Source organism: Nostoc sp. UIC 10630 (genome assembly GCF_010747425.1).
Lineage (GTDB): Bacteria > Cyanobacteriota > Cyanobacteriia > Cyanobacteriales > Nostocaceae > Nostoc.
Map to the genome: position 1 here is coordinate 1 of NZ_JAAGOG010000035.1, position 51,487 is coordinate 51,487.

At 41.4% G+C, this 51,487-nt stretch carries 38 protein-coding genes and 1 pseudogene; 20 read left to right on the forward strand and 19 right to left on the reverse strand.

Annotated features, from left to right (window positions below; genetic code table 11):
• Positions 1 to 63: 63 nt before the first annotated feature.
• A complete protein-coding gene (locus tag G1O98_RS11385) occupies positions 64 to 1,347 on the reverse strand; it encodes a murein transglycosylase A (protein ID WP_163928953.1) in 1,284 nt (427 codons plus the stop codon).
• A gap of 3 nt (positions 1,348 to 1,350) precedes the next feature.
• Entirely contained in the window at positions 1,351 to 1,605 is a 255-nt protein-coding gene (locus G1O98_RS11390) for a hypothetical protein (protein ID WP_012411579.1), read from the reverse strand.
• Positions 1,606 to 1,947: 342 nt separating this feature from the next.
• On the opposite strand from G1O98_RS11390, the gene G1O98_RS11395 reads away from it, so the two are divergent.
• Complete coding sequence (locus G1O98_RS11395) at positions 1,948 to 2,271, forward strand: DUF4278 domain-containing protein (RefSeq protein WP_163928923.1); 324 nt, start codon at positions 1,948 to 1,950, stop codon at positions 2,269 to 2,271.
• Between the two features lie 159 nt (positions 2,272 to 2,430).
• Entirely contained in the window at positions 2,431 to 3,810 is a 1,380-nt protein-coding gene (locus G1O98_RS11400; RefSeq protein ID WP_163928924.1) for a serine/threonine-protein kinase, read from the forward strand.
• A gap of 123 nt (positions 3,811 to 3,933) precedes the next feature.
• Here the strand turns inward: G1O98_RS11400 and G1O98_RS11405 are convergent, their stop codons facing one another.
• The gene (locus G1O98_RS11405) at positions 3,934 to 4,848 is read right to left on the reverse strand and encodes a DUF3365 domain-containing protein (protein WP_163928925.1); all 915 of its coding nucleotides are present in this window, start codon (positions 4,846 to 4,848) and stop codon (positions 3,934 to 3,936) included.
• A 182-nt stretch (positions 4,849 to 5,030) separates the two neighbouring features.
• Here G1O98_RS11405 and G1O98_RS11410 point away from each other — a divergent pair, with 182 nt between their 5' ends.
• On the forward strand, positions 5,031 to 5,885 hold the full coding sequence (locus G1O98_RS11410) for a PhnD/SsuA/transferrin family substrate-binding protein (protein WP_163928926.1): 855 nt from the start codon (positions 5,031 to 5,033) through the stop codon (positions 5,883 to 5,885).
• A gap of 19 nt (positions 5,886 to 5,904) precedes the next feature.
• Here the strand turns inward: G1O98_RS11410 and G1O98_RS11415 are convergent, their stop codons facing one another.
• The 3 genes from G1O98_RS11415 to G1O98_RS11425 form a co-directional block, all read right to left on the reverse strand.
• Complete coding sequence (locus G1O98_RS11415) at positions 5,905 to 6,675, reverse strand: hypothetical protein (protein ID WP_114083143.1); 771 nt, start codon at positions 6,673 to 6,675, stop codon at positions 5,905 to 5,907.
• Between the two features lie 592 nt (positions 6,676 to 7,267).
• Complete coding sequence (locus G1O98_RS11420) at positions 7,268 to 10,039, reverse strand: GAF domain-containing protein (protein WP_163928927.1); 2,772 nt, start codon at positions 10,037 to 10,039, stop codon at positions 7,268 to 7,270.
• Between the two features lie 957 nt (positions 10,040 to 10,996).
• Positions 10,997 to 11,467 (reverse strand): N-glycosidase, encoded by a 471-nt coding sequence (locus G1O98_RS11425; protein ID WP_163928928.1) that lies wholly within the window; start codon positions 11,465 to 11,467, stop codon positions 10,997 to 10,999.
• A gap of 160 nt (positions 11,468 to 11,627) precedes the next feature.
• On the opposite strand from G1O98_RS11425, the gene G1O98_RS11430 reads away from it, so the two are divergent.
• From G1O98_RS11430 to G1O98_RS39895, 8 genes and pseudogenes are all read left to right on the forward strand, one after another.
• Positions 11,628 to 11,849 (forward strand): hypothetical protein, encoded by a 222-nt coding sequence (locus G1O98_RS11430; protein WP_163928922.1) that lies wholly within the window; start codon positions 11,628 to 11,630, stop codon positions 11,847 to 11,849.
• 642 nt (positions 11,850 to 12,491) lie between these two features.
• A complete protein-coding gene (locus G1O98_RS11435; RefSeq protein ID WP_163928929.1) occupies positions 12,492 to 12,698 on the forward strand; it encodes a hypothetical protein in 207 nt (68 codons plus the stop codon).
• A 724-nt stretch (positions 12,699 to 13,422) separates the two neighbouring features.
• Positions 13,423 to 13,695 (forward strand): hypothetical protein, encoded by a 273-nt coding sequence (locus G1O98_RS11440; RefSeq protein ID WP_163928930.1) that lies wholly within the window; start codon positions 13,423 to 13,425, stop codon positions 13,693 to 13,695.
• 1,088 nt (positions 13,696 to 14,783) lie between these two features.
• Positions 14,784 to 15,053, forward strand: a complete 270-nt coding sequence (locus tag G1O98_RS11445; RefSeq protein ID WP_163928931.1) for a hypothetical protein — start codon at positions 14,784 to 14,786, stop codon at positions 15,051 to 15,053.
• Between the two features lie 537 nt (positions 15,054 to 15,590).
• Complete coding sequence (locus G1O98_RS11450) at positions 15,591 to 15,839, forward strand: hypothetical protein (protein WP_163928932.1); 249 nt, start codon at positions 15,591 to 15,593, stop codon at positions 15,837 to 15,839.
• A 522-nt stretch (positions 15,840 to 16,361) separates the two neighbouring features.
• Complete coding sequence (locus G1O98_RS11455; protein ID WP_163928933.1) at positions 16,362 to 17,801, forward strand: NHLP bacteriocin system secretion protein; 1,440 nt, start codon at positions 16,362 to 16,364, stop codon at positions 17,799 to 17,801.
• Between the two features lie 47 nt (positions 17,802 to 17,848).
• A pseudogene (locus G1O98_RS39890) lies at positions 17,849 to 20,089 on the forward strand (NHLP family bacteriocin export ABC transporter peptidase/permease/ATPase subunit); the annotation flags it as partial.
• Positions 20,090 to 20,191: 102 nt separating this feature from the next.
• Positions 20,192 to 23,143, forward strand: coding sequence for an NHLP bacteriocin export ABC transporter permease/ATPase subunit (locus G1O98_RS39895; RefSeq protein ID WP_345940546.1), 2,952 nt, complete (start codon positions 20,192 to 20,194; stop codon positions 23,141 to 23,143).
• Positions 23,144 to 23,666: 523 nt separating this feature from the next.
• Here the strand turns inward: G1O98_RS39895 and G1O98_RS11465 are convergent.
• A complete protein-coding gene (locus tag G1O98_RS11465; RefSeq protein ID WP_163928935.1) occupies positions 23,667 to 25,196 on the reverse strand; it encodes an ATP-binding protein in 1,530 nt (509 codons plus the stop codon).
• Positions 25,193 to 25,876: a response regulator transcription factor gene (locus tag G1O98_RS11470; protein WP_163928936.1), complete on the reverse strand. Its 684-nt coding sequence runs from the start codon at positions 25,874 to 25,876 to the stop codon at positions 25,193 to 25,195. The genes G1O98_RS11465 and G1O98_RS11470 overlap by 4 nt, the downstream gene beginning before the upstream one ends.
• 150 nt (positions 25,877 to 26,026) lie before the next feature.
• On the opposite strand from G1O98_RS11470, the gene G1O98_RS11475 reads away from it, so the two are divergent.
• Together G1O98_RS11475 and G1O98_RS11480 are read left to right on the forward strand one after the other, a co-directional pair.
• Positions 26,027 to 26,296, forward strand: coding sequence for a hypothetical protein (locus G1O98_RS11475; RefSeq protein ID WP_163928937.1), 270 nt, complete (start codon positions 26,027 to 26,029; stop codon positions 26,294 to 26,296).
• A 115-nt stretch (positions 26,297 to 26,411) separates the two neighbouring features.
• The gene (locus tag G1O98_RS11480) at positions 26,412 to 26,684 is read left to right on the forward strand and encodes a hypothetical protein (RefSeq protein ID WP_243458407.1); all 273 of its coding nucleotides are present in this window, start codon (positions 26,412 to 26,414) and stop codon (positions 26,682 to 26,684) included.
• 543 nt (positions 26,685 to 27,227) lie between these two features.
• Here the strand turns inward: G1O98_RS11480 and G1O98_RS11485 are convergent.
• From G1O98_RS11485 to G1O98_RS11535, 11 genes are all read right to left on the reverse strand, one after another.
• Positions 27,228 to 27,788: an HdeD family acid-resistance protein gene (locus G1O98_RS11485; protein ID WP_163928938.1), complete on the reverse strand. Its 561-nt coding sequence runs from the start codon at positions 27,786 to 27,788 to the stop codon at positions 27,228 to 27,230.
• A gap of 829 nt (positions 27,789 to 28,617) precedes the next feature.
• The gene (locus G1O98_RS11490) at positions 28,618 to 30,210 is read right to left on the reverse strand and encodes an iron uptake porin (RefSeq protein WP_163928939.1); all 1,593 of its coding nucleotides are present in this window, start codon (positions 30,208 to 30,210) and stop codon (positions 28,618 to 28,620) included.
• Between the two features lie 129 nt (positions 30,211 to 30,339).
• Entirely contained in the window at positions 30,340 to 31,386 is a 1,047-nt protein-coding gene (locus tag G1O98_RS11495; protein ID WP_163928940.1) for a Gfo/Idh/MocA family oxidoreductase, read from the reverse strand.
• A 34-nt stretch (positions 31,387 to 31,420) separates the two neighbouring features.
• Positions 31,421 to 31,672, reverse strand: a complete 252-nt coding sequence (locus G1O98_RS11500) for an MFS transporter (RefSeq protein ID WP_228057970.1) — start codon at positions 31,670 to 31,672, stop codon at positions 31,421 to 31,423.
• Positions 31,673 to 31,778: 106 nt separating this feature from the next.
• The gene (locus G1O98_RS11505) at positions 31,779 to 32,777 is read right to left on the reverse strand and encodes a ribose ABC transporter permease (RefSeq protein ID WP_163928941.1); all 999 of its coding nucleotides are present in this window, start codon (positions 32,775 to 32,777) and stop codon (positions 31,779 to 31,781) included.
• Positions 32,774 to 34,330 carry a sugar ABC transporter ATP-binding protein gene (locus G1O98_RS11510; RefSeq protein ID WP_163928942.1) on the reverse strand — a complete coding sequence of 519 codons (1,557 nt, stop codon included), beginning with the start codon at positions 34,328 to 34,330 and terminating at the stop codon, positions 32,774 to 32,776. The genes G1O98_RS11505 and G1O98_RS11510 overlap by 4 nt, the downstream gene beginning before the upstream one ends.
• Positions 34,331 to 34,602: 272 nt before the next feature.
• Positions 34,603 to 35,625 carry an ABC transporter substrate-binding protein gene (locus tag G1O98_RS11515; protein ID WP_163928943.1) on the reverse strand — a complete coding sequence of 341 codons (1,023 nt, stop codon included), beginning with the start codon at positions 35,623 to 35,625 and terminating at the stop codon, positions 34,603 to 34,605.
• Between the two features lie 38 nt (positions 35,626 to 35,663).
• Positions 35,664 to 36,668 carry an ABC transporter substrate-binding protein gene (locus tag G1O98_RS11520; protein WP_163928944.1) on the reverse strand — a complete coding sequence of 335 codons (1,005 nt, stop codon included), beginning with the start codon at positions 36,666 to 36,668 and terminating at the stop codon, positions 35,664 to 35,666.
• 727 nt (positions 36,669 to 37,395) lie between these two features.
• Complete coding sequence (locus G1O98_RS11525) at positions 37,396 to 38,292, reverse strand: inositol oxygenase family protein (RefSeq protein WP_163928945.1); 897 nt, start codon at positions 38,290 to 38,292, stop codon at positions 37,396 to 37,398.
• A gap of 509 nt (positions 38,293 to 38,801) precedes the next feature.
• Positions 38,802 to 39,125: a DUF1815 family protein gene (locus G1O98_RS11530; RefSeq protein WP_163928946.1), complete on the reverse strand. Its 324-nt coding sequence runs from the start codon at positions 39,123 to 39,125 to the stop codon at positions 38,802 to 38,804.
• Between the two features lie 137 nt (positions 39,126 to 39,262).
• Positions 39,263 to 39,748: a gluconokinase gene (locus G1O98_RS11535; protein ID WP_163928947.1), complete on the reverse strand. Its 486-nt coding sequence runs from the start codon at positions 39,746 to 39,748 to the stop codon at positions 39,263 to 39,265.
• 171 nt (positions 39,749 to 39,919) lie between these two features.
• Between G1O98_RS11535 and G1O98_RS11540 the strand changes: the two genes are divergently transcribed.
• The 7 genes from G1O98_RS11540 to G1O98_RS11570 all read left to right on the forward strand — a co-directional run bounded on the left by G1O98_RS11540 (position 39,920) and on the right by G1O98_RS11570 (position 50,923).
• Entirely contained in the window at positions 39,920 to 40,948 is a 1,029-nt protein-coding gene (locus tag G1O98_RS11540) for a LacI family DNA-binding transcriptional regulator (protein ID WP_163928948.1), read from the forward strand.
• A 151-nt stretch (positions 40,949 to 41,099) separates the two neighbouring features.
• Entirely contained in the window at positions 41,100 to 42,518 is a 1,419-nt protein-coding gene (gene uxaC, locus G1O98_RS11545; protein WP_163928949.1) for a glucuronate isomerase, read from the forward strand.
• A gap of 293 nt (positions 42,519 to 42,811) precedes the next feature.
• Positions 42,812 to 43,648: an SDR family oxidoreductase gene (locus G1O98_RS11550; protein ID WP_163928950.1), complete on the forward strand. Its 837-nt coding sequence runs from the start codon at positions 42,812 to 42,814 to the stop codon at positions 43,646 to 43,648.
• Positions 43,649 to 43,650: 2 nt separating this feature from the next.
• On the forward strand, positions 43,651 to 44,916 hold the full coding sequence (locus tag G1O98_RS11555; RefSeq protein ID WP_163928951.1) for a lactate racemase domain-containing protein: 1,266 nt from the start codon (positions 43,651 to 43,653) through the stop codon (positions 44,914 to 44,916).
• A 586-nt stretch (positions 44,917 to 45,502) separates the two neighbouring features.
• Positions 45,503 to 45,643, forward strand: coding sequence for a fasciclin domain-containing protein (locus G1O98_RS11560; RefSeq protein ID WP_175586638.1), 141 nt, complete (start codon positions 45,503 to 45,505; stop codon positions 45,641 to 45,643).
• A gap of 47 nt (positions 45,644 to 45,690) precedes the next feature.
• Positions 45,691 to 46,125 (forward strand): response regulator, encoded by a 435-nt coding sequence (locus tag G1O98_RS11565; protein ID WP_228057969.1) that lies wholly within the window; start codon positions 45,691 to 45,693, stop codon positions 46,123 to 46,125.
• A 565-nt stretch (positions 46,126 to 46,690) separates the two neighbouring features.
• On the forward strand, positions 46,691 to 50,923 hold the full coding sequence (locus G1O98_RS11570) for a chemotaxis protein CheB (RefSeq protein ID WP_163928952.1): 4,233 nt from the start codon (positions 46,691 to 46,693) through the stop codon (positions 50,921 to 50,923).
• Positions 50,924 to 51,487 lie beyond the last annotated feature (564 nt).

The window sequence follows — 51,487 nt, forward strand, 5'->3', positions numbered from 1 at the left end:
AGGCATAACTATTGGTTATTATAAATTCCCCATTCCCCATGCCCCATGTCCCATGCCCAATATCTATTCTTTGAGCAGCAAATAATATAGTGAACCATTGCCGCCTGTGATGCCAGCGCGATCGCCTGCTAGTTTACCAGACCCCATGAAATAATCCACCCGTCCCGGGCCTTTGATGGCGCTTCCTGTATCCTGATCAAGCACAAAGCGGCTGACAGTACGCCTCTCTAGTTTGCCACGACTGGCGGGATAGGGAAATGAATTGTAAATCAGAGCTAGCGCTCCCGGTGGCATGAGAGACTTATCTGTAGCAATGGAACGTTCTGCTGTCACTGGCACATGAATACTACCAGTTGCTGGTCTACCACTTGTTTCTTGGAAGAAAATAAATCGTTCCCATCGGGGCAGATAATTGTTTAACTCCTGGGGTTTTTGCCGGAAATAACTAATTAGACGTGGCATTGTCAATCCATTTAGTGGCAGTTTGCCATCTTTGGCTAGTTCTTTGCCGATACTAGTCCAGGGGTAATCAGTTCCACCTGCATAGCCAATTGATGTTGTTTTACCATTGGTTAATTTAATTTGGGCGGAACCTTGGATATGTACCATGTATGCGTCTAGGCGATCGCGGAACCAAAGCAGTTCTAAACCGCGCAATTTGCTCTTATTCCCTTGTAAACCATCCTTCCCTTCCAAATCAATTCGTTTGGGGTGGGGTTTCGGCCATTGGCTGAAATCAGGTGGTAGCCGATAAAGGGGATACTTATATATTGCAGTTTTGACACGGCTAGCGGTATAAACAGGTTCGTAGTAAGCAGTGAATTTAACAGTACCCTTGCCATCGTTGCCTACAGACTGGTAAAAGACAAACTCACGGCGGACAGCAGATTGTAATTGAGCTGGTGACTTAGAACTGACAACCAGTTGACGGAAACGTAACAAACTCCGGCGGACGCGATCGAGGGTAATTTCCTTGATTGGATAATTTTGATATGCTGCGATCGCTTCACCTTTTGTTAAGTAGATCAGACTGTTATCAATTGAAGCCAACAACGCATTGCGATCACCTCCGGTGGGCGAAGCGCCAACGCCTGTTTTACCTCTTTGACCCCAAATTTGATCATCCCAACCCAAGCACCTCTGCTGGAGCGTACAATCGCTTCCTATGGCGATCGGTTTTAGCGGCGGTGTTATCTCTGGAGTGATTGGTATTGGCACCGGAGAGAGATCGGGAGTAGTCGGTATTGGCAAGGGCAGTAAGTTAGGAACCTGAGCAACAGCCGACCAAAGAGGATTTACAAGGACAACTCCCAGACTGAAGGAAAGTAAAGCAAGGGTTTTTCTCATCATTTAGTTGAATCTTTCAACACTGGAACTAAAAATAGGTTCTACCCGGATTGCTACAACCCGAGAAGGTCTTACTACCATATATTCCCCTTGAATATTTTTGATCGGCACACTAATAAAGTCATTGGAAGCAGATTTTGGCACAAGTTCGCCGCTATACCACTTCTGAAACTCTTGAATAGTAGGAAAACGTACTTCTTCCCGGTGGCCGCTTTCCAGTAGGAGGTATACGGCATATTCATTTGGAGTTCTAGCCATAAGATTGAACCATTTAAAAAACATTCAACCCATTGTTAACCACGTAACCCCTGAATGAAAAGGGTAAGCATACGGGAGGTGGGGATGAGGGAAGAAGTAAGGGAGCAGGGGGCAAGGGAGGCAGGGGAGCAGGGGAGCAGGGGAAGCATAACTATTGGTTATTAGGTAATTCCCCATTCCCTATTCCCAATTACCAATGACTCCTCACTTTAGACGACTAATCCTTTAATCAGTTCCTTCAAAAGTGTAAGTTTACATTAGCTCCTGCATAACTCTCCAATCAACTTCTGATAAGTCATTGGCATTGTTGAACAACAGTTAGTTATTCAGGAGGCGAAATTTATGAAACTTTACTATCGTGGTCTGAGCTACGAATACAACCCAAGCAAAGTTGCCAGCAAAAAAACAGAACAGCCCTTTCAACCAGTTCCTCAACTCGGGCCAGCTTATAATTTAATGTACCGTGGCGTTAATTATTGTGTTGATCCAAATTCAAAATCGGCAGAAGTTCCTCTATCACCAGTAGCTTATAAATTGAGCTTTAGGGGAATTACCTACTTTGTAAATAAAACTGCACAGGGAGAAGTGACTGTAGTCTCTCAACCAGCAATAAATTCAAAAGTTGTGGCACTGCCGATTTCTAAACAATTAAAACTTCAAGAATAATATAGTTACAAGCTCATCTGGAGTCTAGGGAGTCATGAACTTGTGTGTAGTACAATCCTCAAAAAACCTTTGAATTTCAGCATTATCTACCTCAAATTCATCTTGCCAAAACTGGTAGTTGTGCCAAGATGAATTTGAGGACTTAAGGCAAGTGAGACAATGTTAGGACAATTATTAGACGGACGTTACCAAGTCCTCCAAGTCTTAGGTGGAGGTGGATTCGGCCAAACCTATATAGCTCAAGATACCCATCGGCCAGGTTTCCCGAAATGCGTTGTCAAACACCTTAAGCCTGTCACTCGTAGCCCCGAATTTCTCGAAACTGCTAGACGGCTATTTACCAGTGAGGCAGAAACACTAGAAGAACTGGGCAACCATGACCAAATCCCTCGGCTTTTAGCCTATTTTGAAGATAACCAAGAGTTCTTTTTGGTGCAAGAGTTTATTGAAGGGCATACTCTAAAAGCAGAACTCTTACCGAATCAACTTTGGACAGAAGATCAAGTAATTCAACTTCTCCAACAGATGTTGGGTATTCTGCAATTTATTCACAGCCACAACGTTATCCATCGAGATATCAAACCAGACAATATAATCAGGCGGCAAAAAGACGGTAAGTTAGTGCTGATTGACTTTGGTGCAGTTAAACAAGTCCAAACTCAACTGCTTACAGTCTCAGGGCACACGGGGGCTACTATTATCATTGGCACCCCAGGATATATGTCTACAGAACAGGGGCAAGGTAAGCCTCGTTCTAACAGCGATATTTATTCTTTGGGTATTATTGGTATCCAATCGCTGACGGGGTTACATCCTATCAACTTTGAGGAAGATCCAGATACTGGTGAAATTTCTTGGCAACATCAGGCTAATGTCAGTTCTGAGTTGGCATCTGTGCTATCTAAGATGGTGCTACATCACTTTAAACAACGCTATCAATCTGCGGCTGAAGTTTTACAGGTGCTTAAGCATCTTGATAGTAAAGTAAAAGCGCAATCACTTCAATCACCATCTTTTAGACAATCATCTCAAGCTTCACTTTCTCAACAAAACTCAATTGGGTATCCGCCTGCTTCCATCCTGTCTGCGGAAAATTATAGCCGCTTAGAAAAGATTCTTTTGGAATTTGTCGGCCCCGTCGCTTCAAGATTACTACGACAAGTTGCGGCATCAGCACCCAACTATGAAGAATTAATTAATCAATTAGCCCTTCACCTTCGAGAAAATCAACAAATTGATTTTAAGAAGAAAACAATGTTTCTACTAGAGAAACCTACTCTACTACAGGAGTTTACTGTTAAATCTGAAATTCAGTCCAATAATTTACCAAGCCAAGAATATCAAGTAATCAGCGATAGCTTTGTGCATCAGTGTGAGCGGGAATTGGCTGATTTGATTGGCCCAATAGCTAAGTTTCTAGTCCAAAAAGCTGTTAAGTCATCTGGGCAAATTTCTCGTGCAGAATTTGTGCAACTTTTAGCATCACAAATTCCCGAACCTCAAAAAGCTTTGAAATTTCAGCAACGCTTACTTTCTTGATATTTTAAATATTGTCTTTATTTATCCGTTAATTACATTAGCGTAGCGGTAGCGAGTCCGCGTACTCTTACAGAGAAGCAAGCTACGCTTTTAGCGTCTCGTAGAGAGCGTCATTACGAATTATCAGCCTTGGTTATTCAACATCTCCATAGCTATTTTTAAGCTAGCTTTCATCCGATTGAATGCTTCTGCTAACCCGCCAATCTCATCATTAGAACTTTCTTCAAAATCAACACTCATATCACCAACACTAACTTTTTGGGCTATTTTTTCAATTCTTCTGATGCGCTGAATCACATATTTTTTGATTAAGAAGTTAATTAAGAAAACTACGATCGCAAAGATAGTAATTAAAAGTACCATAACTAATATCCAAGTCCGTTTGGCATTGGCAAAAATCTCTTGGGAAGGAACAGAGATTATTTGAGCAGAAACAATCTGATTAAGTTGCCAACCAAAACCATTTTCCGAACCATAAGTTGCCAACTGACTCTTAGGAGCCTGATCTGGTGTAGAATGACATCGCAGACATTTCTGTTGTGTAATCTTTAATGGTTGCGCTATATAAAATACTTCGCCTTCTGATAATTTCCGAAAGCCTGTAATTTCTTGAGTTTTGGATTCATTGCGAAAACGTTCTACAAGTTGAGTTTCAAAATTATCAGCTTTATCCGCTAAATTTGTTGGATTAAGTGTTGCATCTTTATGAAAAAAGTTTTTATATTCAGGCTTTTTACGAAAATTTTCAAAGACTTCTTTAGAAGAAAAAGTTGGTACAATTTCAGGCATGAACGTTGGGTTAGTATCTAGTCTAGGTGCTAATAGAGGATCTATCCGATTTTGTGTATAATCTCTAACTGCGTTCACCATTTGAATGAGAATCTGCGCTTGAGAAGTTACTTCATTTTGTGCTCTCCCCTGAAGTACACTGGATAAGGCAATCCCACTTCCCACAATACTGACTATGAAAACTAATATTAAAAGTAAGTTAAATTTAGCACCGATTTTTAAGTTTTTTAATGTAATGTTGTTTAACATAACCTAACCAATGAAGGTGGTATCTGAGTTTGTCTAATATTTATTTATACCTGTTAGAAAGCATCTCAACAATATTTAAATAAATATTAATTTTTTGCCGCAATATAACCTATTTAGGCAGCAATCAAACTTATCTAAATTATTTCTGAAAACCAAGTTACTTCCTTAACCAATAATTAGTGATGCTTTTGCGAATTCCCCGACGTTTATTTCTGTTTAATCTGCTAGGTTTGACATTTGCTGCTTGTCAATCACCAAATGATATTAATGGTACGTTAACTGTTGGCGTTATCAACTATGGTGGAGGCGAACAGATAATTAATCAATATGCTAAATTTAATAGTTATTTGGGTGAAAAAACAAACTCATATATTCAGCTAGAGCCAGTTTTTAATGAAAATAGAGCGGTTGAGCGCCTAGAAGCTCGTGCTTGGTCATTGGTATTTGCTCCACCGGGTTTAGCGGCTATTGCGATCGCACGTCACCAATATGCTCCCTTATTTCCTTTAATAGGTATTAATAATTTGCGCTCAATTTTCGTTGTTCGCAAAGACAACCCAATTACCGAATTGAAGCAACTGCAAGGCAAAACAGTGGCTTTAGGTCAATTAGGTTCAGCAACAGGATATTATTTTCCTCTTTACAATCTTTATGGTACAACACTAGCTGAGATCCTATTTGCACCCACACCTAAAGCCGCGCTGGAATTGGTGGCTCAAGGAAAAGCGATCGCCTGTGCTGTCTCAGAGGCGGAATTGGCTCTCTACGGTTCACAGTTTGCCCCTACGGAATTCCGCATACTGTTTAAAGACCCTCACTATGTACCATTAGGCGTGGTCTTGATTGGCCCGAATGTGGAACGTAACCGTCAAGAGTTCATCCGCAAAGTTATGAGTGATGTGCCTTCTGGTTTAGCTCAAGAAGTGGGGTATGTACCCAATGGACAAGTACCAGATTACAAATACATGATTTCTGTGGTCGATCGGGTAAGCTCGATTACTTCTAAGCTGCAAAAAAAACCTGTCCAATTATTTTGATTTACATCATAAATATTGCTCAAAAAAACAATTTGAATCGTGCTAGCTGGTTTTGAATTGTTCCTGTCAGGATTTTATTTAGTTCTGTAGTGTCTTGAAACTGCAAAATTTGCTGTGTGGGTAAGTCGAAGGGAAATTGTCCTTCAATATCTGGACGTTGCATTTGTGCTAGTACAATCTGTTCAGATCGCTTACTTTGGATGGCATAGCCAATCTCAATACAGACATTGGGACTAGGAATTAGTTGGGGGGTTTCTTTACCGTCAACACTAGCAATGGGTGTGGTGTCAGCGATAAATAACAAACTCTTACGGATTTTTCGCATGATCGTGCGGTTAATCCGTAGAGTAGCACCACTGGGGCGAGAGGATTCTACTAATGTTAGAGGAAGGCGCGATCGCAAGTTTAAACTTTCTAAACTTTTTCGCAGTTCTTCTCTGAGAGCATTTGTCGCAGCGACATACTCAGTTTGATAGGATAAAAAAATTGTTGGTTCTAACTGAGCCAACAGTGCCTGTTTGGTAAAATAAATTTCATGACTAATTAAGTCAATGTTGGCGACGCAATAGCCACCACTTCCTTCAATATAAAATTCAATATTTTCCCCTTCTAGATAGCGCCCAAACCAAGTTGATTTCTTAACTTCGTCACTTTCTTCTAAAAAGTCTGCTCGCAATGCCGATCTCAGCAGGCTTTTTTTGCTCAAGCGAATGTCTGGCGGACGTTTTTCTAGTTCTGGAATCGGCTCGTAATCCTGTAGATACCACGCTCTGAGCGCAATAATTGACATAAGGCGCTATTTAAATTATTTTTCACTATTTAGCTTAGTATAATCTTACACCAAGAGGAGTCCATATCTTAGACTTCTCTTTAAACACAACAACACCCAAGCATCTACTCGCTGAACTATTTTCTCTCATTGTTTATCAGATGCAGGGATGTACTAATTTTCATCGCTTGTGTAAACAAGTTATGAAATCTAGTAACAGCGCCCCCTAATCTTCCACATTTGAGGAAATAGCAGTTTTCGCGTTGGGTGTTGCTGTGTTTTGACGAGACAGATGTAAGTTAAACAGCGTCTTTTACCTCTTACTCACGACTCCAAATGCAGCTGTTATATCTGCCAGGGAAGCTTCTTTATGAGCTTCAATTATTAGATTATCACTCATCGATGGAAGGGAGTATTTTTGCAACGAAACTTTACTTTTAAAGTATTGTGTAATCAAAGTCAATATATTGCAGTAATGGGATAACTTTTAAGTCTTTTCGCTAGCCTATTTTTAAAAAATATCATCAACCTTTTGGATGAATAAAGTAATTACTAATTCAAATTTTAAGTTTTGAAACAAACATTCTGAAAATAAGGAAGAAAATCTATTTCTCTACCTTGAGTGAACGATTTTAGCTGGAGGCTTGACGGGAATTTCAATCCAGAACTCTGTACCTTTCCCAGGTTCGGAAATGCACTCCATTATTCCGCAATGTTTTTCGGCAATAATCTGATAACTGATTGCCAATCCTAATCCTGTACCCCTACCCACAGGTTTGGTAGTATAAAATGGGTCAAAAATTCGCTTTTTTATCTCTGGAGTCATTCCCGGCCCATTGTCACTAATACGAATCAATAGACGAGAGTTATCTGCTGAGATTCTAGTGGAAATGTGGATAGTAGGCACTGGGGATGGCTTATCTTGTTTGTCCTCCTCCCCAGTCCCCATTTCCCAGTTCCCCATTCCCCATTCTCCATTCCCCATTTCTAAAGCATCTATGGCATTGCTGAAAATATTCATGAATACCTGATTCATTTGGCCGGCATAGCATTCTATCGTTGGGATGTTGCCATAGTCTTTGATTACCCGAATGCCTGGGAATTCATCATTTCCTTTCAGTTGATGTTGTAAAATCAATAAGGTACTGTCAATGCCTTCATGCAAGTCAACACGCTTGTTTTCAGCCTCATCCAAGCGAGAAAAATTGCGTAACGACAGCACTATTGAACGGATGCGATCGCTTCCTACTTGCATTGAGGTAATGATTCTTGGGAGGTCTTCTACCAAAAATTCAAAATCCACTGCTTCGATCGCAGCGCTAATTTCACTATGAGGATCGGGATAATATAGCTGATAGAGGCGTAAAATTTCTAGCAGTTGTTCGATGTAGTCACTGGCGTGGCACAGATTACCGTAGATAAAGTTAACGGGGTTGTTGATTTCGTGAGCGATACCCGCCACCAACTGTCCTAAGCCGGACATTTTTTCGGTTTGAATTAATCTTGTCTGTGTTTCTTGGAGTTTATGTAAAGTCTTTCCTAACTGTTCTGCTTTATTTCTGGCTTCAGTTTCAGCTTTACAGGTTTGTTCGTAGAGTTGTGCTTGTTGAATGGCGATCGCAGCCTGATCTCCTAGTTGCTGCAATAAATCAATTTCTATATCCTGCCAATTTCTGGGAGCATTACATTCATGGGCAATTAGTAAGCCCCATAGTTCTATACCTATATTAATCGGAACTGTTAGGTTTGCTTGAATTTGCAGACTTTGTAAAAACTCTCGATGACAATCACTTAAAGAATCGGTTGAAACATTGTTAATTGCCCGTACCCTACCCCGAGAGTATAAATTCCTATGCTCATTAGGAAAGCATTCTACTGGTGCATTCACTCCCAAAACTGACTGCCAATTACCATTCATCTCTTCCACAATCACCGATTTACTGTTCAGTTGGAAAATTACTACCCGGTCTGAATTTAGTAGTGAGCGGACTTCGGAGACAATAGTTTGCAGGGTTGTCTGCAAGTCCAATGTACTGCGGATCTGCTCTGTGATTTGCTTGATTACCTTGGTGAGGAGTAATGATTTTTCTAGTTCAGCAGTTTGTTCTTGTACCCGCAGTTCCAAGTTGGCATTCAGTGCTTGTACTTCTTTATATATCTGCTGCTGCTGAATTGCCATTGAAAAATGATCGTACAAGGCTTGTGCCAATGTCATGTCTTCTGGTTTCCACTCAGGTGCTTGCCCTTTTTTTTGCTCTCGCCAAACCTCAAAGGAAAGCTGGGGTAGAAGTTGTCGCCGATTTTGTTCGCATCGTCCCGCCCACAAGATTTCCGTTTCAAATTCAGCGCGAAAAATGCTTAATACACCGATAAATTGTTCCCGGTAATACAGGGGAATCACCATCAGTCCGCGAATTTGAGTAGAACGAAATGCTAAAGCTAAAACTCGCAAATGCGGTTCTTTATATAGGTCAGAGGTTGCCCAAATATTGCCTGGTTTACACTCAGTCATCCAGTTTTGCCATGTAGGATGCTGTTCAATAATGCTGCTATCTAATTCGTAGGGTAGTGTGGGTTGGTCGCCCCAGGTGTATAGTTCCCGGCTCTGTTGAATGTAAAGCCTACCACCGACTCCGCTGAATGCGGTAATAACTTCTTCAATAGCTCCCTGTAATTGGATTGTTGGTAGTTTATGCAATAGTGTGGTGACTCGGTTAATAGTAGCTTCTTGTTTTTGCTGGGTAAGCGCTGCTGTGAGTAGATTACTTTGAGCGATCGCGATCGCAACCTGATCGGCAACTTGCTGCAATACTTTGATTTCTCGCTTCAAAATCTTTCGCGGTTCACTATGGTGAGCGACCAACAATCCCCACAATTTAGGCTTTGCCGATTGTTCTTGTGGATCGCGATCTAAAATTGGCACTACTAAAGAAGATTGCACCCCCATTGCCTTTAAATATTGAATATGGCATGGGTCTACTTGCCGATAGTAGATATTAGTTTGTAGGCGTTTGCCAGTTTCTGTTGATTGTAGAGGTGATAGCCCGATTTTCTGGTTTGCTACATCGACAATCGAACGTTGCCCCGCCAACAAAAACATCTCTCTGGCCGCTTCAGGGATATCATGAACTGGGAAGCGCAACCCTAACAAGGATGGCAGACGCTCGTTATAAATAGATTCAGCAATGACTTCACCACTACCACTTGTATCAAAACGATATACCTTAACTCGATCTGCACGTAAGAATAACCGTACTTCAGTAACAGTAGTTGTTAATATTTCTTGAAGATCGAGCGATCGCCTAATCTGTTTGATCATCCGGTGCAGTAAGCTTTCTTGGTCTAAGCCTTGCTGCACCCCCTTTAGTTTATCGGTAGATGTCATTATTTATGTACACCATAACTGAAGTATAGTTTTTCTTATAATTGTCCCTAATGATAAATTTCAATTTACAATGCCTTGATTTTTATTCCATTTCAATAAATTTCTGCGACAAAGGCATTGCGAGGGCCGTACATCTGTTGCAATTTTTTTAGAAATGGATTAAAGGGTATTTGAAAAGTATTAGATATTTTGCTTAATTCCCGTAGTCCTAAGAAAGTTGATTTAGGGAGATATCAAACTATTTGGTGTATCATTTGTGACTTTTCAAATATCCTTTCAATTTTAAAGTAAATAAAAATTTAAACATTGACACTTATTGATTTTATATTCTTAATCATTAAAATATTTCAGTATTTTTACTTAAAATATATCTTCATCATTACCTTATTTTCTTTACCATTTTTGCCCCGAAAGTTCCCTAAAGACCATAGTGATTCCCCTTGAAAAGCTATGTATTAGTCAGATATTTCTTAATATTTACAAGGGCGATCGCTCCTACAAGTCCCAAAGCCTTAAACTACATTGTATATTCTCAATAGCAATAAGCTTTTTTGGCAAAAATAATGACTAGTTTGCCAATTTAGCAAGAAATTCAAGCATTGTAAGCCATGTAAAACAATGGTTTTAATATTGCTAATACAAAATGTCAATAATAAATCAAATGGTCTTGAACTTGCTCTTCATTAAGTAGCTTTAGGGAGATTTAAGCTTTAAATGAACTTGATTTAATTATTGGCAATTTTTCAAAAAATTTTGACTGGAGAATTTTAATATTCCCCGTCTAATTACTGATTTTATATTAAATGTAACTATAGAACTCCTATTTGATTTTTGGACAAGACTCAGTACGGATCTATCCCTTCTTTCCTATTCCCCATTCCCTGCCCACACAAGTAAATATGGCTACGCCACGCTGCGCGAACAGGAATCAAACCGGATTCCTATATCTTGATGAAATTATTCATAAATTCTTGTTAAAGCTAGTAAGTTACGAATTTCTTCACGCACACTCATGAGAGTTTTACCGAGATGGTTTTGACCTGCTTTATTAGCACCACAGCCCCAAAAAGAATCGGTTGGGGAGTTTTCAACCAAAAGCTCATCGCCTGTCTTCAGCAGAACTTCTCTAATATCAACATGAGTGAGAAACTTTTTGAGTACAGCTTCTCGCATAATTTGCGTTTTGACCAAATCCCAGTCTCGACGGAGTTGGCGAGTGCTACATCTTCCCAAGGCAGCAGCTTCTTCTGGGGTGGCGGCGGCATGGATGAGGGGTATAATCGCCGCATCTTTGCTGCCAACAAACTTTTGTGCTTGATAATAATGCTCAACAGTTGCCCAGTAAGTGTCCTGGATGTGGATTCCGTGGGGAGAGAAGTTAGAAAAACAGCCATAAGGCTGCCAAACCTTATAAAAGTAAATGGTCATTTGAAAATTGCTCTTTCATATATAGCAATCCTATTTGATTTGTGAGAATTGCAACTCAAAACCGAACTTATCTAAATTTTGTGAGCAGGGGAGGCAGGGGGAGGCACTTTCAAGGGTAGGGAATTAAAAATCAGGCAGTAGAGAGAGTGATTTGAGACACATGGAGTTGTGGAGTCAAGATGGGCCAAGGCTGAGGGAGTTTCCTCTAACATCTGATACCCCCAGTGAAAGACAGTCTGTTGGGTTGCCAACTATTTCAGAACTTGAAATTTTACGTGACCGTGTTTTGTCTGAACTGAAGTTAGGTAAGCAAGCTACTGGGTATAAAACTGCTCAGAAGATTCTCAATCGGTTCATTTCTGAACTAATCGGTTCAGTTTAGCTGTTTGGGGAATTCGCCAACTGTATCGGATACGCGGCTGTACACCTTTGTGGCTTCATTCCAAAATGGGTTTTTGGCATCTGAACTGGGAGGAATTAAGCCTGCGGCTATAGTTTCAAATTCAATTTAGTCTTGCCACGCCACTACATTCTAGATACTCCCTTTGCAGTCTTTCTTATTTATGCATGAAAGCTACATATTGTAGTATTTTGTATCTGCCAAATAAGACCAAATCGCTGATTAAGAATTTATAAATCAGCCTTTTGATATAAGCTATGTTTCTTCTTATATGTAGTCTCTAAGTAACTTGTACAGAATTTTGTATATAGATTTACCGCCTTACACAACAACTCAAAGTAGAGCAAAGAAATTAGCAAAATCTTATATAAAACATCCTCCTTTGGTAGTAAATTATTGTATTATTATCAAATATTGGATATGTGAAAACATTAAGAAGACAAGTTAAAAAAGTAGGTTTTAAAAAGTATGAAAAGTGGGAAAAATAGGTTTTAAAAAGTAGAAAAGTAGGTTAAGTAATAAAAGTAGGAACTTTTGTATAAACTGTTGACAAGCTTTTACATAAATTGCTATTTATAAGTACATACAAAGCACAAATGCCTAAGTAACTTTCTGGAGAAAATTATGGCTAACGATAAGAACTTGGCACAACTCATCAATCAAGAAGCTATTTTTGAGGAAATTAATGAGGAGGAATTAGAAGGAATAGTGGGAGGAGCACTACTCGATGAATTAATCCCAGGACTGGCTACCACTGTTACAGGAGTGAGTCTCATTGTTAGTGCTGTTGTAACAAGAGTTCTGAATACTGTAGCTACTCTTACACTGTAATTGATCTGCTGAATCCGACGAAGTAAAGTGTAATAAATGTAATTTCCAAGATATGAGGCGAATTTGAGCGAACCAACATCGTAAAACAACTCAAGGTGATTTTTGAGAGGTAAATAAAGGCAGGGAAGCAGCTTCCATAAAAATACTAGCCTGCAAAGGTTGTAATTTTTATAAAAGTTTGTTGACCGAAGAGAATGCTACAAATTCATCTTCGTTGTCGCTCAACCAATATCTAGTATAACCACAATTATACACTCCTTATTGTTTGCTACTGTAGGCAGAAGTCGGAATATTCTGACTTCTGAATTTTTTCATGTCACTTCTATGTTCATAAAGAACCTATTTGTGCCAGAAGTTTGAATTGAGATTGAAGATTTGTGATTTTAGCAGTTCAGTACCTTAATAAAGATGCGTGATGCTGCCAACATCAACAGTTGTTTGGCAAGCATAGAACTAATATTTTCACAGCTTTTATTAATAGTTTACTTTTGTCGGCTAATCTTTGCCATCCGACAATCTTCTTTCATGAAAAATCGTAGTTTTAAACTTGTATCTTGTAGAAACGTTAGTAATAAAAGTAGAATAAGAAAAATAAGAGAAGTCGAAATTAAAAAAGTAGGAAAAGTTGGATCTTTTTTATAACCTGTTGACAAGCTATTAAACAACCTGTTATTGGTGAATATATCTCAGACACAAATTATTTACATTTTTCTGGAGTTAAGTTATGCCTAATGTCAATCGAGTTAGTTTCAAATTTACCTGTAGTCAAAAAGTTATTGTCGAGGAACTCATAGATGGTGAATTAAAGGGAATAGTGGGGGGTGAAAAAGTGTCTTTTACAAGTTCAGATATACCTGTGAATGGAACTATTATCTTTGAGCAATCCTCTGAAAACAAGCGGACTGACAAAGAAACAATAACCACAATAAAGACAAAGAAGACTGTGGGTGACAAAATAGAGGAACAAGTGTTCGTTAATGGAGTTCAGGTTCTCTAGCTATCTAAAGGTAGAGCAAGAAGATAAGGGTGTGTAAATGTGCAATAAGTTATGGAAGTGTAATAGAGATGGAAAGAAGGGAGCGAGATCAGTCGAAGCACCAGCTAGCATTTAAATATTAGTCTGGAAAGATTGCAGTTTATCTGAATATTTGTTGCTCGAAAAGAGTACTGTAAATTCATCTTTGTTGTCGCTCAAATGATACTTAGTACAACTCCAAACTTTACACTTCCGTTCTTTCTAACACCCCTATGATTAAAATAGCAATAAGTCACTATATTTTCGCTACTAACTCCTAAGTTGTAATCAGCGGTTTTTTATTTAAATTGAATTAAATGAAGATTTTAAATTTTTATAAAAAATCTTGTCTGCAATTGTATATATTTGAGATTTGCATAAATGTGGCACAGTTTATTTAATTTTCTTTTGTAATCAGTTTTTTCAAACTCGCTACTGTATATTGCAGCAGCTTCCAACCGAGTAAGGGACAAAATTTAAACTTCAAAGCCAGATGAGGCTGAGATTCCCGACTTCTTAAAGAAGTCGGGAATCTTGAAGTTTAGGAATGATTTAGGATTGCTATTGTCATCTCAGATGAGGCAGGGAGCGCTTTGATATTAGCTATTTTTTACTTTTGATTTTTATTTTGTAATACATGTCATTATTTTTTTTAAATAACTTTATTTGTAGATTTACTATTTATCCTACACATCGATTTTTCTTTTTTGAAATCTTATTAAACCATCTTATTTTTTCTTAGCGTTCTTAATTTTTTTACTCTAAAATTACGTTCATTTTTTTAATTTCTAAATGCTAATCTTTAAAATTTTTACTCCTAACTTTATCATTTCTTTATAAAACTTTTTTGAGAAAAAAGGTATTATTTAAACATAGTGAAATTCCAAAAGTTAACCAATAACAAATATCGTTAGATGCATTAGTTTCTTGCTTTCTAACGACAACGTTAATAAAAGTCAGCAAATACTCATTGTTTGATGTATCTAAAGATTTTTGTTATTAGCAATTATTGGTTAAGTAAACAAAAATTTCACTGTTCAAAAACCATTTTGTACAAGGAAGGAACTTTTATGTCAGTTGTAACACTTGAGCAAGAAACACTCGTAGTAATGACAGAGCTAGCTGATGAAGAAATCAGTGGAGTTGTAGGCGGTGGAGACTATTTCAAAGCCAAAAAAGTAGATATCGATGTCGACAATAACAATGACGTTGACATCAAAAAGATAGGCAAGAATTCTACCGTAACGATAGTCCAGCAAAATGCTACCGCAATATCATTCAATGGAAATGCTGTTGCTAAAAATGAGTACAGCGCCGACAAGGCGTGGGTGAGATATTAGTCCTGCTGATTATAGTGGGTACTAAGTTATTGCTTTAGTACGCTCTGCATTGGGTGCTCAACTCAACAAAAGTCACTTTAACGGTTTGTATTGCCAAAAAGTTCTCGATCATGATTTGTATCATCACTACAAATCAAAACAGCACTAAGCTAGTAAGCATGTAAGTTATGCATTATTTCGTTAAGAGAGTTATTAAACAGTAATCCTTTGCCAATTGCTGCAAACAACTGACAAAGGACTACAAACGACCTTTACGAATAAGTGTACAGACATCTTATAACATAGTGGTCTGACCATTTCTGGCATCACAACCTTCTACAACGTTACACGAACATTGGCGGGTGTAAGCCGGATAAAAGCGAAAGGTCAAAGGGTAAGCGACCAATCAATATTATCCCTTACTTCTTACCCACCCGTCAATGTTTTCGTATGAAGATTACAAAATCGTTACTTTAACGTAAGTTACTGTAATTTTTGGTTAAGTGACTGAAAGAATTTCGCTAGACCATACTCGTTTTGTAGACGGAAGGATTTGTTATGTCTAACATCACTCTTGAACAAGAAGAGCTTGCAGTTATTACAGAGTTGGATGACAAAAAAATGGTTGCCCTCGTAGGAGGAAGTTCTTGGAAACCACCACTAAAATGGCGGAAACCACCAAAACCAGAGCAACCAGAATATCACCCACCAAAAGACTATGGTGCTTTGATAAACTTAAATCTTGATCTTGATGTTGATCTTGATCTTGGTCTTGATCTTAGCAAGCTTCTTGGTGGGCTGTTGTAAATTGCACATTTTTCGTTAAGGCTATTATTAATTCAGTGTTTAAATGTCAGATATTAACTGACATATGAACAAAGGACAAATGATAGAAAGCGACGCTTACGTCTAAGTAGACTTTTCACGAGTTCTGTAAGCTCTGTTTTATACTAGGGTGTAAAGGTGTAAAAAGGATTGATTATTTACGTTTAAGTAAAAGTGTTTTCCCTAAACTTTTACACCCTTTTTAAATGCTGTAAAAAGTTGCCTGGATTTCTCCTGAAGTTATAAGTAAAGGTTTCTTGGTTGAGAATTAAATTCATGTCTAAAAAAATCAAAAATTTAAAAACCTTTAATGCCTAATTTCCAGAATTATCATAAGATGATATGTTAACTTATATTTTTGAGTATTAATACTGTCAAATAAGCAAACAATTGTATTGCCTATTTTCTATTTAGGCTGCAACTCCTAGTGATTGCAGCAATAGTATTGTACTCACTCAAAACTGTTTTTTGTTTTCATTCCCATAGAGATTGGGACGGTGTTCGGTGATTAATCAAAAAAGCGACCTGTTCCGCAAAGAAGCTTTAGAGCGTGCTTCTTCACCGGAAGAACTAGATCAAATTATGCAGGTAGTCAGCCCGAAAAAATGGCTACCTCTAGTTGCTGTTGGTTCGTTGGTGGCAACGGGGCTAACTTGGAGTTTTTTAGGTCGAATCCCAATTACAGTGACGGGTACTGGCATAATAGTCTATCCCAGTACAATTACCTCATTCCAGTCACCGATCGCAGGTAAATTACGAGCAATCAACGTTCGAGTTGGCGACTATGTAAATAGAGGAGATGTGCTGGCGACGCTAGACCAAAGCGAACTTATGAAACAGCTACAACTAGTACGCTCTAAATTAGGGCAACTACAAACAGAAGATAGCGCTGCTAGCTTAGTGCAAGGACAACGGCAAAACGCAGACAAAGAAGCGATTAAACAGCAACGCCAATCTTTGCAGCAAAACCTCCAAGCGGTACAGAAACTCACCCCGATTTTAAGAGAGAAAGGGCTAAATTCGATTCAACGCGATCGCGCCAATCAAACCCAAAGCTTACAAGCACTGCGGGCTCTCTTACCTACCTTCAAACAGAGATTGACCAACCGCCAGCAGCTATTGCAGGAGGGAGCAATTTCTGGCGATACAGTCCTACAGTCACAGCAAGACTACTTAAATGCTGTCACCCAAATTAATGAAGCCGAATCGCAACTCAAGCAACTAGATGTCAAGGAAGCAGATGCCCAACGACAATATCTAGAGAATTTGAACTCAATTAAAGATTTGGAAGCGCAATTAAAGCAACTAGATAGCAAAGAAGCGACTGCGGCGCAACAAGACTTAGAAACTGTAACCAACCGCAAAAAAGAAATTCAGGAAGTCCAGCGGAATATTGTTCAATTAGCACTGCAACTATCGAGCAACAGCTTAGTCAAGAGCAGTTACTCAGGACGAATTTTAGAAATCTCGGCAAGTCCAGGACAGGTTGTTTTACAGGGTACACCCATAGGAGCGATCGCTGCACAGAAGCGATCGGCTCAACCTGTGAGTGTAGCATTTTTTCCCGTTGGCGATGGCAAGCAAATTCAACCAGGGATGAAGTTACAAGTCACACCTAGTACAGTGCAACGCGAACGCTTTGGTGGCATCATCGGTGCTGTCACAGAAGTCTCAGCCTTTCCCGTGACTAAAGAAGGTGCATTAAGTGTAGTAGGCAATTCCGAATTGGTGGAAGCTTTGATGTCACAAGGGCCACAGATGCTAATTACTGCACGACTGCAACCAGACAATTCCACCTTCAGCGACTACAAATGGTCTTCTTCCCAAGGGCCACAGATGAAAGTCACTTCTGGAACTACCACCTCAGTACAAGTCACAGTGGAAGAACGCGCCCCGATTACTTTTGTCCTGCCGATTCTCAGATCCTGGAGTGGCATTTCTTGATATTGGCGATAAGGGAAATGAGGAAGTAATTATTAAAAAATATTTTTATGTTCTGGCGAAATCTGCAAAATATATTAGGGCGCTTGCGTAAAAACAAGCGGTGTCATACTCCGACTCTGCTGCAAATGGAGGTAGTAGAATGCGGCGCTGCTGCTTTGGGAATTATTCTCGGTTATTACAATCGGATTGTCCCACTGACGGAACTGAGGCAAGCGTGCGGTGTCTCGCGGGATGGAGTTAGTGCCTTAAATATCTTGAAGGCTGCCAGAAATTATCGACTCAGCGCTAAAAGCTTTAAAACCAACTTAGCTGGCTTGTTGCAGTTAAAATTTCCCTACATTGTATTTTGGAACTTTAACCATTTTTTAGTAGTAGAAGGAATCACCAAACAGCGAGTTTATCTCAACGATCCTGCTACTGGACGGCGCATCGTCTCCTTAGAAGAATTTAGCGGTGCTTACACGGGTGTGGTGCTAGTTCTAGAGCCTGGTTCAGAGTTTCAACGTGGAGGACGCAAGCCTAGCACAATCTTAGCTTTGTGGTCGCGGTTGCGAGGCTCCATTGGCGCATTACTTTACTGCGTGTTGGCAGGATTTTTGTTAGTAATTCCTGGACTGGCGATACCTGCATTTTCCCAAGTATTTGTAGACAACGTATTGATTGAGCATCGGTATGAGTGGTTGCGTCCGCTAATTTTAGGCATGATCTTCACAGCCGGACTCAGTGGATTTTTGACGCTGCTACAGTTGCAGTTTTTGCGTCAAATGAAAATTAAGTTGTCTGTGGGTATGAAGAGTCGGTATCTGTGGCACATTTTACGCCTACCCATCAGTTTTTACGATCAGCGGTATGCAGGGGAAATCAGTAGCCGGATGCAACTCAACGACAGCATCGCCGACATGCTTTCGGGTGAATTAGCGACTACAGTAATTGCAGCAGCATCAGTATTTTTATATGTAATAGTGATGCTGCAATATGATGTTGTACTAACTTTAATTGCGATCGCCTTTGTCGCGATAAATCTTGCCGCCTTACAGTGGGTGAGAGGGCGGCGCGTAGATGCCAATATCAAACTCATCCAAGAAGAGGGAAAAGTTCGCGGTGTAGAAATTTCTGGTCTTCAGAGTATGGAGACGCTAAAAGCATCTGGATTAGAGTCAGATTTCTTCTCCCGCTGGGCCGGTCACTATGCCAAAGCCATCAACACCCAGCAGGAATTAGAGGAAACAAATCAGACAATAGGTGTTTTACCATCTTTTCTGTCAGCGATCGCTTCCATGCTGCTTTTAGCTGTAGGCGGTTTACGAGTCATGGATGGAGCCTTGAGCATCGGTATGTTAATAGCCTTTCTTGGCATGATGCAAAGGTTTTTCGCTCCAGTAAGTAATCTCATCAGCCTGGGAAGCGAACTCCAAGAGATGGAAGGTAATCTGACTCGTCTTGATGATGTCTTGCGTAATCCCATTGACCGGCAATTGGAGCAGGGAGGCAGGGAGGCAGGGGAGCAGGGGAGCAGGGGAGCAGGAGAGAAAGAGGACAATTGCAATCTTTCCCCTCTGCCCCTCTGCCCCTCTGCCCCCTTGCCTAAATTACAGGGGTATGTTGAATTACGCAATGTGACATTTGGCTATAGCCAAATTTCCCCGCCACTGATTCAAAATTTTAGTCTTTTGCTCAAGCCAGGACAGCGAGTTGCCTTGGTGGGTGGGAGTGGTTCTGGTAAGTCTACCATTGCCAAACTTTTATGTGGACTTTACGAACCGTGGCAGGGAGAAATTCGATTTGACGGCAAACCCAGAGAGCAAATTTCTCGCCAGGTACTAGCCAATTCTATTTCTGTCGTAGAGCAAGAGATTTTGTTATTTGCTGGCAGCGTCAGAGACAACTTGACACTTTGGGATACTACTATACCTGACAGTCATCTTGTCCGAGCTTGTCAAGACGCAGCGCTTCACGATGTAATCCTTTCACTACCTGGAGGCTATCATGCTGATCTTTTGGAAGGTGCTACCAATTTAAGTGGTGGTCAGCGACAACGGTTAGAAATTGCCCGTGCTTTGGTGAATAATCCCAGTATCCTGATCATGGATGAAGCCACCAGCGCCCTGGATGCCGAAACAGAAAAGAACGTCAGTCGTAATCTGCGTTTGCGCGGCTGCACTTGCATCATCGTGGCGCATCGACTCTCGACTATTCGAGATTGTGATGAAATTATTGTCCTCGATCGCGGCAAGATAGTCCAACGGGGAAGCCATGCAGAATTGCAGCAAGTTGAAGGGACGTATTTACAATTAATTCGCAGTGAGGAAACAGAAGAGGTAGGGGAGCAGGGGAGCAGAGGAGCAGGGGGAGCAGGGGAGGCAGAGGAAGAAATTACTTCCTTGTCCCCCGTGTCTCCCTCATCCCTCTTATCTTTTGCAAACCTCAAAGGACAACACTATCGTTTTCAATGCAATGAATCGCTACTGCTAGATGACCCGGAGACAATTTGGCTAGTAAAATCTGGTTACTTGGCGCTATTTGCGATCGCAGTTAATGATGGCGTTCCCGAAGGCACTCGCCGCTATTTATTTAGTAGCACGGCTGGACAGGCGATGTTTGCGATCGCACCAAGTTTAGAGGGTAAGCAGCAAGAGGTTTTAGCAGTGTCGTTGGAGGAGACAGAAATTCTCAAAGTATCGAGAGCAGACTTTAACCAGTTGTTTGCTGACGCTAATAAAGAAGTAGTAACTCTGATAGAACGCTGGATTTATCAATTAGGTTCGGTACTTGCTGGTATCACTACGCCAACGACACCAACATCGCTGCCAAAAACCCGCCAGTTCTCCTTAGTCAAAGACCAAATCTTCCAGCCGCATCAAATATCGTGGGTGCAAATTCTCCAAGGGCGGGCTAGATGGATGGGGTTTGCAGAACTGCCGTTAACTTCTGCCTCTGGAATGTTGCCTTTGGCTGAAAATATATGGTTACAAGCAGATAAGACTGTGGAGTTGAAAAGTGTTAACACCGCAGACATAGAAGATATCGATTCCTTGTTAGGTGGTTTGTCCCAACTACAAACCTACTTCCTTCAGTGCATTAATCTGCTGCAACGCCAGGAGATGGATGCAGAATTATTGAGATTTCAAACAAGAGAACGTCTTGAGAGCCAAGTGATGCAAGAGACGTTAGCAGAATTAGCATCTGTATTGCCACAGCCAAAGTCAGACAGGCTAAATAATAGTTTAGGATTCAGTAGTAATCTTGATGCAACTGACCCAAACCAAGCCTTACTAATTGCTGCTGGTGCCGTGGGACGAGCATTAGGAATTAAGATTTGTCCGCCAGCTGCTTCAGAAGATTCTAATCGAGTCCAAGATCCTGTAGAAGCGATCGCTCGTGCTTCGCGTATCCGCTTGCGACGAATTCAGTTGCGGGACAACTGGTGGCAAAAGGATTGCGGGCCGATGTTGGCATTTACGCTGGCCGATAAACTGCCAGTGGCACTATTACCAGTGTCTGATACACGTTACAAACTCTACGTTCCTGGGGAACGAACGCCTATCTCTGTCAATGCCAACATAGCAGCAGCCCTAGCTAAGACTGCCTATGCATTCTATCGACCCTTACCTGATAAAAAGCTGAAAACTTTTGATTTACTTCAGTTTGCCCTCCAAGGACATTACAAAGAACTAATTATAGTTTTAGTAATGGGAATTACCATCAGTCTGTTAGGAATGCTGACACCTCAAGCTACAGCTATCCTGATCGACAAAGCGATCCCAGATGCTAATCGAGGCTTGTTGAGCCAAATTGCTGTTGGTTTGGTGGCTGCTGCCTTTGGCGGAACGCTGTTTCAACTAGCCCTTGGGTTTGCCACGATTAGGCTGGAAACTTTTGCCGATTCCTCCACCCAAGCCGCAGTTTGGGATCGATTGTTAAACTTGAAGGTTTCCTTTTTTCGCTCTTTCTCAGTTGGTGACTTGGATTCTAGAGTCACGGCTATTACTCAAATTCGCCAGCGATTGGGTAACACAGTCTTAAAAACAATCTTCTCCAGTTTGTTCTCACTCCTGAATCTGGGACTATTGTTTTACTACAATGCTTCCTTAGCTTTAATAGCTTGTGCAGTGGCACTGGTAAATATTGCCGTCACTATCATCTCTGGTACTCTTATTGTCCGTAAAGTTCGCCCATTACTAGAGCTACAAGGACAAATCTTTGGTGTGATGGTGCAGTTAATTAATGGAGTTGCCAAACTCCGAATCGCCAAAGCTGAAACCCGCGCTTTTGCTTACTGGGGTAAACAATATACGCATCAACTAAAATTAATGCTGAGTACCCAAGGCATTGAAGACAGCCTCGCCGTAATCAATCAAGTATTACCTGTGTTAACCACTGCTGCCCTCTTCTGGTTTGCTACTAGCTTAATTGGGCAATCCCAAACTCCTGGAGAAGGTGGTTTATCCACTGGCACTTTCTTAGCATTCAACGTTGCTTTTGGCACGTTTATTAACGGAGCCACTAGCTTAAGCAGCACAGTTGTGGAAGTTTTGCAAGTTTTACCCTTGTGGCAACGGGCCCAACCTATTTTGCAAGCTGAACCGGAAATTACTTCTGCTCAAGCAGATCCGGGTAGGTTATCGGGCAAATTAGTTGTAGATCGGGTAACTTTCCGTTATCGCGACGATGGCCCCTTGACGTTAGATGATGTCAACATTCGTGCTGAACCAGGAGAATTTATTGCCATTGTTGGGCCTTCTGGCAGCGGTAAATCAACTTTATTGAGGTTACTGTTGGGGTTTGAATTCCCGAAATCTGGCACAATTTACTACGACGGGCAAGACTTAACTTCTTTGGATGTCCATGCTGTACGCCGTCAATTGGGTGTGGTACTGCAAAATAGTCGGTTGATGTCAGCCTCTATTTTCGAGAATATTGCCAGTGGTGCCTTGGTGACGATGGACGAAGCTTGGGAAGCAGCTCAAATGGCAGGTTTTGGAGATGATGTTGCAGCAATGCCGATGCAGATGCATACAATCGTCAGTGAGGGAGGTAGTAATCTTTCTGGTGGACAACGACAGCGGTTGTTAATTGCTAGGGCGTTGGTGTTGAAACCCCGGATTTTGCTATTCGATGAGGCGACTAGTGCTTTAGATAACAGAACCCAGGCAATTGTCAGTGAAAGTTTACAACAGCTAAAGGTAACTAGGGTTGCGATCGCTCATCGCCTCAGTACTATTCAAAATGCTGACCGAATTTACGTACTTGCAAATGGCAAAGTAGTGCAGCAGGGTAGTTTTGTTGAACTAGGAAATCAATCAGGGCTATTTGCACAACTCATGATGCAACAGTTGCTTTAACGCAAATTGTGATTTGAAATAAAAAATAAGACTTTAACTCATGATATGGGGTCTTGTCCACTTTTGATACTGTTGGCGAAAGTGTTACAAACACATAAACAAAAGTGTTACAACTAAAAGCCGCAACGACAGATTGAAGGTTTGAGCTTACGTAATACTTTAAAATACAAACATGTATTACTTTTGTCAACAGTATCCGTTGATACTCACGCCCCATTTACAAGAGGATGATCCACTAATTCCTTCAATGCTTCTGTTCCACCAGATTTTAACGCCCCAGTTACCCCTTTCAAGGGTAGGTATTTTGTATTTGATCATTTTTTGGCTATTTCAGCCGATGCTTAAATCCTGAAATGACCAAACCACGTTAAACAATTGAGAATTTTCTCAACTATTTTTGAGATTCTAAAAAACCTACCCTTGAAAGAGCAGGGGAGGCAGGGGAGGGAAATAAATAAGTATATTCAAGGCTATAAAAGTCGTAAAAAATACTAATATTTTCTCTTTACTTCCTCTTCTCTTTTCATGATGATCTCACTTTTTCGCGTCGCTCTCCTCCTACTTCTTTGATCGGTAAGGTGAGGGTGAAAGCTGTTTGGCCAAAAGCTGTTGAGTCAAGGGTGAGGTCGCCATGATGTGCCCTGGCAATTTCACGGGCTAGGCTGAGTCCTAGTCCGATGCCTTCTATTTTGCGGGTTCGAGCCGGATCGCCGCGATAGAAGCGGTCAAAAATGCGTAGACTATCGCTCACTGGAATATCTTTGGATGCATTGGCAATGATGACGTGGAGAGTTGTTTGAGTTTGATGAGTGCGAATTTTTATCCAGCCGTTGGCGAGATTGTATTTTATAGCATTACTGAACAGGTTTTGCAAAACTTGAATTAGAAGATCGCGATCGCCCTGTAAGCGTAGTCCATCAGTAAAGTCTGTTTGCACAGTCAAGTGGGGAGCCAGCATTTCCACATCTTCTAGCATCTCCATCAGCAACTCAGACATATCCACCTCAACCAAATACAAGCTCATTTTTCCCGCATCTGCCAGAGATAGCAGCAAGAGTTTCCGCATAATTCCACTCAGGCGGCGCACCTCATCTAATAGGTTACTTAAGCGCTGTTGTACTTCACTCCCAGGATCAACCTGTTGCAGCGTTCGTTCTAGTTCGCCTTGCAAAATCGTCAGTGGGGTTTTCAGTTCATGAGCCGCATCACCACTAAAGCGGGAAGCTTGAGTAAAACTGCGTTCCAACCGTTCCAACATCAAGTTAAATACCTGAATCAACTCGACAAATTCAACATCAGTTGTTCCAACGGGAATTCGTTGATCTAGTCCTTTAACAGTTACTTGTTGAATAACACCTGTTAATTGATGGATAGGACGCAAAGCACCACCAGAAACTAACCATGCACCGATGGCAACTAGCAATAGCGACCCCGGAATTGAAACCAGGAAAATATTCCGAATGGTAGCCATTTCTTGATCGACGGCTTGCAGATTCACAGCAATGCCAACCTGAGCATTGGGAAATTTAGTTGCTCCAATCCGCCAAGCTGCTTTTGCTGTCTGTTCAGTGACAAATTTAGGTGGACGTGGACGAAGAAAGGGTGGCGGCCCAACATTTCTATTTGAGGGTGGCGGTGGTTCTCTCTGCGGAGGTGATGGTAAAGGTATCAACTGAAGACGCTTAAGCAGTAGGCGATTCACCTCAACGTCGGCAGTTAGGGAGTTAGATTGATAAAGTATGTTGCCGTTGGCATCAAGCACCAGTAGGGCAATGGGGGTTTTTGTATTGGTTCCGAAGGCATCAGATAATGAGTCTTCGTAAAATTGCCATCGTGAGGGTCGGCTTTCTTTGCCCTGATTTTCAGGAAGTTCCCCCCGTGGTGGCAAATTCGGAGTTGCCCGCATCAAGTGATTTAACAGTTCTGCATCAAGACGGCTGATTTTAGCATTGTAAATCTGAAACCAGGAGACTGCACCAAAACCAACTAATGTGGTTCCTGCTAGAGCCGCAGACAATAGGGCAATTCGGAGGCGAAATGAAGGGAGTTTCATGAGCTAGACTCTGGTTTGCGAAACCGATATCCAACCCCTCGAATGCTTTCAATCCAGACTGCTTCATCAATGGGGTCAATTTTTTTACGAATTCGCTGGATACAAACATCTACGACATTGGTGTTGGGGTTAAAGTCGTAGCCCCAAACATGCTCCAAAATTTGGGTACGTGTGAAAACCCTTCCAGGAGAGCGCATGAGATACTCCAGAAGATTGAACTCGCGGCTGGTGAGTTCTATCGCCTGGCGATCGCAAGTAACTTCCCTGGTGATGCGATCGAGTTTGATAGGCCCAACACTAAGGATATTTTGGCGATTGCTCACACTCCGGCGAACAACGGCATGAATTCGAGCCGCTAACTCTTCTACAAAAAACGGTTTAGCGATATAGTCATCGGCTCCTAAATTTAGCCCTGCCAAGCGATCGTCTAGTTCATTCCGAGCCGTTAATAAAATTACTGGCGCATTCCGACCTTGCCCCCGCAAGAGTTTTAAGATTGAGAGTCCATCCTTTCCCGGCACCATAATGTCGAGGATAAGAACATCATATTCATTTTCTAATGCCCGCAGATATCCTTCATCACCATTGTCGCAGTAGTCTACAACAAATCCCTGCTCCTTCAGTCCAGCCCGGACGAAGTTAGCAATTTTCGCTTCATCTTCGACAAATAGAACGTTCACAAGTATTTATTAGTTTATATATTGTTCCATTCTAGATTCATTACCTTTCTACTTAAATTACAAAACTGTAATTTAGAAAGCAGGTGGACTGTAATTTTGAGGTGGCTTAATCAGAAATATGAACACCTTAACTTTTGCAGGTTGATTTATATGAATATTCGTCGAGTCTTAACCGTAGCAGCGATACCTTTTTTGATTGGTACATTCGGTTTTAGCCTACAAAATCAGGCTTATGCCGCTAATCCATCCAATCGAAATGCCCAGATTTCCCAACAGCCTCAAACACCACAAATATCTGATAAAAAACCACAGATTAGACATTCTAAGCCCCTTCTAAATCAGAAAAAGCGTCCTCCCCAACATCCCCAAAATCATCATCAGGGTGCGGTTCAAAATCGTGTAGAACACAATAACCGTTAATTGCAGCACCCTTTATTCCTGAAAATTACAAAATTGTAATTTACAAGCAGGGCAAACTGTAATTTTGGTTCAGTTAAATCAGAAATGTAAACGAGCTATCTTTGGAAAAATAATCATGAATATTCGTAGAATACTAGTTGTAACAGCGATTCCCGTTCTGGTTGGCACATTTGGTTTGATTTCACTCAATCAGGCTTATGCCGCTAATAAATTCTCTCAAATTGCACAGGCACAACAACCACCAGAAGGAGAACAACGCCCACCTCGACCTGATTTTAAGGCGGCTGCGACCAAGTTAGGAGTTAGCGAACAACAGTTAAAAGATGCGTTGGGTGTTCCTGCCAATCCTCCAAGTGGCGATCGGTCAGCACCTCCTGGAAATCAGTAATTTACTCACCGAAAGCTTGCTGTAGTTATTACCAGTCTGCTCCATAACTGTGATGTTAAGCTTTAGCGATAGGGTATAGGTTACAGGGTACAAATTATTCCTTATCACCTGTTACCTCTCCCCTATACCTCAATACAGTTCAGATAAGACCAAAACACTTGTAGAGACGGCGATTTATCGCGTCTCGAAAACCCAAGCGTATTGCCCTATACCTGACAATTCAGGTCATGTGGAAAAGTCCACCAAAAACCTAACCCCTAACCCGCTTCCCGACGCGGGAAGGGGGAAAATTCAAAGTCTCTCTCCTAAAAGGCTACGGTGTACACACAAATTATCTGATCCCCCTAAATCCCCCTTAAACCCCTAAATCCCCCTTAAAAAGGGGGACTTGAAGAAATTTCCCCCCTTTTTAAGGGGGGTTAGGGGGGATCGAAACACTGTTAGACAACTTTATAAGACTTGTGTGTACACCGTAGTCTTTTAGGAGAGAGATTTAGAGAGAGGTTTTCCAGATGCCGTGAAAAGTCAGACCCTGTACCCAATTCAGATTCCTGTTCTCTGGTTTGGAATGCGACGGCTAGGTAGTGAGAGCGCGATCATCCAAACACCCGTTAACAAAAAATTAATCCCTGCGAATAATCCCAGCACCCAAGCTGCACTGAAAGGCCATTGATACAAAATTAAAATTGCCAGAATAATGGCCATCATGCCACTAAACAGTGTCCAACCCCAATTTGGATCTGGACGTACTTGAAATGCTGTAATTACCTCAAATACACCCTCAGCCAAAAAGACAATTCCCAAGGCTAATGTGAGGGAGAGTGCAGCACCAAAGATGTTGCCAATCAACATAATCCCAGCAAGTACATATAGAATACCAACCACTAGCTTTAGCCAGAAGCCTTTTTGTCGTCGTGATTGCAATGCGTGGACAATTCGGACAATACCAGCGATCAATAAAAACCAAGAGATGACGATTGCGATCGCAATAGTGGCAACGAATGGTTCTGCGATCGCTGCCATGCCTAGCACAATCATTAGAATGCCTAGAACGATGAACCATCCTAAGTTTTGTCTCTCTTGACCGATGTTTTCAGAATTCATAACAGGTTTACCAAATGGGTTAGAATTGGGTTTTATTCAAGGATTTATATTCGTCTTGATTACTTCATTTCTTAACTAATTAAGTTGTGTAGGCTCTGCTTCAGAATATATTTACCAAAGCTATTTTTGGTATTGCATATTTGCGGGATGGACAAGATGCCCATCTTTGTCTTTCCGGGCGGTCGGTATGCCCATTCCCCAAGAATAATTCTCGTTACTTTGCCCCTAAGTTTGTTTTAAGATATAAATGCTCAATCTTAAACAGTCATAAAGATATTTAAAGCAAGCTGTAGCACTTTTAATCTGCACAACTTTGGCGCTCATGTTGCCCACCCCACAAGTAATTTATTTTCAGGACTTACGCAAAATAATGAAAAAACGAACCGCATAGACGCGGAGCGGCTTCCCACAGGGTAGGACGCAAAGTACACAAAGGAATAAGAGTTTGAGAGAGTTATTGCGTAAGTACTAATTTTTACGGATGCAAATTAAAATATTTTTAGCCTATTAGTATGAGCATGGACAAACGGAATCGTAATCCGCATAAGTAAAGAATTTACAATATCTGAAGTTTTGACTTCCTCACTCCCTAGAGATAAAGCAAGTCCTAGAAAATACTGATATTTACCTTTGATTAATCTTTATACGGAGTGATGAAATAAAGTGGTGAAGATGCTATTAGAGTACGGCGGAATTTAGCTAATAGCTGAGTGAACAAGACTTGGCTCAAATCCCCTTATTAAAAGAGACTTATTGTATCAGTTTAAAGATTCAACTATTTTCGATTGATTGCGAGTTGGCTAACAAACTCTGTTAGCCAACTAAACCATTAAAAATCGAAGGTTGTACGAAGCACGCCCACATACTGCGTATCATTCCTACTATCATTTTCCGGGTTGAGAATCACCCAGAAACCAGGAGTTACTGAGATATTATCGTTGAGGCGGTAGCGATAGAATGCTTCAATATGATAAGCGGTGTCTCGGTCTTGACGGATATCACTGTTAGAGACACGCGGTGGTATCCCAAAGAGAATTCCTGGCAGGTTGCCTTTACCGCCCACATCGGGAAACGACATACCAATCGCCCCAAACCAAGCATTGGCATTATCACCACTGTTTACGAAGAGAGAATCTGTTCCACCCCTACCATTAGAAATATCGCTGAAACCAGAGTTTTTTGCATTTGCCCAAACATATCCGCCCCAAGAGTGTACCTGGAAATTTTGGGAAAAGCGATAGTATCCCTGTACGCCAACAATGCTATTGGAAGTAGCAATGTTATTTCCAAAGGGAGCATTTGACAGGGCGCTACCTCTCCCGGCGTTGATATCTACAGTGCCAGCAGGGTTATAACCATGAGAGTAGGCGACACCAATAGCCCCTTGTTCGCCGTAATATGCTAAGTGGGCTAGAGCATTGTAGCCGCCATCAAATAAGCCATTTTGTGCTGATGGAACGTTCGGACTATTTGCTAAATAGCCCAAGGTGAGAATCAAGTTTTTACTGATACTCCAATTAGCGGCTGCACCACCACCACCCCGCTCGAAGAGGGGACTGTTTTTACCAAAGAGTGAGGGAATCCCATTACCATCATCGGCGATCGTGGCAGGAGTGATGTTGTTTGTGATGTCGTTGTAACCAATACCTGTGGGGCCAACAACGAAAGAAAGGGAGTCACCAACGGGGAAGTAGTAACGGATGTGGGGAATTATTAGTGTATTGTTGCTGTCATTGTCGAAATTCAGGCGTGTCATGCCTGTGCCTGTGGCTGCGGCAATTTGACTTGCACCATTAGAATTTGTAAAATTGCCAAACTCCAGCCGGACTCGCAATAAATCTTTACCGGTGAAGCTACTCTCTAAGTTGAGACGACCCCGGTTAGCAAAATAGAGACGGGATTCATCGCTGTCTCCACCCACCCTATTACCAAAGGTGTCACTAATGGCCGTAATAATTTGAGCATTCAACTTAGTAGTGGTGGAAAATTGCTGCTTCTCCAGCGTTGCTGTATGTGCTTCCAGGGTATCCACCCGGCCACGCAGAGTTGCCAATTCTGCCGCAAACTCTGTCTGCAAATTTTGCAGCACTGTCAAATCTTCTTTTTTGACCAAATCATTAGTACCCACAGCAATTAATTCATTCACCCGGTCTAAACAGGCATTTAAACCAGCAGCAAATTCATAACGACTCAAGGCACGATTACCGCGATAGGTTGCATCAGGATAACCTGCAATACAGCCATAACGTTCGACTAGTGATTGCAGTGCTTGGAATGCCCAATCGCTCGGTTTGATGTCGGAAAGTTGGGAAACAGAATTGACTTGTCCCTGCAAATTTCTATCATCTTCTGGAGGTGCTGCCCAAACTGCTGGAACTGCGAAAAGTAGGAGAAAAAAGCTATGCAGAAGAATTTTAATCATGGACTTATTTATGTGGAAATGGTTGAATTCTGACTTTGTAAAGAAAGAAATTACAGTCGAACAAAAGCTTCTGGCTTATAATCTAGCCAGCATTAAAGTTAGATATTTTGAGTTGAAATTTTAGATTACTTAAAGCAACGCTATAACTTTTTGCTCATTACTGCTTTTAATAGCTGCTTCTATAATCCGCATTACATTAATTCCGTCTTCGGCAGTAACAGCAACTGGCTGATTATCAACAATAGATTTATATACTGCGTCGTAATAGCCTAAATAACTGCCCTGTGAGCTTTTTACTTTTTCCCGAATTACTTTTGTGTCTTTTTCTGTATGCAGCAAGCCATATTCACTTTCCGGCTCTGTATACCAATCAAGTGTATTAGGCTTGATACCCGCGACTAAATACTGTTCTTGGGCATCGGCTCTGCTTTTGAGAAAAGAACCCTTTGTGCCATGTATGATGTAGGCAGGTGCGGGTTCACGCACAAGGAAACCTGCTTTTAACTTAACGCGCAGCTTGTCGTAGTATAGTATCAACTCGAAATAATCATCTACCTGCGATCGCACTCTTGTGATTCGGATGTCTGCAAAAATAGCATCAGGCATCCCAAATAAATGCACAGCCTGGTCTATTAAGTGCGGGCCTAAATTGTTTAATATTCCTGCACCTGGACTGGCAACTTCTATGTGTTGTTTATGGCTGAGTGCTGGTTTATATTTTTGAAATTGAAATTCTGCTTCAATAATATCACCCAGCAAACCTTCTTGTATCACTTTTTTTACTGTTTTAAAATCACTATCCCACCTGCGGTTTTGATATACAGATAATTTCTTTCCCTGTTTTAATGCCAATTCATTCAGTTGTTCTGCTTCTTTCACTGTTGTGGTAAATGCTTTTTCTACCACTACATGCTTGTCTGCCAGCAAAGCCTGTTTCGTATAATCATAATGTGTATAAGTTGGTGTATTTATCACCACCAGAATTACTTTATCGTCGGTTAGCAATGCTTCCAAAGAAGGATAGCTTTTTACTCTTGGATAATCTTCCTGTATCAGCTTTTTGCTTCTTTCCCAAGAGCCTGCTAATTGAAAACCTGGATGCAAATCAATGAACGGCGCATGAAAGACCCTACCGGACAAACCATAAGAACAAAGAGCCGTATTGAGAGTTTCCATCTTTTTATTGATTGACTGAAGCGAAAGCTTGTATTTATTTGTTGTTAGATGTTCCAGATAAAGTTTGCAGAATCAGGGCGGGCATCACGAAATTCGCAACCCATTGGATTGCAGCCGCAACTGAAAGTGCAGCCGCTCGAATTTTGTTATTAAACATTTCTCCCAACAGCACCCAAACCACTGGCCCCCAGGAGAAACCGAACAGAAAGCCACCGAGGGCAGCAGCGCCAGCAATCAAAATCACATAAAATGTGCTGGATTTACGACGAACAGTAGTGGTAGACATAAGTTTATATATTGGGAATTGGGTATAGGAGGCAGAGGGGCGGAGGGGCAGAGGGGAAAGACTTACTGCAACTTCTCCTCTGCTCCCCTGCTCCCCTGCCTTTTGTTCACCGTCTAGAACGTCTGCGGAGTCGGTCAATCATTACTGCCAAAATAATTACTAGTCCTTTGACGACTAGTTGCCAGAAGTAAGACAGGTTCAACAAAGTTAAACCGTTGTTGAGAATAGCAATAATTAATGCACCGAGAAGTGTGCCGCCAATGGTACCAATACCGCCTGTAAAGCTGGTTCCACCAAGAATAACAGCTGCGATCGCATCTAATTCGTAACCTTGACCCAATATGCCACTGGCACTATATAGACGGCTGGCGCTCATGATTCCTCCTAAGCCTGCCAGTAATCCGCTAATACCATAGACAAATAGCAAGACACGATTAACTTTAATCCCAGTTAATCTGGCTGCCCGTTCGTTACCACCTACTGCATATATCTGCACTCCTAGAACAGTTTGCCGCAGCACAAACCAGCTAGCGATTACAGTCAGTAGTGCAATGATTACTAACCACGGCAGAGGCCCGACGTAACTATTACCAACCCAAGCAAAATTGATGTCTCGGTTAATCAGCGTTGTCCCTTTAGCAATCAAAAAGGCCACACCCCGTAAGGCTGTAAGTGAACCCAACGTGACAATAAAAGGTGGCACATCCAAGAAGGTGATGAGAGCGCCGTTGACTAAGCCTAAAAGCAACCCTGCCAGCAATGCAGCAGGTACAGCCGCCCAACTTAAAGCCGGCAGTAGCGATACCAGCAGTCCAACTACGGCAGAAACAGCCAATATTGACCCAACTGATAGGTCAATACCTCCGGTGAGAATTACAAAGGTCATTCCTGTCGCCAGCACAATATTTATTGATGCCTGACGCAAGATATTGACGATGTTACCACCGGTGAGAAAGTTGGGAGAAAGGAATGCAAATAAGATGCAGATAATTACTAGGATTGGCAGAATACCCGCAACTTCCAGCAGAGTGCTGATTGATTTCCGGTTGCGAGCTGCGGGATTGTTGGCTGATTTATTGATAGGCGGTCTGACTGTCTGACTCATAATGCTGATACCTCCGATGCTCCAGTTGCATAATGCATAATCTTTTCTTGGGTGATTTCTTTGCCAAGGCTGCCGTCCAGTTCGCCTACAAGTTGTCCTTCTCGCATCACCAAGACGCGATCGCTCATACCGACAATCTCTGATAGTTCGCTGGAAACCATTAAAATAGCAACACCTTGTGCTGCCAATTCGCTCATAATTCGATAAATTTCACTTTTGGCACCAATGTCTACGCCGCGTGTCGGCTCATCTAACATCAGTACTCTAGGTTTAATGGCTAACCAACGCGCTAGCAGTAGCTTTTGTTGATTGCCACCAGAAAGATCCAATGCTCTAATTTCCAAATTGGCCAGGCGGATATTAAAGTTTTCCACCGCTTCTGTTGACAGCCGATTCACTGAAGGCCAGTTAACAATTCCACCTTTGGCATCCTGCTTGAGTGTGTTGATGGCAATATTCTTGCGGGCGCTCATCTCTAGAAATAAACCTTGGTCTTTGCGGTCTTCCGGGACGTAGCCAATTCCGGCAGCGATCGCATCACTGGGCGTATTAATTTCCAGTTTTTTGCCATTTAAAAATACTTCACCACTGGCTTTGCGGTCAGCACCAAAAATCAGCCGCGATAGTTCTGTGCGTCCTGCACCAACTAACCCCGCTAAACCGAGAATTTCCCCTGCATGAAGTTCAAAGCTAGCCGGCTCAATCTTTTTGCGGGCATCGCTCATGTTTCTGACTTCTAGCACCACCGGCCCCGAATTCATTTGCCGTTGATGTTCGTAAAAGTCTTGCATGGAGCGACCAACCATCATCTGCACTAATCGCTGTGGAGAAATTTCGCTGCGTGTGAGACTACCAATATATTGACCATCGCGCAGGACGCTAATCCGGTCAGCTAAAGCATAGATTTCTTCCATACGATGACTGATGTAAATAATCGCAATGCCATCACTCCGTAGTTTGCGAATTACTTCGAATAAATGGTCGCTCTCGCGGTCAGATAATGCTGCTGTTGGCTCATCCATCACCAAAACCCGACTTTTATCTTTCAGCGCTCTGGCAATTTCGACTTGCTGCTGTTCTGCGATGGATAAAGTCCCAACTATAGTCTGCGCTGTAAAATTGGCTCCCAAGCTATCTAACACTTGCTCTGCTTCCAGTTGCATCGCTTTGCGGTCTAAAAACTGACCCCGACGCAACTCGCTACCCATAAACATATTTTCGGTAACGGTTAAATTAGGTGCAACATTCAGTTCTTGATAAATAAGATTAATACCCGCCTTACGTGCTGTCGCCGGATCGGTAATTTTCAAGGGTTGACCATTGATGTGAATTTCTCCTTCATCAGCAATGTAAGCTCCAGCCAAGATTTTCATCAATGTGCTTTTGCCTGCCCCGTTTTCACCCATCAGGGCGTGAACTTCTCCTGGATAAATCGTGAGATTAACATTTTGGAGCGCAGATACACCATGAAATCGTTTGGTAATCCCTTGCATTTCTAATACAGGGGTGGTGGTTGGTGCATCAGGAAATGAGGTTTCAATATTTGTTGTCATGAACATCTCCTGTAAAAAGAATCTAAAAGTCGCAAGTTGTGAGTTAGAAATTAATCAACTCACATCTGATGATGTGAAATTAAAAGCATCACAAAATTCTGTTTTAAAAAGCAATTGCTATCTTGGGAAGCTCTGAATATTGAAAGGCAATATTCAGAACTTTCTACAAATGCACATAGATACATCATGGGTATGTGCAAAAACTATGTCAATGTATCAAAAGACTCAATTCAGCTTAGACATAACTCTTAATTGCGAATTTACAATTATTATTATTTCCAGCCTTTTTCTGTGCTGACATTATCTTTTGTAATCAGCTTTACGGGAATCAAAATGGTGGGATTAGTAGGTTTTTTCCCATTTAAAATGTCGTTTCCAACCTGAACTGCTTTTTCAGCCATCCCTCGCGGATTTTGAGTAGCGGTTGCAGCATATATACTATCTTTAGCTGCGATCGCAGTGATTGCTTCTGGCGCACCATCAACCCCGACAATAAAGAAATCTTTACGTTGTGCTTGGTTTGCTGCTAGTTCTGCACCAACTCCACTTGGATCGTTGATGGCAAAAACCGCATCAATTTTTGGGAAGGTGGTGAGCAAATCAGTCATAACTCTCAGTCCTCCATCCCGACTACCTTCTGCATTCTGGTTTTTGGAGAGGATTTTGATATCAGGATATTTAGACAGTACACTCTCGCAGCCACTAACTCGCTGAATCACCGAGTCTACTGGCGGGCCATTAACTATTACTACATTGCCTTTACCTTTGAGGCGATCGGCAATATATTTGCAACTAACTTCTCCAGCTTGAACATTATTAGTAGTGATAGTGGCATCCACGCCTCCTTCAGCACCAGTATCTACCGCAATGACAATTCTACCAGCTTGTTTCGCTTTTTCAATTGCTGGTTTAATGCCACTTTTATCAGCAGCATTGACGATAATAATGTCAGTATTGGAAGCAGTGAAATTTTCAATTTGATTGGCTTGTTGATTCAGATCGTAAGCGCTGGAAACTACAGTTACATTGACATCTTTACCGCCAATTTTCTTGGCTTCTGCCTCAGTTGCTTGTCCCATGAGGACAAAGAAAGGGTTACTTAAATCGCCAACGGTAAAGGCAACTGATCGTAATTTGGAATTCCTAGTGGCAGTTTTAGTCTCGGCACTAGTATTTGTAGCAGGTTTTGTCTCAGGGTTAGTAGCAGTGTTGTTATCGGGAGAAGCATTTGTACAGCCGACAACGCCACCACTGATGATACCTAGTATGCTAGCTGCGATCGCAATCCTTTTCATGTTTATCTATTTCCTAAAGTTAATTAAAATTTTCTTACTTACCAGCCTTTGTAGCTGCTGAGATTATCTCTAGTAACCAATTTGACTGGAATCAAAATCTCAGATGACTCAGGTTTTTTGCCCTGAACGATCTCATTTCCCACTTGAACTGCTTTTTGAGCCATCCCTGCGGGATTTTGCGCCGCAGTTGCAGCAAATACACCATCTTTGTCTTCCATTGCTTTGGTTGCATCTGGCGAACCGTCAACCCCAACAATAAAAAATTCTTTGCGTCTTGCTTGTCTAGCTGCTAAGTCTGCACCCACACCGCTTTGGTCGTTCGTGGCAAAAACGGCATCTATTTTGGGAAAGGTTGTAAGTAAATCACTCATCACTCTCAAACCTCCATCCCTTGTCCCTTCAGCGTTTTGGTCTTTAGAGATGAGTTTGATATCGGGATATTTGGCTAATGACTTTTCACAACCACTGACTCGCTGATTGATTGAATCCATCGGCGTACCGTTGAGGATGACTACACTACCTTGACCTTTGATGCGATCGGCAATATATTGACAAGCAACTTCACCAGCTTGGGTATTGTTGGAGCTAATCATTGCATCTACGTCTGCATCAACGGCTGAATCTACGGCAATGACAATCTTACCTGCCAGCCTTGCTTGGTCAATTACTGGTTTAACTCCTTTTTTATCAACAGCGCTGAGGATAATTAAATCAGTATTTGCAGCAGTAAAATTTTCGATTTGGTTGCTTTGTTGGTTCAGATCAAAACCACTAGAAACCGCATTCACTCTAATATTACCGCCGATTTTCTTCGCTTCTGTCTCCGCACCCTTCTGCACTGCATTATAGAAAGGGTTTCCCAAGTCACCCAAGGCAACACCAATTGTTTGCAATTTTCTATTTGGACTATTAACTTTAGTCTGTAAACTAGTGTTGGTAGCAGTATTAGTAACATTAGCAGCAGAGTTGTCATTTGGAGCGCTATTTGTGCAGCTCACAAAAGTGAAACCTAATATGCCAACTATGAGCGCAATTGTCTTCATCTTTGTCTTATTTTTAACAACGGATTTAAATTTGATCAAGGTCGGCAGAATATTAAACATGTCTAAAATAATCAGACATTACCTAATATTTCTACAGGATTTGGCATTTTCAACTCTTATTTAATATCTTGCAAACTGATGTGATTTGAGTTGCTGCTATTCATTCCAATTCACTAAAAAATTTATTTTTAAAGCAAATTTCTGACGATTACATCACGTCATTCACACTAGTTTTTGGTGAAAATGCTTTTTTAATGTGCCTGGATTGAAACTACCTTTTCGGCAAAATTTTTAGAAAAGGATATTATTCGCCTTGAGAACATCTGCTTGTCTTTTTATGAGTTTATCCTTCCTTAGTACCAAAATGAGTTTTAGTTATTAAATGTTACAAAATAAAGAAAGATTTTTAATCTATCTTTAGTTAAAACTCTTGGAATTCTAGTGCTGGAAAATGTTAAGTATTTTTAAGATTAAGCAAATTCAAAAAACTTAATATTTTCAGATTGAAATATCATAATTTAGCTTGGAGGATAACCAGTTTTAGATTTTAGATAATGCAGTTGCAAGATTTCAAATTCTAAGCTTCAAACTAGTTTTCAGCACCAATCTATAGATATAGGTTAATCTAAAATCCCAAACCTGAAATTGATTAACTGCTCTTAGCATCTCCTAGAAAAATGGAGATTTTTTAGCGCACAGCAATAGCTAGTAATTGAGTGTCAGCAGTTTAAAACTTTAACGTCGCGGGTAGATATTTAGCCACTAAATCTTCATAGTATGGTCTTAAGTTTTGCCAATCGGGAGGAGTAGGGTTTTTTGAATACAAATCATAAGGATTGAATAAATTCACCCATTTAAACATTTCGCGATCGTGTTTATCCATCAAATGGTTATATGCGTTTTCGCGGTGTTGAGGATAAAATGAGTGATAGCGAAGCATATACAACGCCGATTCAGGCAAATAGTTTTTCATTATCTGATATAAATACTCATCATGCCCCCATGAAATATGTACATTACTCAATCCACAATTCGGCTCGTAAATACCATATTTAGTGTTGTAATTGGGGTTATTGTAATCAGGGTTTTCTTTGAAAAATTCCGAGAAAACAATTTTATCAGAGAATGCACAACCCACTGGATAGGTATCACCGACAGTAGCCCATTGAGGCTCACCAAATAGACAAAGCACCTTCCCCAGATCGTGAAAGAAGCCAGTAAGTACCATCCAATCAGGATGACCATCAGCGCGAATGGCTTCTGATGTTTGCAATAGGTGTTGTAGCTGATCCATATCTGTATCAGGATCTGAATCATCTACTAATTGATTCAAAAATTCAACCGCATCCCAAACAGACATTTCTTTCTTATCAAACTTGAGAAAATTCTTTTCTTTCTCAAGGACAAAATTATATGTTTGATTAATATGATTTAACCGATAAAATTCCTTCACCGTATCTCTAGTAGGCGTTTGGTAATTCCTATACTCTTCGGTGGTTTTACCTTCTTTAACTATGCTGTCTGGATTGGGATAGCGATTGAGTAAGTCTTCTTCCCACTCTTCTAGCGAATGTAAGGGGTTGTTTTGAGCTTGTTCGATGGAATTCTTTAAAATCTGAGACATATCCAATACTGCTCGGTTAAGGATTTTTAACTCGGAATTGGGTTTGGGGAAAAGGTTAAAGGATAAAGGTTAAAGGTTTTTTCCCCTTCCCCCTTCCCCTTTTCCCCTTAACCGACAAGTATTGGAGACATATCTTGTTACTTGTCGGTATTGATTTTCTAAATCGGACTTTGGGAATCCATTTATGCACAGGTGTGCAAAAGCTGTAATTGATTTATTTTTGCACACGTGTGCAAGGACGTGTGTTAAGTTTCTTTTCGATCTGCAAAACCCTGTACAACACACTTCGTCAAGTGTTTTTTACAATCCAATCGGAATTAGACAAAAGTATTGATAAAGTACACAAAATGTAGAGCGCAGACTTAAAACCAAGTACTTGTGCGAGTTGCGTAGATATAAGTTTATACCAACAGATAATTCATCTGTTGGATAGATTTTTGAATAAATAGCTTTATACACACCTGTGTAAAATCTATATTAAGTTTTTGTCGGTTTGACTTAGAGGAGTGTTAAGTTGTCAATTGTATGGTGTGCGAATACTTGATAATATTAGACAACTCTTGCAATTGTTTTATTGCTTCTGCACCCTCCAACTTCATTAATTCGCGATCGTCCCATAATTCCATCCAAGTAATTCCGTAATCAGACACTACAAAACGAATCAGATGCTTTTCTCGTAGGCTAACCATAAATGAAGCACTCTTCATTTGGTCGCCGCACGTATAACATGAGGCAGAATACCCACGCCACTCAAGAATAATTGTCAAGGCTTGTAGGTTCATTACCAAGTCTTGAACGAATTCTTGATGTTGTTGCGCTAATCTTAGAAACACTAGTTTTCTCCTACCACTACAGTGAGGTGGTTGCTTTTAAAACTTCTTTAGACTTACATCTGACGTATTTAGTTGCCGAAAGTTCGTGTTTTCGTAGAGACGTGATTAATCTTAATCTTAAGGTTTTAACCAATAAGCTAAAGTCTCAAAGCCGTTCTAATATTCTGGACAATGATCTGGGGTGGTTGTGCAACATCCATAGATATCGTATCTAATGGTTCTTCGAGAGTATCAAACTGGCTATTGAGAAGTTTCTCGCTCATGTAATGATTGCTACGTTCTTTTAACCGTATTTGAATCAACTCATAAGAGCCTTTGAGGTAAACTAACTTAGTGCGAACGCTATCCGATACCAAAAATTGCCGATAGCTGTCTTTTAAAGCCGAACACGCCAGCACGACATTTTTATTTTCTTGCAGCCAATGTTTGATGGCTGTTTGCAAATCTTGCAACCAAGGCATCCTGTCAGCTTCAGTCAACGGGATACCGCGCCGCATTTTATCAACATTCTCTAGTGAGTGGAAACTATCAGCGTCACTAAACTCCCAGCCTAAAGAGTCTGCTAGCAGTTTTCCTATGGTGGTTTTGCCAGAACCAGATACACCCATGACGATAATAATCATATTTTTTGAAGAAAAGTTAAGTTATTGAGGTAAGGGACAGGAGGCAGGAAGTAAGACTATTGAATTTTTGTATGCAAAGAGTTGTATTAAAATCTCTTGACAAATAACCATTATTTTCTATAATACATACAAATGCACACGTGTGCATTATTTTAAAATCTAAACTAAAAAATGAATAAACGAAGAATTTCAATTGAAGATATTGCTCGCAGAGCAGGTGTTTCTCATTCCACAGTTTCACGTGCTTTGCGGGATAATGCTCTCATTAGCCCAAAAGTGCGAGAAGAAATTAAGCAGCTGGCCCAGGAGATGAACTATGTGCCAAATGCTATAGCTCAAAGTTTGCAAAATAAACGTACTAATACCATTGGTGTAGTAGTAACTTCCATTGCAGATCCCTTTTTTGCTGAAGTTGTAGACGGCATTGAACAGATAGCTAGACCAGCCGGATTGAGTGTTTTGTTAAGTGCTTCACACCGAGATTTTGAGCAGGAAATGGCAGCTATTGATACCTTTCATCGCCGCAGAGTAGACGGAATCTTAGTAGCCGACTCACGAATTAGCAAACAGCATACAAAGCAACTAACCCAAATTGCTGTGCCAACAGTTCTGATTAACAGCCAGACTGAAGATCGATCCGAAATATTTCACTCAGTGGCAATAGACGATCGCTTAGGTGCTAGATTAGCCACAGAGCATTTAATAAGTTTGGGACACACTGCCATTGGTTATTTGGGTGTAAGCGATCGCAGCAGGTCAAACCGCGAGCGCCTAGAAGGATATCAAATAGCTCTTGCTGAAGCTGGTCTACCACAAAATCCTGATTGGGTTTCAATTAGTGACGAGTATGATACCAGAATCAGCGATGTCGCCACCGGACAAAATATGCTATCTAAACTATTGACTGCTGAGGTAACAGGCATTTTTTGTTACAACGATATGGTGGCGGTTGGCGCTCTTTTAGCTTGCCAAGAACTAGGTATTTTAGTACCACGAAATTTAAGCCTGGTTGGATTTGATGGTATTGCTTTAGGTAGTTACGTTACACCGGCACTTACAACAGTCAGCCAGCCGATGTTAGAAATTGGTGGCTATGCCATGCAAATATTACTTGATTTATTAGAAGAAAAAACTGTGGAAAACCGCGTTTTATCTCCTTTTCTAGTAGAGCGTGGTAGTAGTGCAAGATTAATACAGTAATTTGAAATCGTGTCTATCTTGAAAACTGTAGTTTTTGTGTAATTAGACTAAACCTACAAGAGAAAATGTTTCAAAATGGACAACTCTTTCCCTGTTTGTAAGACAAATTATTTACACTCAGCAACAGTAAAAATTTTAGCCAAGCAAAAATATGTTAACCAAAAAACCAACTTTATCTCCCGATCGCTGCTTTTCTCCAGAACCAGTTCAAAGACGACTAGCCCATCAATTCTTTGACAGCATATCTGCATTACCTTTAGTCTGCCCACACGGCCACGTAGATCCAGCCCTGTTAGCTAATCCAGCAGCCCGTTTTGGTTCACCAACCGAATTATTTATTATCCCTGACCACTACATTTTGCGGATGCTTTATAGTCGGGGCGTTCCTCTGGAAGCTCTAGGGATACCTGCTCATGATGCACCAGCAGAAACTGACCACCGGAAAATCTGGCAATTGTTCGCCGAACATTTTTATTTATTCCAGGGTACTCCATCAGGGTTGTGGCTCAAAGACGAACTAACTAATGTCTTTGGGGTGGATGAAGCTTTAAATTCTCATAATGCTGGACGTATCTATGATTATCTGGAAAGTTTATTAGCCTTAGCTGAGTTTTCCCCTCGTGCTTTATTCAAACGCTTTAACATCGAAGTGCTTTGTACTACCGATGCAGCCAGTGATAACCTAGAGAATCAGCGATCGCTCCATGCAGAAGGTTTTACTCAAATCAGACCGACTTTTCGACCAGATGCAGTAGTTAACCTAGATGCTCCTGCTTGGCGAGAAAATCTCACCAAATTGGAAAGCAGTATCGGTAGAGAAATTAGTAGTTACGCTACTTTTGTGCAAGCTTTAGAAGAACGTCGGGCAATATTTAAAAAAATGGGTGCAACAGCTACCGATCAAGGTGCAGCTACGCCTTATACCACACGTCTTTCTGACCAAGAAGCAGAAGCTATCTTTGCTAGAGCATTAATCGGCAAACTGAATCTAGGCGATGTAGAGCAGTTTACCGGTCATATTTTTATGGAAATGGCTCGGATGAGTGTAGAAGATGGTTTGGTGATGCAAATGCATTGTGGTGTTATGCGTAACCATAACCCAGCTCTGTTTGAGAGATTTGGATCTGATAAAGGTGCCGATATTCCCCTCAATATAGAATGGACTCGAAATCTGCACCCATTGTTGTCAGCTTATGGGAACGATCAGCGCTTCCGTTTAATTATTTTTGGTATGGATGAAAGCACTTATAGCCGAGAGATGGCTCCTTTAGCTGGCCATTATCCTACTATATTGCTCGGGCCACCCTGGTGGTTTCACGACAGCGTAAATGGCATGGAACGCTACTTCAATCAGGTAATGGAAACTGCCGGAATTTATAATACTGCTGGGTTTAATGATGATACCCGCGCTTTTGTTTCTATTCCGGCTCGTCATAATGTTTGGCGGCGGGTAGCTTGTAATTGGTTAGCTGGATTAGTAACACGGGGATTGGTTGATGAAGAGGAAGGGTATGATATGGCCCGCGCTTTAGCTTACGACCTTGCTAAACGTGCTTACAAATTAGACTAATACAAATCAAGCTGCTAGAATTAGCCCTTTCAAGATGAATCGGAAAATAAGATTGTTTTTTCTCAGCGCTACGCCAGTTGCTACAAGTCGGGGAACCCGCCCAACGCACTGGCTTCTCTGTGTCTCTGCGGTTTAAAAGAAATTTATTTAACCACAGAGGTGCAGAGGACACAGAGTAAAGAGCTTAAACAGGAATTTATTAACTAAAATTTTTACCCACCTTCAAAGGACTAGTCCTAATATTGATTTCTTTAATTACGAATTACGAATTACGAATTACGAATTGAAATAAGATGTCAGATTTGATTTTAAATAAACTTTTTAGCCTAAAAGATCGAGTAGCAGTAGTCACAGGCGGTTCTGGTGTACTTGGTGGAGCAATGGCAAAGGGTTTAGCCCTTGCTGGAGCGCGGGTAGTCGTTCTAGGCCGCAATGAAGCACGGGCGAGTGCAGTAGTAAGTGATATTATTGCTAACGGTGGAGAAAGTATGGCTGTACTGGCAGATGTTAGCGATCGCTCCCAATTAGAAATCGCTAGGGAAGCTATTATACAGCGTTGGGATCAGATAGACATCTTGGTAAACATGGCCGGCGGTAATATTCCTGCTGCCACAATTACCCCTGATGCCACTATTTTTGATATGCCACATACAGCTTTTGAGGAAGTAGTTAGCCTCAACTTACTCGGTACTCTATTGCCTAGCCAAGTTTTTGGTCAAGCAATGGTTGAAAGAAATCAGCCATCTGGTTGTATTGTCAATATTTCTTCTATGTCTGCCATTCGGGTGATTAGTCGAGTGGTTGGCTACTCAGCCGCTAAAGCCGGGATAGATAACTTTACTCGTTGGTTAGCCGTCGAACTTGCCCAGAAGTATGGGGATGGAATGCGAGTAAATGCGATCGCGCCAGGTTTCTTTATTGGGGAACAAAATCGAGATTTACTCTTAAATGCAGACGGTAGTTTGACCGTGCGCGGGCAAAAAATTATCGAGCATACCCCAGCCGGACGCTTCGGAACACCGGACGAATTACTCAGTACTTTGATTTGGTTATGCAGTTCTGGTTCTAGTTTTGTGAATGGGGTAGTTATATCGGTAGACGGTGGGTTCAGTATCTACAGTGGAGTTTAATCATGTATTCACTAGCTGTAACTAACGGAACACTTTCCGACGAGCAAATTTCTGGGCTAGTTCATCAAGCTTTGGCAGATCGTCAATTAGATGGACAGCGTATTTTAGTATTAATTCCAGATAGTACCCGCACTGCTCCCATCCCGCAAATGTTTCGATTGCTGCATCAGGAGTTGGGTAAAAGAGTTCCAGCTCTAGATTTTTTGATCGCTCTGGGTACACATAATCCTATGAGTGAAGAACAGATTAATCACCTAGTGGGGGTGACATCAAAAGAGCGAGAGACAACCTTTAAAAAAGTTCGCATCTTTAACCACCTATGGAATGAGCCAGATACCTTTATTTCCTGTGGAGTAATTTCGGCAGATGAGATAGCAGAAATTAGCCGGGGAATGCTACATCAGTCCGTTGAAGTCAGGGTTAACAAGCTTGTAACACAGTACGATCTAATAATGATTTGCGGCCCTGTGTTTCCCCACGAAGTTGTCGGTTTTTCTGGTGGAAATAAATACTTTTTTCCCGGTATTGGTGGTCAGGAAGTAATTGATATATCCCACTGGTTAGGTGCTTTAATAACCAGTTACGAAATCATTGGTACATCGGGAATAACACCAGTTCGGCGCTTGATTAACCGAGCCGCTAACCTAATTTCTACACCGAAACTTTGCTTGGCGATGGTAGTTGCACCCAAAACAAATCAGCTAGCAGGACTTTACATAGATAAACCAGAGTCAGCCTGGGAAGCAGCCGCAAAATTATCCGACAAACTGCATATTACTTATGTAAATCAGCCTTTTAAACAAGTGCTTTCAGTAATGCCCGAAATGTATGATGACATTTGGACAGCCGCGAAAGGAATGTACAAGCTAGAGCCAGTAGTGGCTGACGGAGGCGAAGTAATTATATATGCTCCTCACATTACTGAGTTTAGCTACACACACGGTGAAATTCTGTCTCAAATTGGCTACCATGTACGGGATTATTTCCTCAAACAGTGGGATAAATTTCAAGTCTATCCCGGTGGAGTGCTGGCTCATAGTACTCACTTAAAAGGTATGGGTACATTTGATCCTATAGAAGGGGAACAAGCGCGGATTCGTGTCACTTTAGCCACTGGTATTTCTGCTGAACGCTGTGCTGCTCATAACTTAAACTATCGCGATCCAGCGACCATTAGACCTACAGAATGGGCTAACCGTGAGGATGAAGGTATCTTACTTGTGCCGAAAGCTGGCGAAATATTATACCGTCTAACCAGTGATAAGTAAGCCGTCAATTTAGAGATGGCATAGATTTGTACTAGTAGTCTGCCAACCCAAAATTGTTAGGTGAGGGCTGGGAAAAGGGGAAAGGTTAAAGGAGTAAACATCTTTTCCCTTTCCCCCTTGCCCTTTACCCCGCCAAGTTTCCTTGGCGAACTACTAGCTATTCATAACCCAATCCCCAAGGATAGCTAAAATCTTTAGGGAGACATGAACATTTAATTGTGCAGATATAGCAACTGCTGATGTTGAGCTTCAGGTATGATTGCCTATCAGACGTTCCAAGGATGAATTATCTAGAGTGTTCAATATCATAATTTTTTTGCTAAATTTATACAAAATATACAAATTATACCCTAATCAAACATTTGTTGAAACATGATCTTTAACAATAGGATGTTAAAGTAAACATTGTTAATAAAAATTCTTTTGAGTGGGTCAAATAAATAGTTAATATTGGCGATGCTGCCATGAAAGCTAGTGTCTTTAGAGGAACTCCAAAAAAGAAATTATCCAATTTTTTGAATCAAAACAACTTTTCCTCCCCCAGCTAATAGCTCCCCTGCCCTAAAAGCAATGGGATATTTTTTGGTTGGAAGTCCCTAATATCCTAGTTGCTGCAATCAAAGCTGCTCAGGAAGTAGACACTTTCAAAAGTAATAGCCCGTTCACCGTTTTTGTGCCTACTGAGGAGACATTTATTGAACTTCAATCAAGCACAATAGATGTATAGCTTAAGGACATTGCAAAGCTCAATAAAGCCTCATTTTTGAAACTGTGATGTATATAAATAATAAATTTCCTACTCATCCTTCATTTCTTCAAGGGCTGCGAGTACTCCTTGTAGATAATGATGTCAATTTTTGCAATTCTTTAACAGCGATGTTGCAATCCTATGGTGTGAAGGTGCAAGAGGCATTTTTAGTCCAGCAAGCTCTGGAAATATTTGTGCAATGGCAACCTGATATCCTCTTAAATGGTATTTCCTCGCCAAAGGAGGATAGCTATGCTCTGATTCGCCAAATAAGAACACTTACGGGAGAGCGAGGCAAAGCAGTGCCAGCCATCGCTCTGACAGGCGCTGTAACTGAAGATATGTATCAACGTTCTCTCTTAGCTGGGTTTAGTCTATGCGTTGCTAAACCTATAGTTATTGATGATTTTGTTGCTGTACTTGGCATTTTAGCAATTGCCAATAATCTTCATTTGCGCTAATGCTAACTAGCTCTAATTAATGTCTTAAATATAGTAGTCTAAATTTTGATAAGTAATGATATGGCAATACGGTTCGGATAAGCATTTTTAACTTTCCTTATGCTCTGGGGAAAGGGGAAGGGATATATTCAAAGCTTTCCCCTTCATTGTCAAATTTTTAACTTCCCTAAACTTTATGAATATAGTGTTTTCTCATAAATCATTTAGGATTGCTATACTAATGAACTTGATAAATGATAGGATTAATACAAAGAACTATAAAATGTGTGTTTCGTTTCAATCAGTTTTACTTTTTGATAGCAGAATTATTGGTATTACATTTATTCTAGTTTCATCCTTTTTGGCAGTGATTTATATCCAGGAAAATTAAAATTATTTATAGTTTATATTTGTTGAATATTCAGATAAACATTTTTTTGTTTTTCGTAAATAAAATTAGGGTGCTGTTAAGAAAGTAGCAAAGGTCAAAAAATATATTTTCTTCCTGCCTTCTACTTTTATTTGGTAAACCAACTTAAAATATAAACCTTAGTCGCCAAAGCATTGCGGTACTAAACTTCATCCTATGACATCCGATCAACCCTCTGAGCAACCTGTATCTGAATCTACCGCTAATGAAGCGTTCGACGTAGAGCAGCAAGATATTGCAAATGCTTTATTTCCCATCGTTGGCATTGCCGCCTCTGCGGGTGGATTAGAGGCATTTACGCAGGTACTTAAGCACTTGCTTACCGATACAGGGATGGCATTTGTGCTGATTCAACACTTAGACCCTAACCACAAGAGTCTGTTGAGCGAGATTCTAGGAAGAACAACTACAATGCCCGTCAATGAAGTGCGAGACGGCGTGACTGTGGAACCTAACCAGGTCTACATTATTCCGCCTAACACTAAGATGATGCTGTCTGGTGGGGTGTTGCAACTCATGCCGCGAGAGAAAGTTCATGGTAAATATATGCCTGCTGATGCGTTCTTTACTTCATTGGCAGCAGATCGAGGGCACAAAGCGATCGCAGTTGTTCTATCTGGAGCAGATGGAGACGGTTCACTAGGGCTGAAGGCAATCAAAGCAGCTGGAGGCGTGACTTTTGCTCAGTGTGAAGACACAGCAAAATTCGATAGTATGCCCAATACTGCTGTTGCCACCGGGAATGTGGATTTTGTGCTACCGCCGCAAAAAATCGCCGAGGAACTTGTAAACCTCAGTCGCAATCCTTTTATTTCTAACTCTTTGCCACCGATCGCAGTTGATAAATTGCCCGAACAGGGAGATGCCCTGGCGACTATATTTGTATTATTGCGATCGCAAACTGGCGTTGACTTCAGCCACTACAAGCCCAACACCCTTGATCGCCGAATCCAGCGGCGAATGCTGTTGTATAAACTAGAACGCTTGGAGGATTATGCCGAGTATTTGCAAAACAATCCCAGTGAAGTCAAGGCGCTCTATGAAGAAATTCTGATCCACGTCACCCATTTTTTCCGCGATCCCGAAGCATTTGAACTGTTGAAAGAGCGAGTCTTTCCTACCATCATCGAAAACAAATCAGCAGAGTTGCCGATTCGGATTTGGGTAGCTGGGTGTTCGACGGGCGAAGAAGTGTATTCCATCGCTATCTCCTTGCTGGAGTTTTTGTCAAATAAAGTAACCTCGCCGCCGATCCAAATTTTTGCCACAGACATCAGCGAGATCGCGATTGACAAAGCGAGAACGGGTATTTATGCAGAGAATCAAATGGTGGAAGTCTCACCAGAGAGCCGCCGCAGATTTTTTAATGCCCTTGAGGGCGGTGGATATCAAATTAGCAAAGCTGTCCGTGAACTGTGTGTGTTTGCCCGACAAGACTTGGGCAGCGATCCCCCTTTTTCTAACTTAGATTTAATTAGCTGCCGGAATGTACTGATTTACTTGGACGAAACGTTGCAAAAACGGATATTGCCCATCTTTCATTACAGTCTTAATCCGACTGGCTTCTTGCTGCTAGGGACTTCAGAAAGCACAGGTAAATATTCGGATTTGTTTATTCAGATTGACAAAAAGTATAAAATCTATACCAAAAAGCTAACTGCAATTCGTCCAACTTTTTCGTTCATTACTAGCAATTATCCGATAGTAAAAGTGGACGAATCAAAGCCGACCGATGAATTCTCATCGGATGAGTTTGATTTAGAGAAAAAAACTGACCAACTAATCTTGAATCACTATGCCCCAGTAGGTGTGGTGATTAATGACAAGATGGACGTGCTGCAATTTCGGGGAGAAATCGATCTCTACCTCAAACTTGTACCTGGGAAACCGAGTCTTAACTTATTCAAAATGGTGCGCGAGGGTTTGCTCATCGAGCTACGGGCGACAATTTATCAGGCACAACGGCAAAAAATTCTAGTTAGAAGAGAAGGGTTACGGATTGAAGAGGGCGGTCTTTCAAAAATCATCAATCTTGAGGTGATTCCATTCAAGCCTGGGACTGGCGAAGAACTCTACTTTCTGGTTTTATTTGAATCAGCCCCACTCACAATTAACAACCCCAGTACAGTAAATCCTGAGAGCGAAGAGCAGTCAGACTTAGCGCAGGAGATTGTTCAGCTAAGGCTTGAACTTGCAACCGCCATCAAAGAGCGGGCTGCAACTCAAGAATATCTACAAGCGGTGATCCAAGAGCAGGAGCATATCAATCAAGATTTGAAAGTTGCCAATGAAGAAATCCTGTCGAGTAATGAAGAGTTGCAAAGCACCAATGAGGAGCTAGAAACTGCCAAAGAAGAGATTCAGGCAACTAACGAAGAACTCAACACCACTAATGAAGAACTTCGTAGTCGAAATCTGGAATTACACCAAGTCAACAACGATCTCACGAATTTACTTGCCAGTATTAATATTCCCATTTTGATATTGACTTTGGACTTACGCATTCGACGTTTTACGCCAATGGCGCAGCGACTTTTCAATTTGATTCCCACCGATGCTGGACGACCTTTGAGCGACATCAGAGCAAATCTCGATGTTCCTGAGTTAGAAACTATAATTTTGGAGGTTCTTGACACACTCAGCATCAAAGAATTAGAAGTCCAAACTCTGGGGGGACATTGGTACAACCTCCGCATCCGTCCTTATCGCACTACAGAAAACAAGATTGACGGTGTAGTGTTGGTGTTAATAGATATTGATGTTCTCAAACGCAGTGCCGCAACCTTAGAACAAGCCCGGAATTACGCTGAAGCGATTGTGGAGACGGTACAAGTGCCGTTAATCGTGCTTGATTCTGATTTGCGGGTGAACAAAGCCAATCGCTCGTTTTATGAAACATTTCAGGTTTCACCATCAGAGACAGCCCAATCTCTGATTTTTGAACTAGGGAACGGTCAATGGAACCTGCCCGAACTGCGATCGCTCTTAGAAGACATCCTTGCCAACGATACCAGTATTCAAAACTTGGAGGTAGAGCATCGTTTTGAGCGGATTGGGCAGAAAACCATGCTGCTCAATGGTTGGAAAATTATTCAAGAGGGAGATGCCCACAGGATTTTGCTGACCATTGAAGATATCAGCGATCGCAAACAGTTAGAGTTAGAGCGATCCGAGCTTCTAGCACAAGAGCAGTCAGCCCGTCAACAGGCGGAAATTGCCAACCGAGCCAAAGATGAATTCCTGTCGAACCTCTCCCATGAACTTCGTAATCCGCTCAATACTATACTGGGCTGGGCGCAACTTTTCCGTACCCGCGATTTAGATTCTTCAGCAGTCACTCGTGCCTGGGAAGTGGTGGAGCGGAGTGCTAAGGTGCAAGCTCAGTTAATCGATGATATGCTGGATGTCTCACGGATTACGAGTGGCAAGCTTCATTTAAATACTCGTCTAATTGATCTAGTTTCAGTAGTGGATGCCGCCATTGAGTCTATCGAATTGTCCGCAGAGGCGAAAAGCATTCAAATTATTTCACAGTTGAACTCGGCGACAGTTATCGGAGATTTTGATCGCTTACAGCAAGTTCTGTGGAATTTACTTTCTAACGCGATTAAGTTTACTCCACCCGGTGGACGAGTGGGAATCATGCTCGAAGCTGTATATACTCATGCTGAAATTCGAGTCAGCGACACAGGAATTGGCATCCGGGCAGACTTGCTGCCTTATGTTTTCGATCGCTTCCGCCAAGGAGATTCCAGCAGCAGCAAAACCAGTCAGGGACTTGGATTAGGCTTGTCAATCGTCCGTCATCTTGTCGAACTTCACGGTGGAACAGTTCAAGCGCAAAGTCCAGGTGAGGGACAAGGAACCACGATTGTTGTCAGGCTGCCTCTGCGCTCAATGCCACCGGAGATTACACCGCCAAGTTATTTAGAGCCGATCGTTTTGTCAGAGACTCAGCACACATTAAATGGTAAAAATCCACCCTTGAGCCTTGAAGGATTATGCATCTTGGCTGTAGACGATCAAGCGGATAGCCGCGACTTAATCAAGTCGATGTTAGAAAATTTCGGGGCTGAAGTAGTGGTTGTGCCATCGGCAAGGGAAGCGATCGCTGCTTTAACTGAATCTCCTGGCAAATATGATGTGCTTCTAGCAGATATTGGAATGCCAGAGGAAGATGGTTTCTCCCTGATTCGTCAGGTAAGAGCGCTTGAAGCTGAAGCTGGGGGACAAATTCCAGCAGTAGCAATTACTGCCTATGCCACCGAACAAGAGCGGCAAAAGGCAATTGATGCTGGTTTCCAAATGCATCTAGCTAAACCGATTGACCTTACTCAATTAGTATTGATGATTGCAAATTTGACTGAACGAGGCACAGATAATTCGTAATTCGTAATTCGTAATTCGTAATTGAGGTACAGAGAAACTAATTTTAACGTGAGTTCGACGAATCTCTCCCTCCCAGCCTCCCTCTCCGAAACGGAAAGGGAGGAGTAGCGAAAAATTCAGCTTTTGCTCCCCTCTCCGTGTCGGCTACCGTGTATACACAAGTTGAGTTGGGAATCACATGGACACAAAATAACGGAAAATTATTTTTAAAATCCAAGATTATCCGTTAAACCTCTATCAATAAGCTGACACTATTGATAATTAGCTTGCTCAGTTCAAAACCTTGCCTACTAAGGCTTGTATCTTACCAGGCAAGGATTTTAGAACTTGTGTATACACAGTAGCTCCGTGTCGGAGAGGGGTTGGGGGAGAGGTCAAATAATACTTGTCGAACTCACGTTAATTTTAATTATGAAAAAGTAAAAAATGTGCGGTGTCCAGATCCTCGACTTTTCAAAGAAGTCGGGGATTTAATTTTTCACGAATGATTTAGAATTGCTTGGGTACAAGAAGCAGAAGGGAAAGACTCACTACAACTTCTCCTTTGCTCCCTGCCCCCTGCCC

Coding starts and splice junctions, on each gene's coding strand:
- G1O98_RS11445 (WP_163928931.1), top strand. CDS start 14,784: ATGTCAGTTGTAACACTTGAGCAAGAAACACTCGTAGTAATGACAGAG.
- G1O98_RS11490 (WP_163928939.1), bottom strand. CDS start 30,210: ATGATTAAAATTCTTCTGCATAGCTTTTTTCTCCTACTTTTCGCAGTT.
- G1O98_RS11390 (WP_012411579.1), bottom strand. CDS start 1,605: ATGGCTAGAACTCCAAATGAATATGCCGTATACCTCCTACTGGAAAGC.
- G1O98_RS11485 (WP_163928938.1), bottom strand. CDS start 27,788: ATGAATTCTGAAAACATCGGTCAAGAGAGACAAAACTTAGGATGGTTC.
- G1O98_RS11420 (WP_163928927.1), bottom strand. CDS start 10,039: ATGACATCTACCGATAAACTAAAGGGGGTGCAGCAAGGCTTAGACCAA.
- G1O98_RS11525 (WP_163928945.1), bottom strand. CDS start 38,292: ATGTCTCAGATTTTAAAGAATTCCATCGAACAAGCTCAAAACAACCCC.
- G1O98_RS11570 (WP_163928952.1), top strand. CDS start 46,691: ATGACATCCGATCAACCCTCTGAGCAACCTGTATCTGAATCTACCGCT.
- G1O98_RS11555 (WP_163928951.1), top strand. CDS start 43,651: ATGTATTCACTAGCTGTAACTAACGGAACACTTTCCGACGAGCAAATT.
- G1O98_RS11435 (WP_163928929.1), top strand. CDS start 12,492: ATGGCTAACGATAAGAACTTGGCACAACTCATCAATCAAGAAGCTATT.
- uxaC (WP_163928949.1), top strand. CDS start 41,100: ATGTTAACCAAAAAACCAACTTTATCTCCCGATCGCTGCTTTTCTCCA.
- G1O98_RS11540 (WP_163928948.1), top strand. CDS start 39,920: ATGAATAAACGAAGAATTTCAATTGAAGATATTGCTCGCAGAGCAGGT.
- G1O98_RS11500 (WP_228057970.1), bottom strand. CDS start 31,672: ATGTCTACCACTACTGTTCGTCGTAAATCCAGCACATTTTATGTGATT.
- G1O98_RS11565 (WP_228057969.1), top strand. CDS start 45,691: ATGTATATAAATAATAAATTTCCTACTCATCCTTCATTTCTTCAAGGG.
- G1O98_RS11405 (WP_163928925.1), bottom strand. CDS start 4,848: ATGTTAAACAACATTACATTAAAAAACTTAAAAATCGGTGCTAAATTT.
- G1O98_RS11495 (WP_163928940.1), bottom strand. CDS start 31,386: ATGGAAACTCTCAATACGGCTCTTTGTTCTTATGGTTTGTCCGGTAGG.
- G1O98_RS11440 (WP_163928930.1), top strand. CDS start 13,423: ATGCCTAATGTCAATCGAGTTAGTTTCAAATTTACCTGTAGTCAAAAA.
- G1O98_RS11415 (WP_114083143.1), bottom strand. CDS start 6,675: ATGTCAATTATTGCGCTCAGAGCGTGGTATCTACAGGATTACGAGCCG.
- G1O98_RS11410 (WP_163928926.1), top strand. CDS start 5,031: ATGCTTTTGCGAATTCCCCGACGTTTATTTCTGTTTAATCTGCTAGGT.
- G1O98_RS11550 (WP_163928950.1), top strand. CDS start 42,812: ATGTCAGATTTGATTTTAAATAAACTTTTTAGCCTAAAAGATCGAGTA.
- G1O98_RS11535 (WP_163928947.1), bottom strand. CDS start 39,748: ATGATTATTATCGTCATGGGTGTATCTGGTTCTGGCAAAACCACCATA.
- G1O98_RS11400 (WP_163928924.1), top strand. CDS start 2,431: ATGTTAGGACAATTATTAGACGGACGTTACCAAGTCCTCCAAGTCTTA.
- G1O98_RS11450 (WP_163928932.1), top strand. CDS start 15,591: ATGTCTAACATCACTCTTGAACAAGAAGAGCTTGCAGTTATTACAGAG.
- G1O98_RS11510 (WP_163928942.1), bottom strand. CDS start 34,330: ATGACAACAAATATTGAAACCTCATTTCCTGATGCACCAACCACCACC.
- G1O98_RS11430 (WP_163928922.1), top strand. CDS start 11,628: ATGGAGTTGTGGAGTCAAGATGGGCCAAGGCTGAGGGAGTTTCCTCTA.
- G1O98_RS11465 (WP_163928935.1), bottom strand. CDS start 25,196: ATGAAACTCCCTTCATTTCGCCTCCGAATTGCCCTATTGTCTGCGGCT.
- G1O98_RS11475 (WP_163928937.1), top strand. CDS start 26,027: ATGAATATTCGTCGAGTCTTAACCGTAGCAGCGATACCTTTTTTGATT.
- G1O98_RS11395 (WP_163928923.1), top strand. CDS start 1,948: ATGAAACTTTACTATCGTGGTCTGAGCTACGAATACAACCCAAGCAAA.
- G1O98_RS11505 (WP_163928941.1), bottom strand. CDS start 32,777: ATGAGTCAGACAGTCAGACCGCCTATCAATAAATCAGCCAACAATCCC.
- G1O98_RS11515 (WP_163928943.1), bottom strand. CDS start 35,625: ATGAAAAGGATTGCGATCGCAGCTAGCATACTAGGTATCATCAGTGGT.
- G1O98_RS11520 (WP_163928944.1), bottom strand. CDS start 36,668: ATGAAGACAATTGCGCTCATAGTTGGCATATTAGGTTTCACTTTTGTG.
- G1O98_RS11480 (WP_243458407.1), top strand. CDS start 26,412: ATGAATATTCGTAGAATACTAGTTGTAACAGCGATTCCCGTTCTGGTT.
- G1O98_RS11385 (WP_163928953.1), bottom strand. CDS start 1,347: ATGAGAAAAACCCTTGCTTTACTTTCCTTCAGTCTGGGAGTTGTCCTT.
- G1O98_RS11425 (WP_163928928.1), bottom strand. CDS start 11,467: ATGACCATTTACTTTTATAAGGTTTGGCAGCCTTATGGCTGTTTTTCT.